The 55,470-nt window shown below is 67.2% G+C and carries 57 protein-coding genes (1 of these 57 running past the window's edge); 21 read left to right on the forward strand and 36 right to left on the reverse strand.

Annotated elements, in window-relative coordinates:
- Positions 1-459: 459 nt before the first annotated feature.
- The 5 genes from ACFVWG_RS09920 (at position 460) to ACFVWG_RS09940 (ending at position 5,184) form a co-directional block, all read left to right on the forward strand.
- Positions 460-1,095 (forward strand): nucleotidyltransferase domain-containing protein, encoded by a 636-nt coding sequence (locus tag ACFVWG_RS09920; protein ID WP_391543264.1) that lies wholly within the window; start codon positions 460-462, stop codon positions 1,093-1,095.
- A gap of 128 nt (positions 1,096-1,223) precedes the next feature.
- A complete protein-coding gene (locus tag ACFVWG_RS09925) occupies positions 1,224-2,213 on the forward strand; it encodes an ATP-binding protein (RefSeq protein ID WP_391542812.1) in 990 nt (329 codons plus the stop codon).
- Positions 2,206-3,987, forward strand: a complete 1,782-nt coding sequence (locus tag ACFVWG_RS09930; RefSeq protein WP_391542813.1) for a hypothetical protein — start codon at positions 2,206-2,208, stop codon at positions 3,985-3,987. The genes ACFVWG_RS09925 and ACFVWG_RS09930 overlap by 8 nt, the downstream gene beginning before the upstream one ends.
- A 9-nt stretch (positions 3,988-3,996) precedes the next feature.
- Complete coding sequence (locus ACFVWG_RS09935; RefSeq protein ID WP_391542814.1) at positions 3,997-4,611, forward strand: chloramphenicol phosphotransferase CPT family protein; 615 nt, start codon at positions 3,997-3,999, stop codon at positions 4,609-4,611.
- Between the two features lie 9 nt (positions 4,612-4,620).
- Entirely contained in the window at positions 4,621-5,184 is a 564-nt protein-coding gene (locus ACFVWG_RS09940; protein WP_391542815.1) for a kinase, read from the forward strand.
- Between the two features lie 350 nt (positions 5,185-5,534).
- Here the strand turns inward: ACFVWG_RS09940 and ACFVWG_RS09945 are convergent, their stop codons facing one another.
- Positions 5,535-6,818 carry an MFS transporter gene (locus ACFVWG_RS09945; RefSeq protein WP_391542816.1) on the reverse strand — a complete coding sequence of 428 codons (1,284 nt, stop codon included), beginning with the start codon at positions 6,816-6,818 and terminating at the stop codon, positions 5,535-5,537.
- Between the two features lie 64 nt (positions 6,819-6,882).
- Positions 6,883-8,106 carry an MFS transporter gene (locus ACFVWG_RS09950; protein ID WP_391542817.1) on the reverse strand — a complete coding sequence of 408 codons (1,224 nt, stop codon included), beginning with the start codon at positions 8,104-8,106 and terminating at the stop codon, positions 6,883-6,885.
- 395 nt (positions 8,107-8,501) lie between these two features.
- On the opposite strand from ACFVWG_RS09950, the gene ACFVWG_RS09955 reads away from it, so the two are divergent.
- On the forward strand, positions 8,502-10,166 hold the full coding sequence (locus ACFVWG_RS09955; protein WP_391542818.1) for an ABC transporter ATP-binding protein: 1,665 nt from the start codon (positions 8,502-8,504) through the stop codon (positions 10,164-10,166).
- Positions 10,163-12,037: an ABC transporter ATP-binding protein gene (locus tag ACFVWG_RS09960; RefSeq protein WP_391542819.1), complete on the forward strand. Its 1,875-nt coding sequence runs from the start codon at positions 10,163-10,165 to the stop codon at positions 12,035-12,037. The genes ACFVWG_RS09955 and ACFVWG_RS09960 overlap by 4 nt, the downstream gene beginning before the upstream one ends.
- A gap of 58 nt (positions 12,038-12,095) precedes the next feature.
- On the opposite strand, the gene ACFVWG_RS09965 is transcribed toward ACFVWG_RS09960, so the two are convergent.
- Both ACFVWG_RS09965 and ACFVWG_RS09970 read right to left on the reverse strand, forming a co-directional pair.
- Positions 12,096-12,917, reverse strand: a complete 822-nt coding sequence (locus ACFVWG_RS09965; protein WP_391542820.1) for an SDR family NAD(P)-dependent oxidoreductase — start codon at positions 12,915-12,917, stop codon at positions 12,096-12,098.
- Positions 12,914-13,744, reverse strand: a complete 831-nt coding sequence (locus tag ACFVWG_RS09970) for an SDR family NAD(P)-dependent oxidoreductase (protein ID WP_391542822.1) — start codon at positions 13,742-13,744, stop codon at positions 12,914-12,916. The genes ACFVWG_RS09965 and ACFVWG_RS09970 overlap by 4 nt, the downstream gene beginning before the upstream one ends.
- Positions 13,745-13,856: 112 nt before the next feature.
- On the opposite strand from ACFVWG_RS09970, the gene ACFVWG_RS09975 reads away from it, so the two are divergent.
- Positions 13,857-14,393: a PadR family transcriptional regulator gene (locus ACFVWG_RS09975; protein ID WP_391542823.1), complete on the forward strand. Its 537-nt coding sequence runs from the start codon at positions 13,857-13,859 to the stop codon at positions 14,391-14,393.
- Here the strand turns inward: ACFVWG_RS09975 and ACFVWG_RS09980 are convergent.
- The gene (locus ACFVWG_RS09980; RefSeq protein WP_391542824.1) at positions 14,390-14,755 is read right to left on the reverse strand and encodes a hypothetical protein; all 366 of its coding nucleotides are present in this window, start codon (positions 14,753-14,755) and stop codon (positions 14,390-14,392) included. The genes ACFVWG_RS09975 and ACFVWG_RS09980 overlap by 4 nt on opposite strands.
- 69 nt (positions 14,756-14,824) lie before the next feature.
- Between ACFVWG_RS09980 and ACFVWG_RS09985 the strand changes: the two genes are divergently transcribed.
- Positions 14,825-15,262: a hypothetical protein gene (locus ACFVWG_RS09985; protein ID WP_391542825.1), complete on the forward strand. Its 438-nt coding sequence runs from the start codon at positions 14,825-14,827 to the stop codon at positions 15,260-15,262.
- A gap of 77 nt (positions 15,263-15,339) precedes the next feature.
- Entirely contained in the window at positions 15,340-16,491 is a 1,152-nt protein-coding gene (locus ACFVWG_RS09990) for an AAA family ATPase (protein WP_391542826.1), read from the forward strand.
- A 16-nt stretch (positions 16,492-16,507) separates the two neighbouring features.
- Here the strand turns inward: ACFVWG_RS09990 and ACFVWG_RS09995 are convergent, their stop codons facing one another.
- The 7 genes from ACFVWG_RS09995 to ACFVWG_RS10025 all read right to left on the reverse strand — a co-directional run bounded on the left by ACFVWG_RS09995 (position 16,508) and on the right by ACFVWG_RS10025 (position 21,857).
- On the reverse strand, positions 16,508-17,080 hold the full coding sequence (locus ACFVWG_RS09995; protein ID WP_391542827.1) for a dihydrofolate reductase family protein: 573 nt from the start codon (positions 17,078-17,080) through the stop codon (positions 16,508-16,510).
- 96 nt (positions 17,081-17,176) lie between these two features.
- A complete protein-coding gene (locus tag ACFVWG_RS10000) occupies positions 17,177-18,010 on the reverse strand; it encodes a hypothetical protein (RefSeq protein WP_391542828.1) in 834 nt (277 codons plus the stop codon).
- A 1-nt stretch (position 18,011) separates the two neighbouring features.
- Complete coding sequence (locus tag ACFVWG_RS10005) at positions 18,012-18,740, reverse strand: CDP-alcohol phosphatidyltransferase family protein (protein ID WP_391542829.1); 729 nt, start codon at positions 18,738-18,740, stop codon at positions 18,012-18,014.
- A gap of 185 nt (positions 18,741-18,925) precedes the next feature.
- A complete protein-coding gene (locus tag ACFVWG_RS10010) occupies positions 18,926-19,363 on the reverse strand; it encodes a nitroreductase family deazaflavin-dependent oxidoreductase (RefSeq protein WP_391542830.1) in 438 nt (145 codons plus the stop codon).
- Between the two features lie 50 nt (positions 19,364-19,413).
- On the reverse strand, positions 19,414-19,845 hold the full coding sequence (locus ACFVWG_RS10015; RefSeq protein ID WP_391543265.1) for a hypothetical protein: 432 nt from the start codon (positions 19,843-19,845) through the stop codon (positions 19,414-19,416).
- A gap of 25 nt (positions 19,846-19,870) precedes the next feature.
- Positions 19,871-20,959 carry a PP2C family protein-serine/threonine phosphatase gene (locus ACFVWG_RS10020; RefSeq protein WP_391542831.1) on the reverse strand — a complete coding sequence of 363 codons (1,089 nt, stop codon included), beginning with the start codon at positions 20,957-20,959 and terminating at the stop codon, positions 19,871-19,873.
- A gap of 73 nt (positions 20,960-21,032) precedes the next feature.
- Positions 21,033-21,857, reverse strand: a complete 825-nt coding sequence (locus tag ACFVWG_RS10025; RefSeq protein WP_391542833.1) for an Fpg/Nei family DNA glycosylase — start codon at positions 21,855-21,857, stop codon at positions 21,033-21,035.
- Positions 21,858-21,867: 10 nt separating this feature from the next.
- Here ACFVWG_RS10025 and ACFVWG_RS10030 point away from each other — a divergent pair, with 10 nt between their 5' ends.
- Positions 21,868-22,071: a hypothetical protein gene (locus ACFVWG_RS10030; protein WP_391542835.1), complete on the forward strand. Its 204-nt coding sequence runs from the start codon at positions 21,868-21,870 to the stop codon at positions 22,069-22,071.
- On the opposite strand, the gene ACFVWG_RS10035 is transcribed toward ACFVWG_RS10030, so the two are convergent.
- From ACFVWG_RS10035 to ACFVWG_RS10045, 3 genes are all read right to left on the reverse strand, one after another.
- Positions 22,035-22,502, reverse strand: a complete 468-nt coding sequence (locus ACFVWG_RS10035) for a ribose-5-phosphate isomerase (RefSeq protein WP_391542836.1) — start codon at positions 22,500-22,502, stop codon at positions 22,035-22,037. The genes ACFVWG_RS10030 and ACFVWG_RS10035 overlap by 37 nt on opposite strands.
- A 10-nt stretch (positions 22,503-22,512) precedes the next feature.
- Positions 22,513-23,562 carry a hypothetical protein gene (locus ACFVWG_RS10040; protein ID WP_391542837.1) on the reverse strand — a complete coding sequence of 350 codons (1,050 nt, stop codon included), beginning with the start codon at positions 23,560-23,562 and terminating at the stop codon, positions 22,513-22,515.
- 101 nt (positions 23,563-23,663) lie between these two features.
- Complete coding sequence (locus ACFVWG_RS10045) at positions 23,664-24,260, reverse strand: DsbA family protein (protein ID WP_391542838.1); 597 nt, start codon at positions 24,258-24,260, stop codon at positions 23,664-23,666.
- Between the two features lie 122 nt (positions 24,261-24,382).
- Between ACFVWG_RS10045 and pepN the strand changes: the two genes are divergently transcribed.
- From pepN to ACFVWG_RS10060, 3 genes are all read left to right on the forward strand, one after another.
- A complete protein-coding gene (pepN, locus tag ACFVWG_RS10050; protein WP_391542839.1) occupies positions 24,383-26,953 on the forward strand; it encodes an aminopeptidase N in 2,571 nt (856 codons plus the stop codon).
- A gap of 37 nt (positions 26,954-26,990) precedes the next feature.
- A complete protein-coding gene (locus ACFVWG_RS10055; RefSeq protein WP_391542840.1) occupies positions 26,991-27,521 on the forward strand; it encodes a hypothetical protein in 531 nt (176 codons plus the stop codon).
- 182 nt (positions 27,522-27,703) lie between these two features.
- On the forward strand, positions 27,704-28,312 hold the full coding sequence (locus tag ACFVWG_RS10060; protein ID WP_391542841.1) for a hypothetical protein: 609 nt from the start codon (positions 27,704-27,706) through the stop codon (positions 28,310-28,312).
- Here the strand turns inward: ACFVWG_RS10060 and ACFVWG_RS10065 are convergent.
- From ACFVWG_RS10065 to ACFVWG_RS10095, 7 genes are all read right to left on the reverse strand, one after another.
- Complete coding sequence (locus ACFVWG_RS10065; RefSeq protein ID WP_391542842.1) at positions 28,294-28,869, reverse strand: GNAT family N-acetyltransferase; 576 nt, start codon at positions 28,867-28,869, stop codon at positions 28,294-28,296. The genes ACFVWG_RS10060 and ACFVWG_RS10065 overlap by 19 nt on opposite strands.
- Positions 28,866-29,264 (reverse strand): DUF5130 family protein, encoded by a 399-nt coding sequence (locus ACFVWG_RS10070; protein ID WP_391542843.1) that lies wholly within the window; start codon positions 29,262-29,264, stop codon positions 28,866-28,868. The genes ACFVWG_RS10065 and ACFVWG_RS10070 overlap by 4 nt, the downstream gene beginning before the upstream one ends.
- Positions 29,251-29,532 (reverse strand): hypothetical protein, encoded by a 282-nt coding sequence (locus ACFVWG_RS10075; protein ID WP_391542844.1) that lies wholly within the window; start codon positions 29,530-29,532, stop codon positions 29,251-29,253. Before ACFVWG_RS10075 ends, ACFVWG_RS10070 begins: the two co-directional genes overlap by 14 nt.
- Positions 29,533-29,651: 119 nt before the next feature.
- Positions 29,652-30,155, reverse strand: a complete 504-nt coding sequence (locus ACFVWG_RS10080) for a hypothetical protein (protein ID WP_391542845.1) — start codon at positions 30,153-30,155, stop codon at positions 29,652-29,654.
- Positions 30,156-30,235: 80 nt separating this feature from the next.
- Entirely contained in the window at positions 30,236-30,841 is a 606-nt protein-coding gene (locus ACFVWG_RS10085; RefSeq protein WP_391542846.1) for a lytic polysaccharide monooxygenase, read from the reverse strand.
- A 129-nt stretch (positions 30,842-30,970) separates the two neighbouring features.
- On the reverse strand, positions 30,971-33,088 hold the full coding sequence (malQ, locus tag ACFVWG_RS10090) for a 4-alpha-glucanotransferase (protein WP_391542847.1): 2,118 nt from the start codon (positions 33,086-33,088) through the stop codon (positions 30,971-30,973).
- A 50-nt stretch (positions 33,089-33,138) separates the two neighbouring features.
- Entirely contained in the window at positions 33,139-34,137 is a 999-nt protein-coding gene (locus ACFVWG_RS10095) for a hypothetical protein (protein ID WP_391542848.1), read from the reverse strand.
- A gap of 46 nt (positions 34,138-34,183) precedes the next feature.
- Between ACFVWG_RS10095 and ACFVWG_RS10100 the strand changes: the two genes are divergently transcribed.
- The 3 genes from ACFVWG_RS10100 (at position 34,184) to ACFVWG_RS10110 (ending at position 41,920) form a co-directional block, all read left to right on the forward strand.
- The gene (locus tag ACFVWG_RS10100) at positions 34,184-34,930 is read left to right on the forward strand and encodes a mechanosensitive ion channel family protein (protein ID WP_391542849.1); all 747 of its coding nucleotides are present in this window, start codon (positions 34,184-34,186) and stop codon (positions 34,928-34,930) included.
- A gap of 111 nt (positions 34,931-35,041) precedes the next feature.
- Positions 35,042-40,807 (forward strand): glycoside hydrolase family 88 protein, encoded by a 5,766-nt coding sequence (locus tag ACFVWG_RS10105; RefSeq protein ID WP_391542850.1) that lies wholly within the window; start codon positions 35,042-35,044, stop codon positions 40,805-40,807.
- A gap of 117 nt (positions 40,808-40,924) precedes the next feature.
- Positions 40,925-41,920: a chitinase gene (locus tag ACFVWG_RS10110; RefSeq protein WP_391542851.1), complete on the forward strand. Its 996-nt coding sequence runs from the start codon at positions 40,925-40,927 to the stop codon at positions 41,918-41,920.
- A gap of 48 nt (positions 41,921-41,968) precedes the next feature.
- Here ACFVWG_RS10110 and ACFVWG_RS10115 read toward each other — a convergent pair whose 3' ends face one another.
- Genes ACFVWG_RS10115 through ACFVWG_RS10130 form a run of 4 tightly spaced genes read right to left on the reverse strand, consistent with a single transcriptional unit; the run spans position 41,969 to position 43,645 of the window.
- On the reverse strand, positions 41,969-42,397 hold the full coding sequence (locus ACFVWG_RS10115; RefSeq protein WP_391542852.1) for an OsmC family protein: 429 nt from the start codon (positions 42,395-42,397) through the stop codon (positions 41,969-41,971).
- A gap of 25 nt (positions 42,398-42,422) precedes the next feature.
- A complete protein-coding gene (locus ACFVWG_RS10120) occupies positions 42,423-42,842 on the reverse strand; it encodes a globin (RefSeq protein WP_391542853.1) in 420 nt (139 codons plus the stop codon).
- Positions 42,843-42,857: 15 nt separating this feature from the next.
- Complete coding sequence (locus ACFVWG_RS10125) at positions 42,858-43,274, reverse strand: acyl-CoA thioesterase (protein WP_391542854.1); 417 nt, start codon at positions 43,272-43,274, stop codon at positions 42,858-42,860.
- Positions 43,271-43,645 (reverse strand): acyl-CoA thioesterase, encoded by a 375-nt coding sequence (locus ACFVWG_RS10130; protein ID WP_391542855.1) that lies wholly within the window; start codon positions 43,643-43,645, stop codon positions 43,271-43,273. The genes ACFVWG_RS10125 and ACFVWG_RS10130 overlap by 4 nt, the downstream gene beginning before the upstream one ends.
- Positions 43,646-43,819: 174 nt before the next feature.
- Here ACFVWG_RS10130 and ACFVWG_RS10135 point away from each other — a divergent pair, with 174 nt between their 5' ends.
- Positions 43,820-44,575: an SDR family oxidoreductase gene (locus tag ACFVWG_RS10135; protein ID WP_391542856.1), complete on the forward strand. Its 756-nt coding sequence runs from the start codon at positions 43,820-43,822 to the stop codon at positions 44,573-44,575.
- A 10-nt stretch (positions 44,576-44,585) separates the two neighbouring features.
- Positions 44,586-45,041, forward strand: a complete 456-nt coding sequence (locus ACFVWG_RS10140) for a MaoC family dehydratase (RefSeq protein ID WP_391542857.1) — start codon at positions 44,586-44,588, stop codon at positions 45,039-45,041.
- Here ACFVWG_RS10140 and ACFVWG_RS10145 read toward each other — a convergent pair.
- From ACFVWG_RS10145 to ACFVWG_RS10155, 3 genes are all read right to left on the reverse strand, one after another.
- Positions 45,038-45,922: a GNAT family N-acetyltransferase gene (locus tag ACFVWG_RS10145; protein WP_391542858.1), complete on the reverse strand. Its 885-nt coding sequence runs from the start codon at positions 45,920-45,922 to the stop codon at positions 45,038-45,040. The two genes, ACFVWG_RS10140 and ACFVWG_RS10145, sit on opposite strands and share 4 nt — an antisense overlap.
- 131 nt (positions 45,923-46,053) lie before the next feature.
- Positions 46,054-46,956, reverse strand: coding sequence for a GNAT family N-acetyltransferase (locus ACFVWG_RS10150; protein WP_391542859.1), 903 nt, complete (start codon positions 46,954-46,956; stop codon positions 46,054-46,056).
- A gap of 218 nt (positions 46,957-47,174) precedes the next feature.
- Positions 47,175-48,152 (reverse strand): helix-turn-helix transcriptional regulator, encoded by a 978-nt coding sequence (locus tag ACFVWG_RS10155; RefSeq protein ID WP_391542860.1) that lies wholly within the window; start codon positions 48,150-48,152, stop codon positions 47,175-47,177.
- A 53-nt stretch (positions 48,153-48,205) separates the two neighbouring features.
- Here ACFVWG_RS10155 and ACFVWG_RS10160 point away from each other — a divergent pair, with 53 nt between their 5' ends.
- Positions 48,206-48,772 (forward strand): TIGR03086 family metal-binding protein, encoded by a 567-nt coding sequence (locus ACFVWG_RS10160; protein ID WP_391542861.1) that lies wholly within the window; start codon positions 48,206-48,208, stop codon positions 48,770-48,772.
- On the opposite strand, the gene ACFVWG_RS10165 is transcribed toward ACFVWG_RS10160, so the two are convergent.
- The 3 genes from ACFVWG_RS10165 to ACFVWG_RS10175 are packed head-to-tail and all read right to left on the reverse strand — an operon-like array spanning position 48,769 to position 51,018.
- On the reverse strand, positions 48,769-49,392 hold the full coding sequence (locus tag ACFVWG_RS10165) for a TetR/AcrR family transcriptional regulator (RefSeq protein WP_391542862.1): 624 nt from the start codon (positions 49,390-49,392) through the stop codon (positions 48,769-48,771). The two genes, ACFVWG_RS10160 and ACFVWG_RS10165, sit on opposite strands and share 4 nt — an antisense overlap.
- 22 nt (positions 49,393-49,414) lie before the next feature.
- A complete protein-coding gene (locus ACFVWG_RS10170) occupies positions 49,415-50,326 on the reverse strand; it encodes a fumarylacetoacetate hydrolase family protein (RefSeq protein WP_391542863.1) in 912 nt (303 codons plus the stop codon).
- A gap of 32 nt (positions 50,327-50,358) precedes the next feature.
- Entirely contained in the window at positions 50,359-51,018 is a 660-nt protein-coding gene (locus ACFVWG_RS10175; RefSeq protein ID WP_391542864.1) for a VOC family protein, read from the reverse strand.
- A gap of 136 nt (positions 51,019-51,154) precedes the next feature.
- Between ACFVWG_RS10175 and ACFVWG_RS10180 the strand changes: the two genes are divergently transcribed.
- Complete coding sequence (locus ACFVWG_RS10180) at positions 51,155-51,805, forward strand: FMN-dependent NADH-azoreductase (RefSeq protein ID WP_391542865.1); 651 nt, start codon at positions 51,155-51,157, stop codon at positions 51,803-51,805.
- A 16-nt stretch (positions 51,806-51,821) separates the two neighbouring features.
- On the opposite strand, the gene ACFVWG_RS10185 is transcribed toward ACFVWG_RS10180, so the two are convergent.
- The 4 genes in view from ACFVWG_RS10185 to ACFVWG_RS10200 are tightly spaced (at most 51 nt apart) and all read right to left on the reverse strand, a layout consistent with a single transcriptional unit that may run on beyond the window.
- Positions 51,822-52,490 carry an NAD(P)H-binding protein gene (locus ACFVWG_RS10185; protein ID WP_391542866.1) on the reverse strand — a complete coding sequence of 223 codons (669 nt, stop codon included), beginning with the start codon at positions 52,488-52,490 and terminating at the stop codon, positions 51,822-51,824.
- A gap of 51 nt (positions 52,491-52,541) precedes the next feature.
- Entirely contained in the window at positions 52,542-53,396 is an 855-nt protein-coding gene (locus tag ACFVWG_RS10190) for an enoyl-CoA hydratase/isomerase family protein (protein WP_391542867.1), read from the reverse strand.
- On the reverse strand, positions 53,393-55,069 hold the full coding sequence (locus ACFVWG_RS10195) for an FAD-dependent monooxygenase (protein ID WP_391542868.1): 1,677 nt from the start codon (positions 55,067-55,069) through the stop codon (positions 53,393-53,395). The genes ACFVWG_RS10190 and ACFVWG_RS10195 overlap by 4 nt, the downstream gene beginning before the upstream one ends.
- 11 nt (positions 55,070-55,080) lie before the next feature.
- Positions 55,081-55,470, reverse strand: the 3' portion of a protein-coding gene (locus ACFVWG_RS10200) for an alpha/beta fold hydrolase (RefSeq protein WP_391542869.1). 312 nt of this gene lie beyond the right edge of the window; 390 of the gene's 702 nt are visible here — the last part of the coding sequence; its start codon lies off the right edge, out of view; its stop codon occupies positions 55,081-55,083.

Genomic DNA, 55,470 nt, shown 5'->3' on the forward strand with positions numbered 1-55,470 from the left:
TGCACAAAGTCGGGGCCCTGCACCGCTTCGCTCGGCTGCCGTGGCTGAGGTCGCGCCCGGCTGCCTGGGCTGGGGACCTTGAGCACGGCTCAACCATCCCGGCGGACCAAACGTGGTTGATGGGCGCACAAGGTCGAGGCCCTGCACCACCTTGAGCACAGCTCAACCACCCCGACCACCCAAACGCGGTTGACGGGTGCACAAAGTCGGGGCCCTGCACCGCTTCGCTCGGCTGCCGTGGCTGAGGTCGCGCCCGGCTGCCTGGGCTGGGGACCTTGAGCACGGCTCAACCACTCCGACCGACCAAACGCGGTTGACGGGTACACAAAGCCGAAGCCCTGCACCACCTTGAGCACAGCTCAACCACCCCGACCACCCAAACGCGGTTGACGGGTGCACAAAGTCGGGACGGCGTACGGGGTGGGGGTTGAGGGAGCGCGGGAGACTGTGGGGGTGGAGATGCGGCTGCAGAGTTCGGGTGAGGTGGCGGAGGCGGCTTACTGGGCTCGGTTGTACGGGCGGTGGGAGTCGATGGACCTGGCCGGGGTGGTGGGGTTCATGCGGGGGTTCGAGCGGCCTTGGTGGGTGGTCGGCGGGTGGGCGATCGACGCGTTCACCGGGCTGCGGCGCGAGCACTCCGATGTGGACGTGTCGATCTTCGCGTCCGACGTACCGGCGCTTCGGGAGCATGTGGGTGAGCGGTGGCACCTGTGGAGTCTGGCTGGAGGTGACATGCGGCCGCTGACGGACAAGCACCCGGAGGTGTTCGGTCCGGACAGTCAGGTGTGGGTGCGGGAGCACGGGGATGCGCCGTGGGTGATCGACCTGCCACTGACGCCGGACCGCGACGGGCTGTGGACCAACAAGTACTTCCCCGAGCACACCGGCCGCCTCGACGAGGTGACGTGGGTGGCCGACGACGGCGTTCGCTATCTCAACCCCGAGATCGTGCTGCTCTTCAAAGCACGCCTCCACCGCACCAAGGACCAGCACGACCTCGAGCGCACCTGGCCCCTGCTCTCAGACGCCAGCCAGGACTGGCTCCGCAAGTCAGTACGGCGCCACTACCCGGACTGCCCGTGGAAATTCGTGTGACAGGGATGGGCGTTGCGAGGACCCTGGGGAGTCGGGGGACTTGACGAGAGGGATGGATGCAGGCGGGAATTTCGGTTTCGGCGGGTGAGCTGCCGGAGGTTTTGCTGCATGTGGCTGTGGTGCGGCCGGTGTTTTTGTGGGGGGCTCCCGGGATCGGGAAGAGCAGTCTGGTCAAGGCGTTCGCGGATTCGCTGGGGCTGGAGTGCGTGACACTGCTGGGGACACAGCTCGCGCCTGAGGACCTGATCGGCGTACCGCAGATCGTGGACGGGCGGAGCCGGTTCGCGCCGCCGGTGGCGATTGCGCGGGATGAGCCGTACTGCCTGTTCCTGGACGAGCTGAACGCGTCGTCGGCCGAGGTGCAGAAGGCGTTCTACTCACTCATCCTGGATCGGCGGATCGGTGAGTACGAGCTGCCGGAGGGCTCAGTGGTGATCGGAGCCGGCAACCGGGCCACGGACAACGCTCTGGCGCGGCCGATGGCCAGTGCGCTGATCAACCGGCTGGTGCACGTCCACCTGCGCGCTTCGGCGAGCGACTGGCTGCAGTGGGCCGGTACGGCGGGGATTCACCCGCTGGTACTCGACTATCTGCGCAACCGGCCGGACCACCTCTGGACTGCACCGCCTAAGACCGAGGAGCCGTTCTCGACGCCGCGGAGCTGGCACATGCTGTCGGACGCCCTGCACTCGTACGGCGATGGTGTCACCGACGAGACGCTCCGAGTGCTTGCCTTCGGCACCTTGTCGGCCGCGCACGCGTCGGCCTTCCGCGCGTTCGTGAAGACGGTGCGGAACGCGTTCGGCCTGGAGGCGGTGCTGAAGGGCGAGACCGGCTGGCCGTCCGCTCCTGAAGACCGCGACCTGCTGTACTTCCTGGCCGAGACCTTCCGCGCCCGGCTGGTCAAGGAACTGCCGGCCGACAAGAACTCCGGCAGCCCGGCCGCGCGTCAGCTCGCGCACCGCGGCAAAGCGCTGCTGGTGGAGCTGGCCGAGATCTCCCTCGAGGTCGCCCAGCTGGTGATCGCCTCCGACGACGACGGCCAGCCGGTGCTGCCGACCTGGTTCCTGGTCGAGGTCAGCCGCGACCTGCCTCGGCTGGTCGCCGCCCGTGCCTGACCGCCGCAAGACCCGCAAAGACCCAGCCCGGGAAGCCGTCCTGGCCGGTTGGGACGTCGTACGGCGGCATCCGCTCTTCGCGCCGATGGTGGGCTACGAGCCGCCCAGCAAGGACGACACCTGCCCACGCGACGGCTGGGCCCGGATCGACTCGAACGGCAAGATCCTGGTCCACCCGAGCCGCCGAGCCACTCCGGAAGAGTGGACCTGGGTTTTCGCGCACCTGCTGATCCACCTCGGCCTGGGGCATCTGGACCGCGACCGGCCGACGCCTGACCAGGCTGCGAACGCGGCGTGCGACGCAGCCGTCAACCACTTCCTGTCCTCGCTCAAGCTGGGCCGTGCGGTGGTCGAGCTCCCGGTCGAGTATCCGAGCGCCGACGAAGACGCGCTGGCTCGGGTATGGCGGCGTACCGCCGTTCCCGACGAGTACGCCGCTCTGGGTGTCGCGGGCGGGCACTCCGACGTACTGATTGTGCGGTGGACTGGTTGGGGCAAGCCACCGAACTGGAGCGATCTGTTCGCCGCCGGACTCTCCGATGCGGCCGGGGCCGCAGTGGATGTCGCTGGTGGAGCGCGGTCGTCGCTGAGTGGTCGGGGTGCGGTCCGGAACGAGTGGGATCTCGCACTGGGCTGGTTCGTCTCGTCGTACCCGCTGCTGGGCGCCATAGCGTCCACCATGACCGTGGTGGCCGAGGCTGAACTCGCTCGCGGGTGGGACATCCAGGTGGCGGCCGTGAACGCCGCAGTGGGCGAGATCTACGTCAACCCGCTCTGCGGCCTGACGCAGAACGAGTGGCGCTTCGTCATGGCGCACGAGATGCTCCACGCCGCACTCCGGCACGGCGAGCGCGTCGGCGGTCGCGATCCGTACCTGTGGAACGTCGCAGCCGACCTGGTCATCAACGGCTGGCTCTTGGAGATGGGCGTCGGCACCATGCCCGACGGTGCCCTCCATGACCCAGTCCTGAAAGGCATGTCGGCCGAAGAGGTCTACGACCGGGTCGCGACCGACCTGCGCCGCTACCGCAAGCTCGCGACTCTGCGCGGAACCGGACTGGGCGACGTACTGGGTCATCCCCTCCCCCACGGCGGCGAGGCTGCACGCGCGGCCGGCCTGGACGACATCTACCGCCGCGCTCTGAGCACCGGCCTCGCCTACCACGACTCCTCCCGCGGACTGCTCCCAGCAGGTCTAGTCGAGGAGATCCGCGCTCTCGAGCACCCACCTCTGAGCTGGGACGCTCAACTCGCCCGCTGGTTCGAAGAGCACGTCCCCGCCGCCGAACGCACCCGCACCTACGCCCGTGCCTCCCGCCGCCAGTCCGGTACGCCGGACATCCCGCGCCCCGGCTGGATCCGTCCAGTCGAGCTGGAGCGCCTCCCGACGTACGGGGTCGTGCTGGACACCTCTGGCTCGATGGATCGCGTACTGCTCGGCAAAGCGCTCGGTGCGATCGCGTCGTACTCCCGAGCCCGCGACGTCCCCGCCGCCCGCGTCATCTACTGCGACGCCGCCCCGTACGACGCCGGCTACGTCCCCGTCGACGACATCGCCGGCCGAGTCCAGGTCCGCGGCCGCGGCGGCACCCGCCTCCAGCCCGGCGTCGACCTGCTCGAACGAGCCGACGACTTCCCCAGCACCGGCCCCATCCTCCTCATCACCGACGGCCAGTGCGACGTAGTCCGCCTCCGCCGCCCCCACGCCTACCTCCTCCCCCGAGGCGCCACCCTCCCCTTCACCCCCCGCGGCCCCGTCTTCCGCGTCGAATAGGGTCGGCGAGTGGAAGCTGGGAGCGTCGTGATCCTGAACGGTCCACCGCGTGCCGGGAAGTCGAGCATCGCGCGCGCCGTACAGGAGACGTTTGACGGCGTGTGGATGAGCCTGGGTGTCGACAGCTATCAGCAGCTGACGCCGGAGCGGTTGCGGCCGGGCATCGGGCTTCGGCCGGGTGGTGAGCGACCGGACCTCGAGCCGCTGGTCGTGACTTGGTACGCCGCCCTGTACGACGCGATCGCCGCCCACAGCCGGCTCGGGCTCAACGTGGTGGTCGACGCGGTGCACCACGACTCCTACTCGGCTCCGCTCGGGATTCTGCCCGCCTGTGCTCGCCGGCTCGCTGGGCTGCCGGTGTGGTTCGTGGGTGTGCACTGCCCGGTTGACGTCGTACTGGAGCGGCGTCGAGCGACCTGGGGCGGCGTCGGCTACAACGAGGGCGGGACTGTCGCTGATCCGGTTTCCCTGTGGCACAAGGCCGTTCACACGCCTGGTGTGTACGACGTCGAGGTGGACACGTCGGTGCTGAGCGCCGACGAGTGTGCGGGCGTCATCCGGCAGCACCTGGAGAGTGGTCCCACGCCGACGGCGTTCCTGCGGCTGGCGGGCGGACTGGCTTAGGGTCTTCGGGTGACTCGGACTGGGGATGGGACTACTCGGCTTGTCGTGGTGCGGGGCAACTCTGGGTCAGGGAAGAGCAGCACGGCGCAGGAGATACGACGGCGCCTCGGGTACGGCGTCGCCTGGGTTGAGCAGGACTATGTACGACGCACTCTGCTGCGGGAGCACGATCGCTTCGGCCAGCCGAATGTAGGGCTGATCGAGCTGCTCGTGCGGTATGCGCTCGACCATGGCTATCACGTAGTGCTGGAAGGGATTCTGTACAACCGCACGTACGGCGACATGCTCCGGCAGCTGATCGCGGACCACTCCGGCGTGACTGGCGTGTACTACTTCCAACTGCCGTTCGAAGAGACCATCCGCCGGCACTCGACCCGTGAGCTGTCGAAGGTGGTCACGGCCGAGCAGATGCGCGACTGGTACCGAGAGATCGACCTCCTCGGCGTACCCGGTGAGCAGGTGATCGGAATCGACAGCACTCTGGACCAAACCGTCGACCGCATCCTCACCGACCTCACCTGGACCACCGGCGGCGCAGTCAACGAGCCAATCGCGGACACCCGTCAGCCCTGAGGCTGCTTCCATCACCTAACGTCCGAAAACACGCCGACGACGTGCTGCGGTCGTTCGGACGTTAGGGCAGGAGCGGTCAGATGGCGGAGGGCTGTGGCGTGGGCGGTTTCGCCGACCATGGTGCAGAGGAGAACGCCCATGGTGGACTCAAGACATTCCCGCGGTCTGCCCTGATACTGACTGCTATGGCCATTGAAAGGTGGGGCCGGCGTCCTCGCGAGGACAGCGCGGAGATTGCGGTCGGGCTGGGGTTGTTCGCCGTGTTGGTCGGCGCGATGGGGCTCGGTGCGGGGCTGACCGCTGCGCTGTTCGTGCTGGCAGCGGGAGCGGCGGCGTACGCCTTGCTCGGGCTAGTGGTCTCGGCGGTACGGCGGAGTCTGCGGCGGGGGTTCTGGGACGCCGCCCGGTGGACCTTCGGCTTCGTTGGGAGCTACCTCCCACTCTGACGCTCGGCCGAGAGTGCGCAGTGGTGAGAAGGCGGCGATCAGTACGCCGATGAGCATTCCGGCGCTGGAGAGCAGCAGTGTGGGGCGGAGGCCGACGGTCGTGCCGAGTACGCCGGCCAGGGCGGCGCCTAAGGCCTGGCCGCCGATGACGACGGTGCGCCAGGTGGCAGTGGCTTGGCCTAGGTGGTGCGACGGGATGCGCGCCTGGCGGAGAGTGCGTTGCGGGATGCCGAAGAGGGCCATGCCCAGTCCGGAGACCGCTTGGCCTAGGTAGATGACCGGTGCGAGTCCGGTCGCCAATGCGGCACCAGAGACAACGCTCAGGAACTGCCCAGAGAGATACGCACGGCCAATGCCGACGCGGTTGCACCAGGCGGTCGCGACCAGCGTGCCGACCACAGCTGCGGCGCCTGATGCCGTGACCGCGATCCCGACGTACGCCGGGGACCAGTGCAGCTCACGTACCAGGTACAGCACTACCAGCGGCCCCTGCATGGACCCGAACAGCGACCCGACCGTGGCCGACAGCGTGAGCGGCCCCAGCACGCGATCGGCGAACAGCACGCGCAGACCGGTCGACAGCCGCACCGGCGTCCGCTCCGGTGCCGCAACGCGCTCCGGCTCCCGTATCAGCCACATCGTCACCGCCGACACCACGAACGACAGCGCATCAACCAAGATCGCGAACGGCGCACTCACCGCCTGCACCAGGAACCCAGCCACAGACGGCCCAGTCGTCGTCGCCACGTTGGTGGTGAGCAGCGACGCACTGTTCGCCCGCATGAGTTCCGCACGCGGCACCAGTGCAGGCAGCAACGTCAGAGCCGCGGTATCCGCGAGCAACGACAACACACCAGCCAGTACGGCGACGCCGTACAGCTGGCTCATCTGCAACACCCCCGCAGCCGCAGCAGCCGGAATTGACCCGAGCAGTACGGCGCGCCCGACGTCCGCCGACACCAAGAGCCGTCGCAGCGACACCCGGTCGACCACCAGTCCCGCAGGTAGTCCGAACACCAGATGCGGCAGGACAGTCAGCGCAGACAGCAGTCCCATCTGGAGTGGTGACGCCTGCAGTGTCAGAACCGCGACCAGCGGCAGTGCGACCGTGGTGATCGAGCTACCCGCGGTGGACACCAACTGCCCGAGCCACAGCTTCCGGACCTCACCACGCACCAGCCACGCCATGTCCGGCAACCTCTCACTCCCAGCAACGCAAGGACTACAGCTGTTCGCCCCGAGCGGAGCGTGTTCACTCCACGCGAACTGGCAACTCCCTCATCCCACGAAGCGGTTGCCGACACAGCTGGGTCAGGGACAGCGCAGCCACGGCCGAACACACCGCGAGCGCGACCACAGTCGTCGGGAACGCGTCCGCCACCACTCCGCCGACGAAGGCTCCGATTGGGATCGTGCTGAGGTTGATGGTCCGAGCAGTCGCCTGCACTCGGCCCAGATAGGCCGACGGCGTCAGGTGCTGGCGCAGGGTGATCACGGTGGCGTTCCACACCGGCAGCCAGAGCGACGAAACGAACATCAGCCCGACCACCCAGGCCACAGCGCCACCGAACAGGCTGAGCGGCACCAGCAGCCAGACCGCTCCCTCCAGTCCGGTGAGCAGCAGTGTGCGACCCACTCCGAGCCGACGGACCAACCAACCGGTCGCAGCGACGCCGGCCAGGGCTCCGACCGCGCCCACAGTGAACAGCAACCCGACAGCACCGGCAGACAGGTCGAGGCCGCGGTACAGGTAGACGATCAGCACAGTGCGGTTCGCGTTCATCCCGAGGTTCCGCAGCGCCGCCGAGACAGTCAGCGACCGAAGCACCGGATGTCTCCACACATACGCCAGCCCAGCGCCGACGTCACTCCAGAGGCCAGCACGCCGCTCCCCGACAACCGGAGCCGGCTCTGGTGTGCGAATCAGGCCGACACCCACGAGCGACGCCACAAACGAGAGGGCGTTCACACCGAACCCCACCGCGACCCCGCCGTACTGGAGAAGCAGCCCGCCGACCGAGGGACCACTGAGCCGCGCCAGCGAGTTGGAGAGCTCCAGCCGCACGTTCCCGCGCGCCAGGTCGTCGCCAGTCAGCAGTGACGGCAGGTAGGTCTGGTAGGCAAGGTCGAAGAACAGCGTCGCGATCCCGACCAGCCCGGCCAGCACGTAGAGCAGCGGCATCGACAGCCACCCCACTGCCGCGGAGAGCGTCAGTACGCCGAAGCACCCGATCCGGATCACGTTGGCGACGACGAGCACCGGGCGTCGCCGTACCCGATCCAAGACCGCTCCAGCGACCAGACCCAGCACCGGATAGGTGACACTGCCAACCGCGTTCAGCGCACCGACCTGCGTCGCCGAGGCGCCCAGTACCAGGACCGCCGCGGTCGGTAGAGCCAGTGCTGAGACCTGGTCGCCGAGCAGGCTGACCGACTCGCCGAACCACAGCGAGCGGAAGTCACGGCGGCGCTGCACCCCGCCCAGCCTGCCGCAGGAACACGCCCGGCGTCCGGCAGATTGCAGGAAGTTGCAATCCGAACCAGCGACCTATCGCAGTTCGTAATGACTGTGACGGCGGTCACCGCCTGGCTCCGTTGGTGGCCTATTGCAACCGGCTGTAATTCATCCACGGGGAATGGAATTGACAGGACAAGCGCTTACAGAGTGAGCGATACTGGAAAGTGCGCCGTCTTCCGGTCGCGAACCCACCTGCCTAGTTGATGTTGGGAAGTGCGCCCGTCCAGATGCCCTCCGAGCACACTGTCAAAGCTCCCTCGATCGCAGCCCCTTCTCCCCGAACACCCGAACGCAGCCGCAACCTCTGGCGACTCCGGCCCTATCTGCGGCCCCACCGCTGGCGGCTGATCCTGATGTTCTCGACGGCCATGCTGGGCGTCGGCGTCAGCCTCTCGATCCCCTTGGTCACCCGGTCCATCATCGACGGCCCGGTCACCCGCCACGAGCTGGACCTGCTCGTCCCCCTGGCGTTCCTGGCCCTCGGGCTGAGCCTCGCCGAAGTCATCCTGGTCTGGATCCGCCGGATGGCACAGTCCCGCACCGTCTCCGACCTGGAGGCGTCGCTCCGGCACGACCTGTACGTCCGTCTGCAGTCCCTGCCGATGGAGTTCCACACCCGCTGGCAGAGCGGTCAGCTGCTGTCCCGGGTCACCACCGACCTGTCCACCATCCGGCGGTTCATGGGCTTCGGCCTGCTGTTCCTGGTGATGAACATCCTGCAGTTGGGCGTCGTCACGATCCTGCTGCTGCGGCTCTACTGGCCGCTCGGCATCGTCGTACTGGCGGCCGCCGTACCGATCATCACGCTGTCCATGCGCTTCGAGAAGAAGTACCTGCGCATCTCCCGCAAGGTGCAGGACCAGCAGGGCGACCTGGCGACCCGGATCGAGGAGTCGGCGCTCGGCTTCCGGGTCGTGAAGGCGTTCGGCCGCCGTCAGCACGTACAGCGGCAGTTCGACGACGAGGCGATCAGCCTCTACACCACCGAGGTCGACAAGGTCCGGCTCGCATCCCGGTTCTGGAGCTTCCTCGGCGTGATCCCGAACCTGACCCTCGTGATCGTCCTGCTGCTCGGCGCGCTCGCGGTCGGCCGGGAGGCGATCACCCTCGGCACCCTGGTCGCGTTCATCACGCTGATGCTGTCGCTGGTCTGGCCGGTCACGTCGCTCGGCGGGATCCTCGCGATGGCGCAGGAGGCGATGACCGCGGCGGACCGGATCAGCGAGATCCTCGACACCCACTCGGTGATCACGTCCGGCCCGCTCGAGCTCGAGCGCTCGCGGGGTCACCTGCGGTTCGAGCACGTCGGGTTCCAGTTCTCCGACGACTCCGCGGAGATCCTGCACGACATCAACCTCGACCTCACCCCCGGTACGACGCTCGCTCTCGTCGGGGCCACCGGGTCGGGCAAGACCACGCTCACCGCGCTGGTTCCCCGCCTGTACGACGTGACCGCCGGCCGGATCACCATCGACGGGCACGACATCCGGGACCTCACCCTGAACTCGCTACGGACGGCGGTCGCCTCGGCGTTCGACGACCCGACGCTGTTCTCGATGAGTGTCCGGGAGAACCTCACCCTCGGTCGCCCGGACGCGACGGACGCCGAGCTCCAGGAGGCGCTGCAGGTCGCCCAGGCCGAGTTCGCCAACGACCTCCCGTGGGGTCTGGAGACTCGGGTCGGCGAGCAGGGCATGTCGCTGTCGGGTGGCCAACGCCAGCGGCTCGCACTGGCCCGCGCAGTGCTCGCCCGGCCGGCGATTCTGGTGCTGGACGACACCCTGTCCGCACTGGACGTCCACACCGAGGCTCTGGTCGAGGAGGCGCTCCGCAGAGTGCTGGCCGACACCACCGGCATCGTGGTGGCGCACCGCGCGTCCACAGTGATGCTGGCTGACCAGGTGGCGCTGCTGCAGGGCGGCACGATCACCCATGTCGGTACCCACCAGGAGTTGCTCGCGACAGTACCGGCGTACCGGCATCTGCTCGCGGCAGAGGAAGAGGAGGTGCACGCATGACGGCCACCGAACAGCAGACACCTCCTGCCGAAGAGCAGGACGAGCACGACAAGCCGGAGCAGTCCTGGCGCGGGGTGTACGAGGACGAGGGCAGCAAGGAGTTGTCCAAGGCAACGACCGTGCGGCTGAAGGAAGACTCCCGCAAGCTGCTCGGGGAGCTGCTCCGGCCGTACAAGAAGCTGATCTGGATCCTGGTCGCGATTGTCGTGATCGAGAACGCGGCCCGGCTCGCGGTGCCGTACCTGGTCCACCTCGGCATCGACAACGGCATCCCGCCGATCCTCGCCGGTGACGGCCCGAAGGCACTGATCACCGTGGTGATCGCCGTCCTGGTGAGCGCGTTGCTGCAGGCCTTCACCCGGCAGATCTTCCTGATGCGGTCCGGCCGGCTCGGGCAGACGATCCTGCTCGGTCTGCGCCGGCGGGTGTTCGACCACTTCCAGCGGTTGAGCCCGGCGTTCCACGACAAGTACACGTCCGGCCGGGTGATCTCCCGGCTGACCTCCGACGTCAGCGTGATCGACGAGCTGCTGGCCAACGGGTTCGACGGTCTGGTGACCGCGGTGCTGACCTTGTTCGGTACGGCGATCCTGCTGCTCGTGCTCGACCTCAAGCTCGGTCTGATCGCGCTGCTGTCCTTCCCGGCCCTGCTGTTGCTGACAGCGTGGTTCCGGCGGCGGTCGGCGGTCGTCTACCGGCGCACGCGCGAGGCCGTCGTACTGGTCATCGTGCACTTCGTCGAGTCGATGACCGGCATCCGCGCGGTCCAGGCGTTCCGCCGGGAGCCGCGCAACGAGGAGATCTTCGCCGGGGTCAACGAGCAGTACCGGGAGGCGAACTACGAGTCGTTCCGGCTGAACGCGGTCTTCATGCCGTCGATCAAGGGCGTCGGCAACGTGACCATCGTCGCGATCCTCGCGTACGGCGGTTACCAGGCGTACCACGGTCACGTCACGGTCGGCGTACTGACCGCGTTCCTGCTGTACCTGCGGCAGTTCTTCGAGCCGCTGCAGGACATCTCGCAGTTCTACAACACGTTCCTGTCCGCGAGTGCGGCGCTGGAGAAGCTGTCCGGCGTACTCAACGAGGAGCCGGACGTGCCCGAGCCCCTGCAGCCTGTGAAGCCCGGGGTGGCGCGTGGTCACCTCGAGCTGCGCGGAGTGCAGTTCCAGTACGTCGACGGCGTACCGGTGCTGCCGGGTCTCGACCTGGACGTGCCGGCGGGTCAGACCCTCGCCCTGGTCGGGACAACAGGTGCGGGCAAGACGACCATCGCCAAGCTGGTCTCACGCTTCTACGACCCGACCGGCGGCAGCGTGCTGCTCGACGGCCAGGACCTGCGTGACCTGACCGAGGACGACCTGCGCGAGCGGGTCGTGATGGTGACGCAGGAGAACTTCCTCTTCACCGGCTCGGTCGCCGACAACATCCGCTTCGGCAAGCCGGCCGCCACCATGAACGAGGTGGTCGAGGCCGCCAAGGTGATCGGTGCGCACGACTTCATCAGCGCACTGCCGAACGGCTACGAAACCCAAGTGGAGAAGCGCGGCAGCCGCCTGTCCGCCGGCCAGCGCCAGCTGGTCGCGTTCGCCCGCGCCTTCCTCGCCGACCCCGCCGTACTGATCCTGGACGAGGCCACCTCCAGCCTGGACATCCCCAGCGAACGCCTCATCCAGCGAGCCCTCCGCACCATCCTCGCGGACCGTACGGCGATCGTCATCGCCCACCGCCTCTCCACCGTCGAAACCGCCGACCGTGTCCTCGTCCTCGAACACGGCCGCATCCTCGAAGACGGCGCCCCGGAGATGCTCATTACCACCGGCGGCAACTACGCCGGCCTCCACCAAGCCTGGGAAGACTCCCTGGCCTGACGTCCCGGTCGGCGCGTGGCTCCCCCCACGCGCCGACCCTCGCCATCGGACCGATCCACTAGAGCTGCGTGCCGGTGATCCGGAGACCCGCGAGCTCCTCGGTCGCCACCCACACCCGGCGCGCGAGCTCCTCGTCGTACGAGAGCGGCGACGACCGCACCTTGCTGAACCGGTCGTAGTACCCGGTCGGCGGCTCGTCGCCGGTCGCCAGCCGGATGATCGGCTCGGCGCCCTTCCGCGCCGGCAGCGCGAGCGCAGTGATCGCGGCGACCTGCCAGCGCGGGAACTGCCGCCCGAGGTCCGTCCGGACGACGCCGGGATGGACGGCGACCACGTTCCAGTCGGGGCGCCGGCGCTGCAGCTCGTAGCTGAACAGGAGGTTGGCGAGCTTGCTCCGGCTGTAGGTGAGGAACGGATCGAACGACGCCGGCCCATCGGCCAGCCGCTCCGGATCGATCCGCACGAACCCACCACGCATCGGCGAACGATGCCCCTCCGAGTTCACGTTCACGACCCGCCCACCGGCCGGGATCAGCGGTGCCAGCAACGCCACCGTCGACCATGGCGCCAGATGGTGGACGGCGAGATTGAGCTCCACCCCGTCCGCACTCTCCTGCCGCGTCGGCGTCATCACGCCGGCGTTGTTGACCAGTACGTCGATCTGCCCGGCGTTCGCCACGTGCTCTGCAACCTGTTCGACACCGGCGGTCGTGGCGACGTCCGCCGCGATAACCGTTGCCATTGGCAACCGCTTGCGCAGCGCCCGCACCCGGTCCGGGTCCCGTCCGACCAGGAACAAGCGGTGCCCGCCCTCGGCAAGTCCCTCGGCCACCCGCCGCCCGATCCCCGAGGTGGCCCCCACCACCACAATCGTGCTCATCCGCCGATGCCGTTCAGTCCGACGGCGGTGCTGAGGATGCGCTCGCGGAGGGCGACGGGGAGTTTGGGGAGGAGACCGCCGAGGATGCGCGCCTCGGCAACGGCGTACCGGCGTCTGGGGCGGCGCGCTTCGACCGCCCGGACGATGACCTCGGCGACCTTGTCCACCGGGCCGGGCGTGAAGCGCGCCATCGCCTTCTCGTAGGCGGCCAGATGAGCCTGGTACAAGGCGATCCGCTCGCGATCGGCGTGCTGCATCGCGGCCTCCGCCGCGGCGCCGGCGCGGGCGAAGATCTGGGTCTCGGTCGTCCCGGGCTCGATCATCACCACCGGGATCTTCCACGCCGCGAGCTCCAGGCGGAGTGCGTTCGTCATCGCCTCCAGCCCGGCTTTGCTCGCCGACAACGCACCGAGCAACGGCATCGCCACCCGCCCGGTCGACGCACCCACATTCACGATCCGCCCCGATCCCGCGCGAACCAAGGGCAGGAACTCGCGGATCACCGAAGCCGGACCCAGGGTGTTGACCTCCAGTTGCCGTCGCCATTCGTCGGCCGGAATCAGTTCGAGTGGGCCCTGCACGATCACGCCGGCGTTGTTGATCACCGCCCACAGCCCGTCGACCTCGCCCGCGACCCGCTTCGCCGCCGCCGCGACGCTCCCGGGATCCGCCACGTCGAGCGGCAGCACCCGCACCTCCGGCCCGAAATCGGCCGGTCCGCGCGCACCGGCGTACACGGTGAAACCCCGTCGTCGCAGCAACCCGACCGTCGCCGTACCGATGCCGCCGGTCGACCCGGTGACAAGAACCGCCCGTACCTCCGCCATATCGACTCCCTCTGAGATGTTCTCAAGGACATGTCCCTAGGGACATATGAAAATGCTGCACCTGTCCACGGGGACATGTCAAGATGGCGTACGACGTCAGCGAGGAGGCGGAATGTCGTTGCGGCACGGGCTGCTCGGGCTGCTCGCCGAAGGCCCGGCGAGCGGGTACGACCTGGCCCGGCGGTTCACCGAGGTCCTCGGTTCGATCTGGCCTGCGCAGCACCCGAAGATCTACGCCGAGCTGAACAAGCTCGCCGCCGAGGGCCTGGTCGAGGTCGAGAGCGAGGGACCCCGGCGACGGAAGGCCTACCGCATCACCGACGCCGGCGTGGCCGAAGTGAAACGCTGGCTGACCGACGTCGACGTCGACCACACCATGCGCCTGCAACCACTGCTACGGTCCCTCTTCTTCTGGATGATGGACACCGACGAACTCCAGCGCCACCTCGAGTCGGAAGCGCGCTACTACCGCCAACTGGCCGACCAGTACCGCGACTACGCCGCCCGCAAGGACCGTGGCGAATTCGGCTACAGCGAACAAACCCAGTCCCTCCGCGTCACCGTCGAAGCCGGCATCCGCCTCTACACAGCCCTCGCCGACTGGGCCGACTGGGCCCAAACCGTCCCCCCGGCCAAACCCAAGCCCTAAGCAGTCCAGTCGAGCTGAGGCTCCGGGATCGCGAGCGAGCGGCCATGGGCCTGCGCTTCTGCTCGCGCGACCTGGTCTCCGCGGGAGTAGCGGAAGATCCGTTGCGGGAAGACGACGAAGATCTCGTGGTCGTTGTGGAAGTCGGCGTACCACCCAGGCTGATCGAGCGCTTCCTGCAGCTCCGCTGCCAGCGCCGCTGCCTGCTGGTCGTCGACCTCGAACTCCAGCAGCGACCAGACCGGCGGTTGGTCCGGGCTCGCGTTGGCGACCTCCAGGCGAGTCAGCTTCCGAACGACCAGCGGCGAGCCGCTGAGGCTGGATCCAACCTTGAGGCTCTCAAGGATGAGCGTGCCGCGATACATCACTGCTCCGTTCGTCAGGTACGTACACGCTAGCGAAAACATGTCCGAAGGCCTCGCTAGCATCCGTGCATGGCAGTGACAGCTTCTGGAGTGTTTCGGCGGACCGCGATCGAGCGGGCGGATCAACGGGTCTCGTGGGAGCGGACCGACCAGGCGTTCTTCGCGAGTGGGGCCTGCCATGTGCTGGCCTGGGTGTGCAGGGACTTCTATCCCGATCAGAAGATCGGGTTGGCGGCGATGTACATGGGCGACTTCGAGCATCCGTTGCACGTGTACGCGCGATGGGACACCTGGGCGTTCGATGCGAACGGGTGGAACCCGGAGTCCGAGCTCCTACAGGCCAACAGCGAGTTCGAGGGTCTCCCCGTCCGCGAGGTGGAGACGATCAGCACCGACCTTCGCGAGTTCTGCGAGAAGCACGTACACCGCCAACCCCACCAGTACTGGGCCGACCCGACCGAACGTGCCCGCGCCTACGTGAACCGCTACGACCCGCCCTGGCTCTAGACGCCTCTCCATAGCCTCCGGTTCGGCGTTGACCTGATGCGCCTCAGCTTGTCGGTGGGGGTCTGTACGTTGGCGGGATGTTGACGACGTTGGCGGTGGAGAACTATCGGTCGCTGCGGCGGCTGGTGATGCCGCTTCGGGGGCTGAACGTGGTGACGGGGGCCAACGGGACTGGGAAGTCGAGTTTGTATCGGGCTTTGCGGTTGCTGGCTGATGCTTCGCGCAACGGCGCGGTGGCGGCGCTGGCGAAGGAGGGTGGACTGGGGTCGACGTTGTGGGCGGGGCCGGAGTTCGTGCGGAAGGACCGGCCGGTGCAGGGGACGGTGCGGGGCGGGCCGGTGACGTTGCGGATGGGGTTCGCGTCGGAGGACTACGGCTATCTGATGGATCTCGGGCCGCCGTTGCCGTCCAGTTCGATGTTCGCGATGGATCCGGAGATCAAGCGGGAGGCGTTGTGGGCCGGGCCGTTCTTGCGACCGGCTTCGTTGCTGGTTGAGCGAGGCAACAGTCAGGTGCGGATCCGGGCCGAGAGCGGCGGGTGGGAGCGCGGCGGTCCGGAGTTGCGGACGTTCGACAGCATGTTGAGTCAGTTCGCGGATCCGCAGCGGGCGCCGGAGTTGTTGCAGGTGCGGGAGCGGATGCGGTCGTGGCGGTTCTACGACCATCTGCGGACCGATGTAGACGCGCCGGCGCGGCAGGCGCAGATCGGGACGCGGACGCCGGTGCTCGGGCCGGAAGGCGCCGACCTGGCGGCGGCGTTGCAGACGATCCTGGAGATCGGGCCGTCCGGTGCGGTCGCGGAGGCGGTGGATCAGGCGTTCCCGGGGAGCAGCGTTGAGATCCATGACAACGCGGGGCGGTTCGAGCTTGCCTTCCGGCAGTACGGGTTGCTGCGGCCACTCCAAGGGGCCGAGCTGTCCGACGGGACGCTCAGATACCTCCTGTGGGTGGCGGCCTTGCTGACTCCTCGACCGCCGGAGTTGCTGGTGCTCAACGAGCCCGAGACCAGCCTGCACCCAGATCTCTTGCCTGCCTTGGCGAATCTGGTCGTCACCGCCGCCAAGGAGACGCAGGTGATCGTGGTGACGCACTCGCGGCCGTTCGTCGCGTCGATCGAGGCGCTGGTCGACGACCTGCACACGATCGAGCTGGTCAAGGACCGCGGTGCGACGACGATCGCCGGGCAGGGTCCGCTCGACGAGCCGCCGTGGAAGTGGCCGTCACGGTGACGGCCACGTCCCCAGTTCAGCGGACGACGTCGTACACGAGCTTCTGGATGCCGTTGGAGTAGGACGCCTGGTCGACGAGCTTGAGGTTCTGCTTGTCCTTGTCGCTCTCACTGAACAGGCGCTTGCCGGCGCCGAGCAGGACCGGGAAGACCAGCAGGCTGTACTGGTCGATCAGGCCGGCGTCGGCGAGGTTGCGGTTCAGGGTCGCGCTGCCGTGGATGCTGATCGGCCCGCCCTCGGTCTCCTTCAGCGCCGCGACGTCGTCCAGCGACCGCAGGATGGTGATGTCGCCCCAGTTCGTGGCCAGGTCGTCATCCTTCAGGCTGGTCGAGACGACGTACTTCGGCATCGCGTTGTACTTCGGGAACTCGGGGATCGTCGGCCAGGCCGCGGAGAACGCCTCGTAGCTGGCCCGGCCCAGCATCATCGCGGTGGACTCGTCCTGCTCGCGCCCCTTGAGCTCGTACGCCGCCTCGTCGAACGGGACGTCCTTGAACGTCCAGCCGGAGTTCCGGTAGCCGGGCTCGCCGCCGGGCGAGTCGACGACGCCATCGAGGGATACGAACGCGGCGGTGATCAGAGTGCGCATCGGAGGTGCTCCTTCAGGTATGTGCTGCTGACATCACTGCGTCGACCAGGCCGCACCCAACACGACAGAACAAAAATGTGACCCCGGTCACACGGTCTACTTCACGGATTCGAAGCGGACCAGGACGACTGAGCCGGCGGCCGACAAGAGGAAGCCAAGCAGGGCGAGGGGCCACCAGCCGGCGCGAACGGCATCAGACAGTACGACGACGCCGACGACGGCCGGGGTGATCGTCTGCAATGCGATCATCGGCGTGGTGGCGAGAGTGACCGAGCCGCGCTGGAGAGCCAGCGAGTAGAGAATGAAGGCCAACGCGCCACTGAGAGGGAGCGTGTACGCCGTCGGGCTCCGAAGGAGTTCACCAAGAGAACCGTCCTGGAGCAGGCGAGCCGAGATCGCGACACCCGCATAGCCGAGACCCGAGAGCATGCCGAGCAGCGCGGTGGAGATGCCGTGCTTCGATCGGCTAGCGAGAGCGCCGAGCACGGCAATGCAGATCAGCCCGACGATCACGCCGATGGTCAGACCGTGGTGCTGGACGTTCGGGCCGGCGTCACCGGCGGACACCGCCAGCAGGCCGAGGCCGACGACGACGCCAAGCACCGCGGCCCATTCCACCGGACTCAAGTGGTCCGACATCAAGCGAGTGGCGAGCAAGGCGGTGACGACGAGGCTGACCGCGATCCCGGCCTGGGCCAGGTAGAGCGGCAGCAGCCGGAGCGCCACGAAGTGCAACCCGAAGCCGGCCAACTGGAGCGCCAGTGCACCGAGGAACGTGGGCTGGCGCAGGAGCGCGACGACGAAGGCACCGAAGCGCCGGGGGTCGAATTCGGACTCGGTCGGCACCTTGCGGGAACCGACGGCCTGCAGGATCGAGGCGATACCGAACAGAACGGCGGCGCCGAGCGCCGCGCCGAGGCCGAGGATCAAGTCAGCCGACCTTGCGGCGCGGCACCCAGAACGTCAGATACAGACTGAGCGTCCCGTAGTACACGAGGTAGGCCAGCGAGATCGCGACCACGATCGCGTTCGGGTTCGGCATCTGGGCCAGCAGGACGGCGTACGACGCCATCCAGATCGCGGTGGTGAGCAGGTTCAGCGAGCGGAACACCTTGGTCCGGGACGGGTAGACGTACTTGACCGGGACGAAGACCAGGATCGAGCAGATGACCAGGATCAGGCCGGTGGTGGTCGGACTGAGGCCGAGGATCACCACGTAGAAGGCGACCACGTTCCAGTAGCTGGGGAAGCCGAGGAAGAAGTGGTCGTCGGTCTTCGCGTCGGTGCGGCAGAACTGGTAGCTCGAGGCGAGCAGCGGCAACGCGGCGAGCACCGCGCCCCAGCCACCGCCGGGCAGGTAGTGCCCGGTCCAGAGCAGCACGATCGGCGCGAACGCGTAGGTCAGGTAGTCGACGATGTTGTCGAGCATCGCGCCGTCGAACCACGGGATCGTCTCCTTGACCCGCAGCCGGCGCGCGAGCATCCCGTCGGTGCCGTCGATGAAGAGTGCGGCCAGCCCCAGCCAGAGGGCCCGGACGGCGTCGCCGTCGATGGCGGCGATGACGATCAGCAGCGCGAGCACGGTTCCGCTCGCGGTATAGGCGTGCAGCGCGAATCCGGCCAGACGCAACCGCGTCGACCCGACGAACGGCTCCCGCACCGCGTCGTGTGTGGTCAGGACGACTCCCAGAACTCAGACAGCCCAGAAACAAGCGCAGCGCGCCGGACCGGGTCGACACGACCCGGCCGTCGCCAGCGTCTCACAGAGCAGGTCCTGACCTTGTCACCGGCTGTGCGCACACGCCGGATCGGTGTGCGCACCCCAGCGGCTGAACAGCGGATGAACTACTTGACCGGCTCGAGCAGGAAGAGCGGGATCTTCCGGTCGGTCTTGGTCTGGTACTCCTCGTACGGCGGGTAGGCGGCGACCGAGCGCACCCACCACTCGTCGTACTCGGCGCCCTCGATCTCGCGCGCCACGTAGTCCGCGGCGACGTCACCGTCGAGCAGGTTCACGTTCGGGTCGGCCTTGAGGTTGTAGTACCAGACCGGGTTCTTCGGGGCGCCGCCGAGCGAGGCGACCGCGGCGTAGACGCCGTCGTGCTCGACCCGCATCACCGGGGTCTTGCGGATCTTGCCGGACTTGGCGCCGGTCATCGTCAGGACGACGACCTTGAGGCCCATGACGTCGGCGACGTCGGTGGTGCCGGCCTCGAGGATCTGGTCCACGTGACCGCGCGCGAAGTCTGAGGTGCTCGGGACGTACTCGTCATTGGTGGTCATGACGGCCATCGTAATGGTGACGCATCAACATCCACAATCACAGTACGGCGTCAAGGGGCGCACGACTGTAACTGCGTGGCCGTGGCGATCGTGGCCTCGATCCAGCGGCGGCGCAGGAAGTGCGCCTTCAGCAGCCGGTGCACGCCGTCCAGCACGACCAGCCGGCCGCGGTACGCGACGAGGTTGATCGGGAAGTCCAGGTCGGCGTCCATCACCCGCTGGTAGTGCGGGCGGTAGTTCATCGGCGTCTCGGCGACCTGGTTCGGGGTGATCTTGAAGCGCTCGCCGTCGAGCTGCCACAGCGGCAGCTCAAACATCCAGACCAGGTCCGCGACCTCGACCGGCTCCACCTTGAGGTCGAGCGCCCACAGCTTCTCCAGCTGCCACCTGGTCGGCGGGAAGACCTCGCGCAGCTCGGCCGGCATCATGGCGATCAGTTCCGCGAACGAGACGTCCGGGGCACTCCGATCAGCAGCATCCATCACGACGTCGCAGGCTACGCCATCCTCACGCCAAGCGATGGATGATGACGATCGCCGAGTCGTCGCCCGGTCCGCCGGCCGCGGCGACCAGCATGGCCGCGCCACCCTGGAATCCCTGTGCCACCAGGCGTTCGGCGTGTCCGGCGAGCCGGTCGGTACCGCGGCCGATGTCGCGGCGCGGCGTCTCGACCATGCCGTCGCTGTAGAGGAACAGCGCGTCGCCCGCCTTCAGCATGCCGTGGTTCGGCGTGAACTCCGGCGCCTCCATCAGCCCGAGCAACGGCCCGTCCGCATCTCGGGTCCCCCATCGTCCCGACCACGCATCGAACTGGATCGCCGGCGGATGCCCGGCGGTCCGTACGCAGAATCCCCCGGTACTCAGGTCGACCGCGACATGGACGACGGTCGCGAAGTCGTCCTCCCAGTCCTGCCGGCGCAGATACCGGTTGGCCGCCGGCAGGAAATCCTCGACCGGTACGACGCCCAGCAGGCCACCGAATGCACCCGACAGCAACAGTGCTCGCGTGCCCGCGTCGACACCCTTGCCCGAGACATCGACCAGCGCGACCTCCAGGACGTTGTCGCGTTCGGTCGACACCACGAAGTCGCCGGAGAACTTCGACTTACCGGCCGACTGGATCGCCACCTCGGCCCGCCACCCGGCCGGCAACGGCGGCAACTCGCCTTGCGCGGTCAGAGTGTCCCGCAGCTCCATCAGCATCGACTCACCACGAGTCCCGGGCACACCGAGCTGGTTGCGCACCTTGGCGCCCGCGATGATGATCCAGCCGATCGCACCGAGCACCAGCACGAAGCCGGTCGTCGGTGCCGGTTGTGCTCGCGAGACCAGCACGAACGAGGCGATCGCCATCGTCAGCAGCGTCAGGACGAGCAGTTGCCGGAAGCCCAGAACCAGACCGGCCAACACCAACGGGATGACAAGCGCCGCGGCCGGCACGTGCTGCGGCCACTCAGCACTGGCCGCCGCGAACAGCACCGTCAGCGACAGCAAGGCGAAGAACGCCAAGGGGTGCAGCCGCCGAGCGCGTCTGACCACCGCGACGACCAAGCGGCCGACTCGTCGTACTACAGCGCGACCGCCACTTCTGATCATGGTGTGAAGAAGATAACGGCACCCCATGGTCCGCGCAGCAAAAATCTTGATAACTGTTCAGATTTACTTGCGTTTACTTGCGGGTGAGGCCGGTGCGCTGGCACTTGGGGCACCAGAAGAGGTTGCGTCCGGCCAGGATCTCGGTCCGGACGACCGACTGGCAGACGAAGCAACGCTGCCCTTGCCGGCGGTAGACGTAGACCTCACCGCCGTGGTCGTCCTTGCGCGGATCGCGGCCCATCGCCTCGGGTGTGTGGTCATCGGCAACAGTGTCGATCCGGCCGGTCTCGACGCCGTACTTCATCAGCTCGAGCAGGTCGTCCCACATGCCTTGCCACTCACGCTTCTTGACCAGGTGGCCCTGCGTCATCGGGTGCAACTTGGCGCGGAAGAGCACCTCGGCCCGATAGACGTTACCGACTCCACTCAGCACGTCCTGCTCCATCAGCAGTCGCCCGATCGGCAGCTTGCTGCGGTGGATCCGCTTCCACGCGAGCTCCGGGTCGGCGTCGTCGCGCAGTGGGTCTGGACCGAGCCGTCCGATCAGCACCTCGCGCTCGCCGTCGGTCAGCACCTCACACACGGTCGCACCGCGCAGATCGGCGTACGACGTCGCGTTCTGAAGCCGCAGGCGGACCTGGCCGACCGGCTGCGGTACCGGCGCCGTACCGAAGCCGACCTTGCCGATCAGACCGAGGTGGATGTGCAGCCAGCCCGCTCCCTCGAAGTCGGCCAGGAAGTGTTTGCCATGGGCCTCTGTCTGCCGCAGCACGTGCCCGTCGAGCAGCGCGGCACCGTCGGCGAACCGGCCCTGCGGACTGGTCGCCCGGACCGGCCGGCCGCCGAACGCGTCCCAGACGTCGTTCGCCAGCCGGTGCAGAGTGTGGCCTTCAGGCATGATTCCTCTTATGGGGATTGCAGGTGGTACGCCGAAGGGCCGGTCCGGACCGGCCACACCGGCCGTGGTGGGCACCGGCCGGTCGATGCGGGCCCGCGACGTCTCCCGGCCCCGGGAGCCGTTCAAACGTCGCGGGGTGCTGCCGCCGGAGGACGCAGTCGATCAGGCGGTAGTGGATCAGGAGACCGGCGGGAGCTCGCCGGTCGACTCGTAGGCGGTCACCATGTCGATCCGGCGGGTGTGCCGCTCCTCGCCGGAGTAGTCGGTGGCCAGGAACGTCTCCACGAACCCGGTCGCCTCATCGGTCGAGTGCATCCGCGCCCCGACGCTGATCACGTTGGCGTTGTTGTGCTCGCGGCCGAGCTTGGCGGTGTCGGTGCTCCAGGCCAGCACGGCCCGGACACCCTTCACCTTGTTCGCCGCGATCTGCTCCCCGTTGCCGGAGCCCCCGATCACGACGCCCAGGCTGCCCGGGTCCGCCACCACTCCGGCACCGGTCGCCAGACAGTACGGCGGGTAGTCGTCCACCGCGTCGTACACGGCGGGACCGTGGTCGACGACGTCATGGCCTGCGGCCGTGAGGTGCTGGACGAGGTGGTTCTTGAGCTCGAAGCCGGCGTGGTCTGAGCCGATGTGCACTCGCATGGTCTGCAATCTACTGATACACCGGAACGCCTGGGAGCTTGGGTGCACCGGACCCGACGTACACGGTGGTCACGTAGCCGCCGTACTTGGGCAGATAGGCCCACCAGTCGCTGGACCGCGGCGGGATCTCGATGAGCTCGCCCTGCTTCTGTCCGCTGACCAGAACCTCCACTCCGGCCGGCAGCATGCCCAGGATCCCGCAGGACGTGTTCGGCGCGGTCCGGACCCGCACACCCTCCCCAGTGGTGGCCAGCCAGCTCCCACTGGTCCGCACCCCACCCGGGACGATCAGTGCCCGGGTCAGCCGGGTCACGTCGGTGTATGCCTTCCCGTACTGCGTCCCACGCGGATGCAGCGTGTAGACGGAGACGATGCACCGGTCGTCCTTCCCGACGGTCCCAGTGGTGTGCAGTGCGTCGCTGACCAGATCGAGGGTGTCCACGGGCTTGGAACGGTCGCTTCCGTAGCCGCTCGAGCCGAAGAATCCGGACCAGCCCTGCTTGATGCTGAAATCAGGATCGAATACCGAAGCGATGCCGAAGTACTGGTCGAAGCCGTCGGTGCCGTACCGCGTCGGCTCGTGCAACAGGTCCATCACCGTGCGCCGGATCGGCAACGGTGCGTGGTCGAGGATGTATCGATAGATCCGGACCGTGTCCGCGGCGGTGATCGCGACGTAGCCCCAGAACCCCGGATGGGTGGCCGGCGGGCCGTCGGTATGCGTCAGGCCGAGCCGGCGCACCATCCGCTCGACGATGGCCGCGCCACCCATGTGGTCCCAGTAGTAACTCGCCGCGTCGTCGTCGCTACTGCGCAGCATCACTTCGAGCCTGGCGCGGTCCGCGGGCTCGACGCTGTACGCCGGTCCGCGGTCCCAGAGCAGGTCGAGAACGATCAGCAGCTTCACCACCGAGGCGGAGCGAAACCGATGATCGGCGTTGGCCTGTTGCACGAACTGCCCGGTCTGGCGGTCGAAGACGGCGATGCCGGCGGTCACACCGGCGGGGACGACCTCGAGCTGTGAGCGCTCGTCGCGTAACGTCATGTGATACCTACTCACCACTTGGAGAATTCCCGTTGGTGAGCAACCTTCACCGGCACGGGGTGCTCAGTTCAAGCCCTGAACCACAGACCGAATCTTTCTGAGGGTGGATTAGACCGTCACTCGAAGATCGGTTCGCGGTCGCGGCTGCGCTTGATTTCGAAGAAGCCGTCGGTCCCGGCGACCAGCCGGACGCCGTCCCACAGCTTGCCGGCCGCCTCACCCTTCGGCGCCGGTGTGACCACCGGTCCGAAGAAGGCAGTGCCCTCGACCGAGATGACCGGCGTACCGACCTCCATACCGACCAGGTCCATGCCGGCGTGGTGCGATTTGCGCAGCGCTTCGTCGTACCGGGCGTCGCCGGCGGCCTCGATCAGCGAGGCCGGCAGACCGACCTCGGCCAGCGCCTCGGGCAGCACCGTGTCGTCGTTGCCGCCGCGGCCCTCGTTGTGGATCCGGCGGCCGAGCGCGGTGTAGAGCGGCAGCAGCACCTCGTTGCCGTGCGCCTGCTCGGCGGCGATCAGCACCCGGACCCGGCCGAGTTTGCGGAGCCAGTTCTCGTCGTGTTCGTCACGTTCTTCGTTCAGGACGGCCAGGCTCATCACGTGCCAGGTCGTCGTCACATCCCGGACCTGCTCGACCTCGAGCATCCAGCGAGACGTCATCCAGGCCCAGGGGCAGGCCGGGTCGAACCAGAAATCGGCGGAGGCAGTCATGTTCTCGATCATACAAAGTTGAAAGAAACGCCGGCGGCAGCAGATACCGGCTTGGTATCCATCGATGGATGTCGCGGGGAAACCCGCATCCAAGCCGCTGGTCAGGTGCATAGGATGCCGATATGCCTGGAACCAACCTGACGCGCGATGAGGCGCGGACCCGTGCGGGTGTGGTCAGCGATGTCAGCTACGCCATCGAGCTCGACCTGACCACCGCCCCGAGTGGCGCACCGACGTTCCCGTCCGTGACCACGATCACCTTCACCGCAACGGACGGCGCGAGCACGTTCGCCGATCTGATCGCGGACAAGGTCCGTGAGATCACCCTGAACGGCGCTGCTCTCGATCCCGACACGGTGTACGACGGTGCCCGCATCCAGCTGGACGGGCTGGCCGCCAGCAACGTTCTGCGCGTGGTCGCGGACTGTCTGTACTCGCGGACCGGTGAAGGGCTGCACCGCTCGGTCGACCCGGCCGACAAGGAGACCTACCTCTACACGCAGTTCGAGGTGCCGGACGCCCGCCGCGTTTTCACCACCTTCGAACAGCCGAACCTCAAGGCCCCTTTCACCTTCACCGTCTCCGCCCCGGCCCGCTGGGTCGTCATCTCGAACTCCCCCACCCCTGAGCCGACCACGTATGCAGGTCCGAGCGGTGAGGAGCTGGCTCGCTGGGAGTTCCCGCCGACCGAGCGGATGTCGACGTACATCACCGCTGTGGTCGCCGGTCCGTACCACGTGGTGACGGACTCCTACGAGGGACCGAACGGGACCTACCCGCTCTCGCTGCTCTGCCGTCCGTCGCTCAAGGACGCACTGGACGCCGACGACCTGTTCGAGGTGACCAAGCAGGGCTTCGAGCTGTTCGAGAAGGCCTTCGGCGTTCCGTACCCGTTCCACAAGTACGACCAGGCCTTCGTGCCGGAGTACAACATGGGCGCGATGGAGAACGCCGGCTGTGTGACGATCCGGGACGAGTACATCTACCGCAGCCGCACCACGCACGCCGAGCTCGAGAGCCGCGCGAACACCGTGCTGCACGAGCTGGCGCACATGTGGTTCGGCGACCTGGTCACGATGACGTGGTGGGACGACCTGTGGCTGAACGAGTCGTTCGCCGAGTGGGCTTCGCACTGGGCGCAGGCGACCGCCACGACCAAGTACGCCGGTGCCTGGACGACATTCTGCAACGCCCGCAAGAACTGGGCGTACCGCCAGGACCAGCTGCCCTCGACGCACCCGATCGCGGCCGACATGGTCGACTTCCACGCGGTCGAGGTGAACTTCGACGGCATCACCTACGCCAAGGGCGCGTCGACCCTGCGGCAGCTGGTGGCGTTCGTCGGTGAGGACACCTTCATCACCGCGCTGAAGGAGTACTTCGCCGATCACGCGTTCGGCAACACCGAGCTGACCGACCTGCTCAAGCCGCTCGAGAAGGCCTCCGGCCGCGACCTCGACGACTGGACCGAGCGCTGGCTGCGCACCGCCGGTGTGAACACGCTGCGGGCCGACTTCGCCGTTGATGCCGATGGGAAGTTCACCTCGTTCGCGATCGACCAGACCGCGATCGAAGCCTTCCCAGTACTGCGTCCGCACCGGCTGGCCGTCGGTCTGTACCGCCGGACCGATGAGGGCCTGGTCCGCACCGAGCGGTTCGAGGTGGACATCGACGGTCCGCGCACCGAGCTGTCCGAGCTCGTCGGCGCCACGCAGCCGGATCTCGTGCTGCTGAACGACGACGACCTCACCTACGCCAAGATCCGGCTGGACGAGCGTTCCCGAGCCACTCTGGTCGAGTCGATCGACCAGCTGTCCGAGTCGCTGCCGCGGGCACTGGCCTGGGGTGCGGCCTGGGACATGACCCGCGACGCCGAGATGCCGGCCAGCCAGTACGTCGGCATCGTGCTGCGCGGGATCCGGGCCGAGAGCGATCTGACCGGTGTGCGCTCGCTCCTCTCGCAGGTCACGAGCGCCATCAACCTGTACGCCGCTCCGGAGAACCGGGACGCACTGCGGGCCCAGTACGAGGAGACCCTCGCCGAGCTCGTCGACGGCGCTGAGGCCGGTAGCGACCACCAGCTCGCGTTCGTCCGGGCCTACACCAGCGCGGTCTTCTCCGCGGCCGGTGCGGACCGGCTGGCCGCTTGGCTGGACGGTCGCGAGCTGCCCGCCGGTCTGGTCGTCGACACCGACCTGCGCTGGACGCTGATCGTCGCACTGTCCCGGCTGGGCCGGATCGGTGCAGACGAGATCGATGACGAGCTCACCCGCGACACCACCATCACCGGCGGCGAGCGGGCCGCCCAGGCCCGTGCTGCGCGGCCGACGGCGGAGGCCAAGGAAGAGGCGTGGCGGATCGCGGTCGAGTCCGGGGACACCCCGAACGAGACGCAGTTCCGGACCATCATCGGCTTCCAGCAGCCCGGCCAGGAGGAGCTGCTACGTCCGTACGTCGGCAAGTACCTGACCGCGGCCAAGGACGTCTACACCCGGCTCGGCTCGTCGATGGGCGAGAACGTGCTCGTCTACCTGTCGCCGCGCAACCTGGCCGAGCAGCCGACGCTGGACGCTCTGAGCGACTGGCTGGCCGCGGAGTCCGCCACGGTCGACGCACCGACCAAGCGGTATGTCTCCGAAGCTCAGGCCGACCTGACGCGCGCCATGGCCGCACAGGTACGCGACGCGAGCTAAATGACAGCCTGCACCCGGCCGGGGTAGAACAGAGCAGATGCCTGCTTCTGACCCCGCCCTGGCCGGTGCAGCCGCTGTAGCGCTGACTGGACTTGCTGAGGCGTACCGCCCACGCCCTGTCACTCCCCTCCTCCCCTGGCGCGATGCGCACCGGCTGGTGAAGCCGTACATCGTGACCGCACGCGGTCGCCAATGGGACGACCAGATGGTCGAGCTGGCGCGTGATGCGGCGAGCAAGCAGCTCGACTTCGACGATGCGATGGGCTCCGTGGGCCTGGCCGTCGTCGTACTGCACCTGGGTGACGACGGTGCCCACCTGATCGTCCAGAGCTGGACGAAGGACTTCCAGTCCCGGCTGAGCATGTTCAGCGGTCTGGACGTGGACGACCTGCGCCCGATGCCGACCGGCGTCGCACCGTGCGTGTGGGAGCTCGAGGTGCTCAGCCACGAGCGGACGGCATACGTCACGCACATCCTGAGTGGCGGCGTGGACGTGGATGCCTGGCTGGAAGACGCCCTCGACACTCGCCCGCAGCCGAACCCCAAGGGAATTCCCAGCGGCACCTGAAGTCGCGAGCCGAACGCAGCCTGTAGCCATCAAACGATTGCTCGTCGACACCCGGTGAACACTCGGGCACAGACCGCGAATCCCTTGCCCAGAAGGAGATTCTCCCCACCTGAAGAACGCTCACTTCCGCCCCGGATCGGTTTAAGCTCACGCGGAGAGACCTGGGGAGGGGTCCACTACCCGTGACATCACATCGCCGTAAGAAGCGACAGCCGCAACGTTCGCGCGCCGCGGTCGGGGCCGCGATCGTAGCCACGGCTGCGATCGCTACTGTCTCCGCTGTCATCCTGACCCGGGGCGGGTCCGAGCAGCCGACCGACAACACCATCCGGGCAGCCGCCGTACCGGACAGTGCCGCCTCCACGCCCACGCCGAGCGCACATCCGTCGGTCGCTTCGAAGGCCGACCGGAAGCCGCCGGCCAGCCGTTCTGCTGCCAAGGCGACCACGACTGCACCGGCCGACACGGGCCCGACCTCGCCGCGCTTCAAGAGCGGGCAGTGGATCGCGGTACTCGACAAGTACACGTCCGACTCCGGGCTGGACGCCGCTGACCTCGCGAAGGAGACCGCGGCCAAGATCATCGCGGCCGGCGTCCCTGCCAAGGCCATGCTGGTCGACGGCCAGTACCCGGGCTTCGCCAACAGCACAGGCGTGCCAGTGCTCGGCACCTGGGTCGTTTACCTCGGGCCCGGTACGTCGTCCGCTCAGATGCTCAATCTGTGCGCGGCACCGAAGACGCAGCGCGCATACAGCAGCCCCGCCTGTCCCACCTACGAGCCGGCTGGCTGATCGGTCGCGAGGCGCGCATGCAGGTGCGAGTCGTGCCGCTCGCCACTCATCTCGACGTAGTAGTCCCGCATGACGCCTTCCAGCTGAAAGCCAGCCCGTACGGCGACTCGGCAGGAACCCTCGTTGACCAGCGCATGGTCGAGTGAGATCCGGTGGAGCCCCAGACCGGTCGGAGCGAAGGCCCAGCCGGCCGCCGCGTCCAGAGCGCGGGCTCCGAGCGCTCGGCCGCGGGCTGCCGGGCTGATCCAGTAGGCAGCGACTGCCTGGTCCGGGACCCGGTGAACATCCCGCAGGGCGACACTGCCGAGCACTCGGTCGGTGGTGCGGTCAGCTACGGCGAACACGGCGTTGCCGAGCGACCAGGCGTCCAGACGCGGCTGCAGCCAGCGCGAAGCTCGCTGCGCCGCAGGGGTGCGGATCACCGCAGTCCCCGCGGTCCAGCGCAGTACTTCAGGATCCCGCAGCGCTTCGGCCACCGCCTCCTCGTCGGAGGGTACGAACGGACGCAGTACGACGTCGTCCAGCTCGATGCGGTGCGGCTGCAAGGCTGGGGTCACTGCTTGTGCGGTTCGTTGGCGTGCAGCAGGGGCGCCTGGTGCGCGTTGGTACCCAACTGCTGCACTCCGGTCACCAGACCGCCAGTGAGGTCACCAGTGGCGAACGACGTCTGCATCGTCAGCGCAGCCAGACCGGCGGCGGTGTCCGACAGCTGCCGCTTCGCCTCGGCGCCGGTGACGATCTCCAGGCGACGGCCGGCCGGGTCGACGTACACCAGGACCGTGTGGTCCGGGTCGTCGAGCTCGTTCAGCAGCTCCTGGGCGAACGGACGGGTCTCCGAGTCCGCGCCACCGACGTACACGGAGAAGTGCAGGCCGGACGCCTCCTCGGCGTGCCGGACCGCGCGCTCGATGTCGTAGAGCTGGTCGGGCGTGAATGCGTCACCAACTGGCACTTGCGCCTCCGGTCGAACGGGCGACGCCGGCACCGGCGGTCGCGAGGGTTCCCGGCGCGGCAGGCAGCTCGGGCAGGCTGGCAGGGTCGGGCTTCGTCGCGGTCGGCCCGTTGATCCAGACCGGCGGCGCCCACCAGGACAACCCCGGCCGGTACCGCGGCCCGCTCGCGATCGAGGACGCGAACACCAGCAGCGCCAGCACCGCGACCACCAGGGCAGGTATGCCGACGAACACCAGCAAGGTGTGGCCGGACAGCTCAGCAATCACACCCTCACCCTAATACCCCCCGCCCCGCCCCATTTGCCTGGCTAGCCACCGAGCTCGGGGGTTCGGCACTCTCATGAGGGTGCCGAACCCCCAACGGGACTGCTCAGCCAGCCAAATTGTCAGCAGCCGCCGCAGTTGTAGTAGGTGATGTCCCAGTGATTGCCCTCGTTGGCGTAGATGTTGCCGGCGCCCGAGCGCCACTGCTGGGCGCCGTCACTGCGGTCCGCGATCCGGGTGAAGGTGTTGCGGATGTAGTTGCTGACACAGGTGTAGATCGAGATGTCGACCTTGTAGCCGTTGCGGTGGCTGTAGGTGCCGCTCGCGTGACCGACCTCGGTACCGCCGGTGATGTTCACGGCACACCCACTGGACTGCTTCAGCGTGCGGACGCCGTACACGGTGGTGTCGTTGATGTTGGTGAACGACGTGCAGGTCGAGTTGTTCCAGTCCGAGCAGTTTCCGCTGGACGACCAGGTGATGCCGGCCGCGGTGAAGATCGCGGCTGCCTGCGCGTGCGTCATCTTGGTGACCGCGGACGCCTGCTCGACCACCACTACGGCGGGTAGCAATCCGGCCAGTACGGCGACCACAGGAACGAGCACGCGACGAAGCAAGCGTTTCATGGGGACACTCCTTGAAATAGGGGCGGTTATTTCAAGGAGTGCAATGCCCAGGAAAGTTATTTACCAAACCTCGATGTGAATTAGAAACGAACATCCGAGCACTGGTAGAAGGCGTTCGCCGTGTCCGCGATGGTCCAGACCGCCAGGATCATGTGCGGTCCGGAGCGGCTCGGCAGGCGGCCCGAGTGCGAGAGCGAGCTGGGCGGGCGCTGGTTGTTGTAGGGGACCGTCAGGAACGGCGTCAGGTCCAGGTCGGCCCGCGTGAGCGCGTGACTCCCGTTCCAGCCCGCCTTGGTCATGTAGTACTTGAAGTCGGTGGTCGCGTGCGACGCCGTGAAGGTCCAGCTGAAGGTGTAGTTGGCACCCATCGTCAGCTGGGTCGACGGCCAGGCCTGACCGTTCGGCTGCTTGGTCGCGTTCAGTTGGTCGAACTGCTGCAGGCCTGCCGAGCAGAGCTTCCCGTCCGCCGGGCCGGCGTTCGGGAACCCCTTCGGGCCTTCGACGCTCTGCGGCTCCCACTGGATCTGGCCACAGTTCTGCACGACGCCGCTCTGGCAGTTCTTCGCGCGACTGATCGGGGACGTCGTGTAGCCGTGACCGTAGGCCACGGGAACCATCGTGGTGCAGGTAAGGGCCAGGGCGCCGACGGCGATCCCGGCCATGCTGACTTTGCGTGATCGGAGCATGAAAAACTCCTTCAACTGTGGGGGCGGTGACAGTGAAGGAAGGCGCCTTCGTCGGTGACCAATAGAAAACAAGTTTTCAAATCTATTGTCAACAACTCGTGAGCGGATAGCTACGGAAAGAAAGAAATTTCAGATGGTCAGAGCGCCGATCAAACGCCTGAGTCGGAGATTGTTGGGCAGATCCTCGACGAGAACCGGTTCGCCCTGCGGCCCACCGAGCGGGATGCGCCAGTTCGGATACTCGTCCGTCGTGCCCGGCTGGTTCTGGGTACGGCGTTCGCCCACGGCGTCCGTGAGTGCAACGCCGACCAGCTTCGACGGGGTGTGCGCGACGTACTGGTGCAGTGCTTCGACAATGCGCTCGACGTCACCGTCGGTGTAGCGGAGCAGGTGCCGCTCACGCAGTGCGTCCAGCCACGCATCGCGATCCGCCTCGTCCAGGGCCAGCTCTTCGGCCACCGGGCGGGTCAGTAGACCGAGCCGGTTGCGCAGCTCGACATGGTCGCCGGCCAGGTAGCCCGCAGTCGGCGGCAGGTCGTGGGTGGTGACCGTGGCGAGGCACAGTTCGCGCCAACGCTCTGGGGCGAGCGGCTTGCCGTCCGCATCCCGCTCGAACCACAGCACCGACGTACCGAGGACACCACGCTCAGTCAGGTAGTCACGGACCCATGGCTCGACTGTGCCGAGGTCCTCCCCCACCACCGTGACTCCAGCCCGGGTGGCCTCCAGCACGAGGATGCCGATCAGCGCTTCGTGGTCGTAGCGCACGTAGGTGCCCTCGGTCGGCCGCTCCGGCGACGTGACCCACCACAATCGGAACATGCCGAGGATGTGGTCGATTCGGAGTCCACCGCCGTGGCGCATAACCGCGCGGACCAGGTCGCGCCAAGCGGCGTACCCGGTCTCGGCGAGTGCATCCGGCCGCCAAGGCGGCTGCGACCAGTCCTGTCCCTGCTGATTGAACGCGTCCGGCGGCGCTCCAACGTGGATACCCTGCGCCAGCACGTGCTGCAGCGCCCAGGCGTCCGCACCGTCCGGGTGCACACCGACTGCCAAGTCATGGACGACGCCGAGCGACATCCCGGCCGTCTTGGCCCTGGCCTGTGTCCGAGCGAGCTGGTCGTCCATCTGCCACTGCAGCCAGCAGTGGAACTCGACAGCGTCCGGGTTCTCGTTGCGGAACGCCACGACGGCCGGACTGGTCGGGCTCTGCAGTTCCTCGGGCCACTTGCTCCACTCCGGCCCGTGCACGTCGGAGATCGCCGCCCAGGTCGCGAAGTCGACCAGCCCCTGGTTCTCACGGTCGCAGTACGCGCCGTACTCCGCGATACGCCCTATCGATGGCCTGACACCGAACAGCAACTGCAGCGCCTCGCGCTTGGCCGCCCAGACCGTGTCGCGGTCCAGTGCGTCCGCGTCCTCACTCAGAGCCCGCGCTTGCAGACTGAGCGTCCGGACGCGATCACGCTCGGCAGGCGCCAGGTCGCCGTACTCGTCGATGTCTTCGATGCGCAGGTAGATCGGGTTGCCGAACCGACGCGAAGCCGGCAGGTACGGCGAGGGCTCCATCCGCCCGGCCAGTTCCGCGGCGTGCAGCGGGTTGATCAGCACGAACCCGGCGCCCAGGTCGTTGGCAGACCAGGCAGCCAGGTCGGCGAGGTCGTGCAGGTCACCGATCCCCCACGAGCGTCGCGAGCGGACGGAGTACAGCTGCAGCACCCAACCCCAGGTGCGGTTCAGCTTCTCCGGCTCGAGCTTGCTGGGCGTGACGATCAGTGTGCCGACTGAGATCTCCGGACTGCCACCGATCCGCGCGCACAACCGGTGGTACCCGAGCGGCAGGTCACTCGGCAGCTGGTACGTCGCCTCACCGACCTGCACGCCGTCGACCCACACCGGCTCAACCCAGTGCTCCTGCTGCGAGATGTCCCGTCGCTGACCGCCGTCCTCCAGATCCACCCACACCTCGGCAGTGGACCCATGCGGCAGGTGTACGGCGAACCAGGGCGTCCAGCCCGCGCGCATCACCACAGTGGCCGGCAACGTACGGCGCCAGCGCGCCTGCTGATGGTCGTCCAGGGCCTCAGCAGCCTTCTCCGGGGTAGAGGCATCCACCCCCAGTGCCGCGAGCACAGTGGAGACAACCTCGCTGGAGACGATCACATGCTCGCCTTGCCAGTTCCAGTACTCCGTCGCCACACCATGGGCAACCGCTAGCTCGACAAGGGCCGGGGTGGGAGCAGTCACCCCAGCGAGTCTGCCGCATCAAGCCGGTCAGTGCGTAACGCAGCGCCGTGTCAGTCCGCTGCCCGCCGGCGGCTCAGGAGCAAGACAGCGAACAGCAGGGTCACGCTGGCCACGACCAGTCCGATTGCTACGCCGGCAATGTTGTCGGTCAGCTGGTAGAGCGCAGTCGGCCAGATGACCAGCAGGATCGAGCATCCGACCACCGCGTACGCCGATGCGCGCTGCCGCCCGTAGGCGACCAGCAGTGCGGCCGGTCCGGCGGTTCCGACCGCCAGCGCCATGATCTCGCCACGGTCCTGGATCAGCCAGCAGATGGACGAGCTGAACATGGCCGCCCCGGCCAGCGACCAGGCAGTCGGCTGGTCGCGGACCAGTCCAAGCATCCCCAGCACGAACGCGACCAGAATGAATCCCGTCCCGGCGATCCCCGCGGAGTTCGACGCCGATCCGTCACTCGGGGTCAGTACGTCGGCGGTGATCACCAGCACCCCGACCGCCAGGATGCCGAACGTTGCCACCAGCAACGACGATCCGGCCAGCCACCACAGCCCGAGGCAGGCCAGCGTGAGCGCGACGGCCACACCGGCGACCCGACCCACCTCGCCCTCGATAGCGACGTACGTGGCGAAACCGGCCACACAACAGCCGAGCGAGGCCAGTGCCGAGGCGAGCTGGTCCCGACGCCGGAAGAGCTTCAGCAGCACCGCAGAGCCGAGCAGAACGACCGCTGCGACGCTCCCGGTGCTGATCCGGGCCGCCCGGCCCATCTCGCCCCAGTTGGCCAGCGTGAGCAACGCCACGGCGCCGAGCAGAAGCGCACCACCGACGTACCCGAGAACTTCGACCAGGGCGTTCGAGTGCGGTGCGACCGGAGGCGTCCGGGGCTTCGGCGGCTGGGGCGCGGCAGGCTCGGGCCGGTTCCGCGCGGCGGCGGCCACCGCTGCGTCCACCTCGGCATCTGCCGCGTCCCGCAGCGACTCGGCCTGGTACTGGCGCAGCACGCCCGCGCTCACGAGCCGGAGCAGCTCGTCGTCCAAGCGGCTGGGCATGCGATCGTCTCTCCCTTGTGAGGGTCACTATGATCGGGCGGCGATGATGCCTATTCTGACCAGCTACCTTGTGTCCGCGTTCAGTCACCCCCTGTTTGCCCGTGCTTTGGAGCTCCCAACCTTCTTCCGGTGGGGCAACGACGGCAAGCTCGAGGTGACCGACGAGATCATCATGGTCCCCGCCCGGATCCTCGCCCTGGTCGTCGGTTTCCTCGTGCTGCGCTGGGTGCTGCACAAGGTGATCCGGCGGTTCGCGCGGCGGACCGGCAACGGCGCCGTGGCCGGTGTCCTGTCGAAGTCGAAACTCGGCCAGGACTTCGTCGAGAACAACCTGGCCACCGAACGCCGGTCCCAGCGCGCCGAAACGATCGCTTCACTGCTGTGCAGCGTGGTGACGATCGTGCTCACCGCCGTTCTGGTGGTGATGGTGCTGGCCGAGCTCGGCTTCGACATCCTGCCGGTGATCACGGCGACGAGCATCATCGGCGTCGCACTCGGCTTCGGCGCCCAGACGCTGGTCAAGGACTTCCTGGCCGGCATCTTCATGATCTTCGAGGACCAGTACGGCGTCGGCGACCTGATCGACATGGAGAAGGCGACCGGCACCGTGATCGGGGTCGGCCTGCGGATCACCACGCTCCGCGGTGAGGACGGCACCACCTGGTACGTCCGCAACGGCGAGGTCGTCCGGATCGGCAACCTGGCCACCCGCGACCCGCAGTCGGCAGCGCCGTCCGGCGTCGGCAGCGCCACCGAGAAGGCCGAAGGCGACACTCACCTTCCGACGGAATAGAACAAAATTCGCCATCACGCATCTTGACCGCGCCAGCACCGAGGGTCATCATCGCTAGTGATTAGGAACCCTTCCTAACCAAATCCGACGCCCCCGGTTTTGGAGCTAGCGATGCGCGTACCCGCCCTCCGCCGCGCCCTGGCGGCACTTCTCTCCATCCCCCTCCTCATCATCTCCCTGGTCAGTCTCCCGACGACCGCGCACGCCGAGGTGCAGCATCCCCGGCAGCAGTTCCTCCGCGACTCGGTCGGCGGACTGTTCCTGCATTGGGGAATGCGGACCTCCCCCGGTTACACCAGCTGCAGTGCCTGGGAGAGCGCCGTGAAATCCGGCGGCTGGGACCCGGCGTACTGGGTCCGCGAGGCCCAGAAGCTGCACACGCAGTACCTGGTCCTGGCCACCTTCCACAGCCGGCTCGGCTACGCACGGCCGTGGCCGAGCGCGATCCCGGGCAGCTGCCACACCGGCCGCGACCTCGTCCAGGAGACCATCGACGCCGCGTCCGCGAAGGGCCTGAAGGTCATCCTGTACATGACCGACGACCCGCAGTGGCACGCCGAAGGCCTGCCGGCAGGCAAGGACTGGCTCGATTCCGCGGCCTACTCGAAGTACAAGGGCCACTCGGTCGACCTCACCACGCGGGACGGGTTCGGCGAGTTCAGCTACGACAACTTCGTCGAGGTGATGCAGCGCTACCCGAACCTCGGCGGCTTCTGGATCGACAACGACAACGCCTACTGGGAACGCAACGGCCTGTACGAGCGGATCCGGCGCGAGCGCCCGTCGTACACGCTGAGCAACAACAACGAGGACACGCCGATCATGGACATGATCAGCAACGAGCAGAAGACCGGCATGTCCCCCGACTACGACTATCCACAGGCCGTCTACACCGCGGCGCCGCGGCTGATCGAGGCCGACTTCAAGCTCCCGTCGACCGGCGCCTGGTGGTACGGCGGCTCCGACCCGGCCGTGGACCCCAAGCTCACGATCGGCCGGCTCGTCACCAACGCGGGCTCGTCGATCAAGGCGCTGATGGCCGAGACCGCGATGGTCAACGGCCGCTTCCCATCCCAGCAGGAGAGTTTCAACAACCTTCTTGACAAATATCTGCAGCCCATCTGGCCGTCGATCAACGGCACCGAGGGCGGCGGCTACCTGTACGGCGGCCTGCAACCGGGGTTCTGGAACGACGGAGCCCACGGGGTCACCACGGTCAGTCGCACCAGCCCCGATGAGCACTACATCCACGTCCTGACGCGGCCGTCCACGAACACCCTGCGGATCCGCGACAACGGCTACCGGGTCGCCCGGGTCACCGACCTGCGCACCGGCAAGGTGATCCCGCACTCCCAGGCGAACGGCGTACTCACTCTGACCGGCATCAGCACCTGGGACGCGTACGACACCGTCTTCAAGGTCGAGACCGCCGGGCGCGAGGGGATCCTGCACGCGACGACGAGCGCACCCGCCGCCGCAGACGGCAGCTATCTGACCTTCTGGGACACCAACAAGACCACTCCGGCCTCGCTGCGCTACGACCTCGGCTCAGCCAAGCCAGTCCGGTACCTCGGGATCAACCAGCGCGAGGACTCCGTCGCCTACGCGCGGTCGGCCACCGAACAGTCCGCACGCATCAAGGACTACCGCGTCTACGCCAGTGCCGACGGAACGACCTGGGGCTCACCCATCAAGACCGGTACCCTCCCCACCCGCCGCGGTGTCGCCTTTATAGACCTCCCAGCGACAACCACCCGCTACCTCCGGCTGGAGGTAGTGAGCACCCACGCGGCCTCCAGCGACACCACCCGCTACAAACGCCTGCGCATCGACGAGACCTGGGTCGGTACGGCGTACGCCCGGTCCGCCGGCGTCAGCACTAGCGCGGTGGCCGCCGAGTACAGCGTGAAGAGCTACGGCGCCAAGGGCGACGGCAAGGCGAACGACACTGCAGCGATCAACAAGGCGATCACTGCGGCAGCCAACGCCGGTGGCGGCACGGTCCGGTTCCCGTCCGGCACCTACAAGAGCGCCAACTCGATCCATCTGAAGAGCAAGATCACCTACCAGCTCGACTCCGGCGCAACCATTGTCGGCGCCGGCGACGACAAGTACGACGCGGCCGAGCCGAATCCCAACGACAAGTATCAGGACTACGGGCACAGCCACTTCCACAACGCGATGCTGTGGGGTGACCAGCTCACCGACATCGCGTTCACCGGAACCGGCACGATCGACGGTGGCGACCACCTGATCACCGGCAACCCGAAGGCCGGCCAGGCCGACAAGATCATCTCGCTGACCCGCTGCAGCGGGCTCCGGGTGGACGGGATCCGGCTGCGCCGCGGCGGCCACTTCGCGATGCTTCTCAACGGTTGCGACAACATCAGCTCGGACAACCTGCGGATCGAGACCGCCGACGACCGCGACGGCTGGAACGTGATCAACGCGAAGAACGTGACGATCACGCACGCGAAGATCGCCGGGAACGACGACGCGCTCGTCTTCAAGAGCGACTGGGCACTGGGCCGCACCATCGACAACGGCCACGTCCGGGTCTCCGACTCCGAACTGTCGGCCGGCTGCTGCAATGCACTGATGTTCGGCTCGGAGACGTGCGGCGACTTCACTGACTACGCCTTCGAGCGGATCAAGATCACCGGTGCGAGCAAGTCCGGCCTCGGACTGGTCTCCATGGACGGCAGCAACATCTCCGACGTGCACTACCGCGACATCACCATGTCCGGCACGCGCGGGCACATCATGCAGAAGATCGGCACCCGCAAACGCTGTGGGGACAACCCCGGCGTCGGATCGATCAGCAACATCACCTACCAGAACGTCACCGGCACGTACGACGGCTCCCGGGGTACGGCGTACAGCCCGACGCTGTGGGGTGAGTCTGGCCACCGGATCCACGACATCAGCTTCGACAACGTCCACCTGACCGTTCCGGGCGGCAACGGGACGATGAGCACCGGCGTACCCAGTAACGACCCCACCAACTACAACCCGAACAGCATCGGGACCAGGCCGTCGTACGGGTGGTACGCACGGCAGGTGGAGGGCGTTCACTTCACCAACAGCTCACTGCACTTCAGCAAGAACGACGGCAGGCCCGCAGTGATCGCCAACAACTCAGCTGATGTCGGACTGACCGACTTCGTCGCACAACGCGGTACGGCGAGTCCGCACGACCTCGGCTTCCAGACTGTCGCCGGGTACTGCGCAACCGGGCACAACACGACCGGCGGCGACCTGCGGATCAATGCGACCGGTTCGTCGGGCAACTGCCCCAAGAACCTGCTGCTGGACAACGGTCTCGCCAGGACTCCGCCGATGGGCTTCAACAACTGGAACTCGACCAAGTGCTCCAGCACCTTCAACGAGGCGATGATCAAGAGCATCGCAGACCTGTTCGTCAACCGCGGCCTCAAGGACGCCGGGTACCAGTACGTCAACATCGACGACTGCTGGGCGCTCCCGCAGCGCAACGCCCAGGGTAACCTGGTTCCGGACCCGGCGCGCTTCCCCAACGGCATCAAGAGCCTCGCGGACTACGTGCACGGCAAGGGGCTCAAGTTCGGCATCTACACCAGTGCCGGTACCAAGACCTGCAACACCGCAGGCTTTCCCGGCGGCCTCGGTCATGAGCAGCAGGACGCCAACCTGTTCGCCTCCTGGGGTGTCGACTACCTCAAGTACGACAACTGCAACAACCAGGGCGTGGACGCCCAGCAGCGCTACAAGGCCATGCGGGACGCACTGCTCAACACTGGTCGTCCCATCACCTACTCGATCTGTGAGTGGGGGCGCACCGGGCCGCCGCCGGTGTGGCAGTGGGGCAAGGACGTCGGCAACCTGTGGCGGACCACGGGCGACATCAGCGACAACTGGGGCAGCATGATCGGCAAGGCCCAGGCCAACCGAGTCCTCGCCCAGTACGCCGGTCCGGGCCACTGGAATGACCCGGACATGCTCGAGGTCGGCAACGGCGGAATGACCGCGACCGAGTACCGCACGCACCTGAGCCTGTGGGCGATGATGTCCGCTCCCCTGTTGATCGGCACCGACCTGCGCAAGGCGTCCGCCGAGACCTTCGACATCCTCACCAACCACGACGTGATCGCGATCGATCAGGACAAGCTCGGCCGCCAGGGCACAGTGGTCAGCTCGTCGGGCGGACTGGTTGTCTACGGCAAGACTCTGGCCAACGGTGATCGCGCAGTGGCCCTCTCCAACGAGACCACCACCGCTGCCACCATCTCCACGACGGCAACCGCGCTCGGGCTCGGCGGAGCATCGTCGTACACGCTGAAAGACCTGTGGAGTAAGGCGAGCCGGACCACGACTGGTGCGATCAGTGCATCGGTCCCAGCCCACGGCACCGTCCTGTACCGCGTCTCTCGAGCCGGTACGACGACCCGCCTCGAAGCGGAGTCGGCAACCAGCTCCAGCGGCAGCACGGTCGACACTGACCACTCCGGCTTCTCGGGCACCGGCTTCGTCAACACGCCTAATGCGGTCGGCGGCTACGTGCAGTGGACCGCCAACAGCGCGCAGGCGGGCCCGGCCACTCTCACCTTCGACCACGCCAACGGCACTACGGCCAACCGGGCGGTGGATGTCGCGGTCAACGGCACGGTGGTCGCCAAGAACGTCGCCGTACCATCCACTGGCGCCTGGACGCTGTGGCGCACGCTGGTGACCACTGCGAACCTCAAGGCGGGTCCGAACACCATCCGGGTGACAGCAACGACTGCGGACGGCGCACCGAACCTGGACTACCTCGACGTCACAACCTCAACCACACAAGCGATAGCAGCACCGGACTGGTCAGTGGCGATGGTCGACTCGACTATGGCGCGCTACAAGCCGACCACAATCGGCGGCTGGTCCTATCCGGTCGGTCTGTACCTCTACGGGCAGTACCTGGTCTACGAACGGACACATGACCCCAAGTACCTGAGCTACATCAAGGCGTGGGTGGACAGGTTCGTGGACTCGTCCGGAAACCTCAACAACAGCTTCAACAACCTCGACAGCATGCTCTCCGGCCGGCTACTCGTCCTGCTGCACCATGAGACCGGCGACAACCGCTACAAGATCGCTGCGACCAAGATCCGCACCAGACTCGACACCTACCCGCGGACTGCCGACGGCGGCTTCTGGCACGCCACCAGCCGACAGCACCAGCTCTGGGGTGACGGGGTCTTCATGGTCGACCCGTTCCTCGCGGAGTACGGTCGCGAGTTCGGCGACTCGACGTACACGAGCAAGGAGACCGTCAACCAGCTACTCACGTACGCGAGCCACCTGCAGCAGCCCAACGGACTGCTACGGCACGCGTACGACGAGGCTCGCGCGCAGACCTGGGCGGATCCGAAGACCGGGCAGTCGCCGGAGGTCTGGTGCCGGGCCGAGGGCTGGTACGGGATGGCGGTCATCGACGTCCTCGAAGCGGTTCCGACGGACCAACCCCGGCGGGCCGAACTGATCGACGTACTGCGGAAGCTCGTGGCTGGGTATGCGCACTACCAGGACCCGAAGACCGGGCGGTGGTTCCAGGTCGTCGACAAGGGCAGCCGGAGCGACAACTGGACCGAGACGTCCTGCTCGTCGATGTACACCTTCGTCATCTCCCGGGCGGTGCAGCGCGGGTACGTCGCCTCGTCGTACAAAGCAGTCGCTGATCACGGATACCAAGGAGTGCTGGCGAAAGTCTCGCTCGGCAGCGACGGGCGGACCAACCTGAAGGACATCAGCATCGGGACCAACGTCGGCGACTACGCGTACTACGCCGGCCGGGAGCGGGCGACCAACGACTTCCACGGGCTCGGGGCGTTCCTGATCATGAACGAGCAGCTAAAAACATAGGTCACGGATATTGACCGCGGGCAGACAGCGAGTCATGATCATCCGGGAAATGAATAGGAAACTTTCCTAACTTAGTGTGAGACCCAAGTCCTTTCGCCCCCAGGATTGAGGTTCGCGATGCGCTTACGCACGCTCAGAATGGCCGCCGCCGCTCTTGCGGCAGGCTCCCTGGCCCTCGGTGCGGCAGCCGCCGCCCAGGCCGCACCCAGCGCAGTACAGGCCGACCCCGCCAGCATCGGCGCGGCGCCGTACCTGTACCTCGGCTGGGGTAGTCCGCAGAAGGCGACCGACATCATGAAGGCCGCCGGCAACCAGTGGTTCACGATGGCCTTCGTGCTGGCCGACGGCAGCTGCAACCCGAAGTGGGACGGCAACCGCAGTCTCACCGGCGGCAACGACCAGTCGGTCATCAACAGCATCCGCGGTGCCGGCGGGGACATCATCCCGTCGTTCGGCGGCTGGGACGGCGACAAGCTCGGCATCCGGTGTACGTCGGCCTCCGCCCTGGCCGGCGCGTACCAGAAGGTGATCAACGCCTTCGGCCTGAAGGCGATCGACATCGACATCGAGAACACCGAATTCCAGAACAACACCGTCCAGCAGCGCGTCGTGGACGCACTGAAGACCGTCCGGGCCAACAACTCCGGGCTGAAGATCTACATCACCATGGGTACCGAGAAGACCGGCCCGGACAGCTGGGGCAGCGGCCTGATCACCAAGGCCAAGAACTCCGGCTTCACCCCGGACGGCTGGGTGCTGATGCCGTTCGACTTCGGTGGTGGGTCGGCCAACATGGCGACGCTGACCCAGCAGGCCGAGGAAGGCCTGAAGGGCAAGCTCAAGACCGCCTACGGCTGGAGCGACGACACGGCGTACCGGCACATGGGCATCTCGTCGATGAACGGCAAGACCGACGACGGCGAGACAGTGACGGTCGCGAACTACCAGGCGATGCTCAGCTACGCGCAGCAGCACCACCTGGCGCGCTTCACCTACTGGGCCATCAACCGGGACCGGCAGTGTGCCAGCGGCGGTGACGCAGGCTCCGACTGCAGTGGGATCTCGCAGAGCGCCTACGCCTTCACGAAGATCGCCGCTCAGTTCCACGGCTGACAACGCGAGAGCGCCCCGGTCCACATGGACCGGGGCGCTCTCCAATGCTCAGGCGGTGAAGGTGACGTCCAGCGTGATCTTCGTAGCAGCCAGCGCCTTGGAGACCGGGCAGTTCTCCTTCGCGCTCTGCGCGAACTCCGCGAACTCGTCGGCGGTCAGGCCCGGCACCTTGCCGTTGACCGACAGCACGATCCCGGTGATGCCCTCACCCGGCTGGAAGGTGACATCGGCCTTGGTGTCCAGCGCCTCCGGCGCGTTGCCGCCCTCGGCCAGCGCGTGCGACAGCGCCATCGAGAAGCACGCCGAGTGCGCGGCCGCGATCAGCTCTTCCGGGCTGGTCTTGCCGTTGGCGTCGTTGGCGCGCGACGCCCACGAGACGTCGAAGGTGCCGACGCCGGAGGACTCCAGGGCGACCTGCCCGGCGCCCTCGATCAGCGAGCCTTCCCAGTGCGTCTTGGCCGTACGAGTGGTTGCCATGCTCGTCTGTTCTCCTTGCGAAGCTTTAGTTGCCGGACACGTCGATCGCGCCGGGGTAGTTCGGTTCGTCGGTGTTCACCATGCTCTGCGCGGCCATCACCATGTACCGCCAGATCTCCTCGTCCCGCTCCGGGCTGAGGGCGATCTCGTCCAGCGCGGCCCGCATATGACGGAGCCAGTTGTCCCGCTGGCGCGGAGTGACCGCGAACGGCATGTGCCGCATCCGCAGCCGCGGATGCCCGCGCTCCTCGGAGTAGGTCCGCGGCCCGCCCCAGTACTGCTCCAGGAACATCCGGAACCGCACCTCGGCCGGGCCGAGGTCCTGCTCCGGGTAGATCGGCCGTAGCTCGGGGTCGGTGGCGACACCGCGGTAGAACGCCGCCACCAGCCGGTGGAAGGTGTCCGCCCCACCGACGGCGTCGTAGAAGCTCTCTGCGTCACTCATGTCGAGACCAGTGTCTCAAGCCGTCCTAAGCTGCCGTTCGAGGGCTGCCCGTTCAGGGGCGAACAGCTCGCGTTTGGCGTGCGTCACGCCGTCCACGGCCACCAGCACCGACACGGCCTTCGCGTAGATGTCCTCGGTCTCCCCGCTGCGGTCCACGATCCGTGAGCCCATCGTGTACGACGTCGTACCGACTGACTCGATCCACACGTCGACGTCGTACGGCGGGTGCCGGAGCAGGATCGGCCGCAGGTAGTCGACCGTCTGGCTGACCAGGACCACCGGGTACTCGGCGAAGTAGTCCCGCGAGTCCACCAGGTGGCTCAGGAAGGCGATGCGCGCTTCCTGCAAGTAGTCGAAGTACCGGACGTTGTTGACGTGGTCGTACGAGTCGATGTCCGACCACCGCACCAGGACCGGGTGACTAAAGGTCATGAGCCCACCAGCCTCTCCAGTACGACGCGCTCCTCCGGAGCGATCCGGCGCAGGCGGTTGGCCTTGAAGTCGAAGGGGACGAGCTTGGTCCGGGCCTCGACGTACGTCTTCCTGGTCGGCTCCAGATCGAGAATCTCGTAGTCGACGGTGAACTGGGCCCCCCTGATCTCACTGATCCACAGCTCGATCCGGACCGGCTCGGCGCGGTGGTGCAGCGGCGCGCGGTACTGGACCTCGTGCCGGGCCACCAGCAGACCGGTGTCCAGCGTGTCCGCACCCAGCTCAGCCGCGGTCCGGAAGAGGAAGTCGACGCGGGCGTCCTGCAGGTAGTCGACATACTTGCCGTTGTTCACATGACCCAGCGCATCCATGTCCCCCCACCGCAGTGGGCAGTAATAGACGTGTCTGTTCTTCATACTTTCCCCGCCCCACCGCCCCGAGCTGTGATGATCCACACGGCGATCATCGCATCCTGGGTGGTCCGGGTGTGACAGTGCGTGGGTAATGTCATCCTTGGCAGTAATACCTATCGGTAGGGAGCGGCGATGACGCAGCAGCGAGTGGCGATTGTGACCGGGGCAGCCCGGGGAATCGGCGCGGCCGTCGCGCTGCGACTCGCCAAGGACGGGAACGCGGTCGCGGTCCTCGACCTGGACGAGGGCGCCTGTGAGGGCACCGTCAAGACGATCACCGACGCCGGCGGCAAGGCCGTCGCGATCGGCGCCGACGTGAGCAAGGCCGACCAGGTCGCCGCCGCGGTCGAGCGGGTCGTCGCCGAGCTGGGCGCCCCGACGATCCTGGTGAACAACGCGGGCGTGCTGCGCGACAACCTGCTCTTCAAGATGTCCGAGGACGACTGGGACACGGTCATGTCCGTGCACCTCAAGGGCAGCTTCCTGATGTCGAAGGCCGTCCAGGCGCACATGGTCGAGGCGGGCTACGGCCGGATGGTGTTCCTGTCCTCCACCTCGGCGCTGGGCAACCGCGGCCAGGCGAACTACGCCTCCGCGAAGGCCGGTCTCCAGGGCCTCGCCAAGACCCTGGCCTTCGAGCTGGGCAAGTTCGGCGTCACCGCGAACGCGATCGCCCCCGGGTTCATCGAGACCGACATGACCGCGGCCACCGCGGCCCGGGTCGGCGTGGACTTCGAGGAGTTCAAGAAGGCGACCGCGGCCTCGATCCCGGTGCAGCGCACCGGCAAGCCCGAGGACATCGCCGCCGCCGCCTCGTTCTTCTGCAGCGAGGAGTCCGGCTTCGTCTCCGGCCAGGTCCTGTACGTCGCCGGCGGACCCCGAAACTAAGGAGCTGACGATGGTCACGTCCTTCACCGGTGTCGACGAGGTCGTCAAGGCGGTCGGCACCTCGCTCGGCGAATCCGAGTGGCTCGAGATCACCCAGGAGCAGGTGAACCAGTTCGCCGAGGCGACCGGTGACCACCAGTGGATCCACGTCGACGTCGAGCGCGCCACCAAGGGCCCGTACGGCGGCACGATCGCGCACGGCTATCTGACCCTGAGCCTGATCGCGCGCTTCGGTGACGAGCTGTTCTCCGTCTCCGGGGTGACCGCCAAGCTCAACTACGGCGTGAACAAGGTCCGCTTCCCCACGCCGGTCCCGGTCGGCTCCCGGGTCCGGGCCGGTGCCTCGATCGCCAACACCGCCGAGACCCCGGCCGGCATCCAGGTGTCGCTGAACTGGGTGATCGAGCTGGAAGGCTCCGCGAAGCCGGCCTGCGTCGCGGAAACCGTCGTCCTGCTCGTTCCTTAAAGGGGGCAGACCAGCACTGAGTGAGTGGCGACGCGGTAGTAGCCGAGCCACTCGTTCACCGCGAGCATCGGAGCGTTGCCGTCGTAGTTGGCGGTGTAGCAGTTCTGCACCCCGGCTGCGGCGGCGCGATGCAAGGCGGCAGCCTTGACCAGTTTCGCCAGCCCACGCCCGCGGTACTCCGGCATCGTCGAGGTCATCTTCGACCAGATCCTGGTTCGGTCGCCGATGCCGTACGTGAAACCGATGATCTCGTCGTCGAGCATCGCGACCACACTCAGGTCCAGCACCGACGCCGGTGACGCCCAGACCTCCTGCACCCACTCGTCGTACGGCTGCGAGACGATCTTGGCGTCGCCCGGTTTGGTGCGCTGGGCAACCTCGTTGGCAGCGTGCAGCTTGCGCGGGTCTGCCTGGTTCATCGCGACCAGTTCGATGCCGGTCGGCAGTCCGAGAAGGTCAGGCGCCTTGCGCGGATCGATGCCCGCATAGTGCACCTGCCGGGTCTGCGCGTAGCCCCAGCGCGCTGCCCAGTCGGCGGACGACGGCTCGGCGAACACCCGCACACTGGTCGCACCGGCCTTGCGCAGCTCCGCGTGCGCGGCGTCGAGCAGCTCCGTACCCAGCCCCCGCCCGCGGACATCGGGCCGCACCAGGATCCGCACCTCACCAGCCAGCGGATCGGAACCGGACGTCAGTGCAGTGCTCCCCCAGCCCACCACTTCAGCACCGTCCACCGCCGCGAACGTGGCGTGCCCCGGGCTCGGCGGTGCCGTCAGCCGTCCGTTCAGATTGGTCCGGGTGATCACGAGGTACGGCGCGATCGCGTCGTGGAAAGCGAGGGCGCTGTCGACATCCCTCACTTCAGCAGCCCTGATCTCCATGAGAACTCCTTCACCGAAGTTCTCCGGAAGATAACCGCCACCCCGCCCGGTGCGTAGGAATTGTCACGTTACAGGTCGGTATCACCACTCCAGGTAACCGACGTCCCGCTCGCCGCGGGACTCGGGATCGCTCAGAGCGTACGCATCAGGCCCAGCTCGGTCTGGACCCGCTGGTAGCCGAGCCAGTTGTTGATGGCAAGCATCGGGCCGTTCTCGTCGTCGTTCGACGTGTAGGCGGAAGTGATTCCGGCAAGGGCACAACGACGCAGCGCCACCGACTTCACCAGCTTGGCCAGACCACGTCCCCGGTACGCCGGGATCGTGCCGGTCGAGCCTGACCAGGCCCGATCGCCGTCGACCTCGACCGCGGTGTAGGAGACCACCTCGTCGCCGACCATCGCCGCGACACTGAGCGACTTGTCGAGACCGGGAGCAGTCCAGATCTCGTCGAGCCATTCGTCGTAGTCGGCCGCGTTCATCGGGACGTCACTGGGCTCGTCGAGTGAAGCAGCCGAGTCGGCGAGGAACACCTGGCGCGGATCGAGCTGATCCATGGTCACCAAGGTGATGTCCTCCGGAGTCGGCGGCTGCGGCGGCAGGTTGGCCGTCTCGACACCGGAGTAGTGCATCTGCCGGGTGCCGTCGTAGCCACGGTTGCGAGCGAACTCCAGACCGTCGGGCTGCGCGAACGTGCGCACCGCGGTCGCACCGACCTCAGTCAGGTGCTGGTGCAGCCGGTCGGCCAGCATGCTGCCGATGCCCTGCTTGCGGAAGTCCGGATGCACGTAGACCGAGATGTCGCTCTGACCCGCTTCAGCGGTCCAGGTGTTCAGTCCTGCCGAACCCCACCCGACCAGCTGACCGTCCACCTCGGCGACCAATGCGAGGAACCGCTCAGCCGGCGAGAAGACCGTGATCATGTGATGAGCCGCCGCCGGCGACAAGATCTTGTACCCGTAGACAGCCCGGCGCAGCGCCGCCACCGCCGTGGCATCGTCGCCGGTCACCGGCCGGATCCGCACCTGTGTCGTCATGCCCGGACCATAGCCAGCCGCACTCGCGCCACGCCACGGAATTACCTTCCGAACCGAACAGCAACGTGATCGCAACCAGTGCGTGCCGACTGTGATTCGGTCGTGCGGCCCCGAAGGATTAGAGTTAGCCGGTGCTGTTGGACTGAACGCCCCGACCGCCGGAAGCGCCATCGTGCTGGGACACGACGTGGTCACCGGCGGCGGGGAGTCCACAGCGACTAGCTGTAGAGCGCGACGGCTCCCCTCGCCAGCTCCAGCATCTGCTCTCGTAGATCGCTTGGCTCGAGCACTTCCAGCTGAGGTCCGAGGCCGAGCAGCATCCCGCACGCAGCCTCCCGGACCCGGAAGTCCAGCAACAGATGCGGCCATGGATCATCACTGGGCAGCTCTTGCGGGATTGCGCCTTTGGCCAGGAACGGTGAGACCACGCGGCGCACCATGTCGACCCGATCGGGATGCACCCGCACCTCAGCCTGGACACCGATCGGTCCGCCACCCGGCCGCTCCAAATTGGATCGCAGCCGCTCCCACTCGGCCCGCAGGTCCAGTCCGGCCGGTCTGTCCGCCGCCTCTTCCAGTACGTCGACCTGCTCGATCCGCGAGACCCGATACATCCGCGGTGCACCCCGGTGCGCTGCCACGAGGTACCAGCGACCGGCCTGCTCCACCAAGCCCCAAGGATCGACGGTACGGCGTTGCAACCCGCTGCTCGCGGACGCGTAGCGCAGTCGGACACGTCGCTCGGCGACCACGGCCTGACGTAGTACTGGCAAGGCACCGTGGTCCTCTGCCTCGGCGAACCAGCGCCGACGATCCACCACGATCGCACCGGACAACGCTGTGGCGTCACTCTGCAGTTCGGCGGGCAGGGTCGCCGACAGCTTGCCCATGGCCGACTTGAGACTCCCCCGGAGCCCCAGCTCATCAGACAGCTCGGACCGGCCCGACCACGCGAACAGCGCCTGTGCCTCGCGTGGCGTCAGCGCACTGACATCGGCGCGATAACCCGGCAGCAACACACAACCGCCGTTGCGCCCGCGTTCGGCGTACACAGGGACGCCTGCTGCCGACAGGGCCTCCATGTCCCGCATCACCGTGCGCTTCGACACCTCGAGCCGCTCAGCGAGCTCCCGCGTGCTCAACCGCGCATGCTGCTGCAGCAACAGGATGATCTGCAATAACCGGTCGGCTCGCATCTCCTCAGAATAGGCGACAAGAGATGTCACCTATAGAGCGCGAAGGTGGAGTCATGACTAACACAGACCCGCGCCCGCTCTTCGTCCGCGCACTCGACCAGACGCAGCACCTGATCAACAACACCGGCGCCGAGGACCTCACGAAGCCGACACCCTGCCCGGAGTACGACGTCCGCACGCTGCAGGCACATTTGTTGTCGGTCATCGCCCGCATCAACCTCGCGCTGATCGGAGGCGATCCGTTGAGCCTCCCGAAGGTGACCGACAGCGAGGACGCCGCCAGCACCTGGAAAGAGCACCGTACGGCGCTCGACGCGACGCTGGCCGACGACTCCATCCTGGGCCGGATGTGCAAGCTACCGTTCGGCACTCTGCCGGGCGCAGCAGCCATCGGCGCCTACACCGGTGAACTCACCACGCACTCATGGGATCTCGCGAAGGCGACCGGCCGCGTCGACCAGCTCGACGACGAGCTGGCGAACAGCGTGCTGCCGATGGTGCGTCAGTTCCTGCCGGCCGAACCGCGCGGTGGCGAGATTCCGTTCGGCCCGGTCGTAGCGGTCGCCGACGACGCATCGCCGTACGACCGCTTGGCGGGCTGGCAGGGCCGCCGGCCCTAGTGTTCTGAGACGACGAGCGGCAAGAGCACTTGGTCGACCATCTCAGTGATGTCATCAGTGCTCAGGTCGCGCGTTTCCAGGATCAGACGCTTGACGATCAGCGCGTGCAGCACCTCGAGGACCACTGGCGTCAACCGCTTCGACGACACCTCGCCACGCTGCGCGGCGTCGCGGAGCAGCTCGGTCAGTGAGTCGAACAGTGGGGCCAGGATCTGAGCCTTGAACCGTTCGAGCAGCTCAGGATCGCGCTGGGCTTCTCCCAGCAGTGAACGGAATGCCGCACCTTTGACACCCTGATGCGTGTTGGTCATGTAGCGGGTGAAGCCGATCAGATCGGCCCGCAGGACACCTGTTCGCACATAGCCGGCCGGGTCCATGCCCAGCTTCTCCAACGTGTCGATCACCAGTGCCGTCGTATCCGACCAGCGCCGGTACAGCGGGCTTTTGCCGGTACCGGCACGCTCGGCGACGCTGTCGAAGGTCAGTCGCCCGAACCCGACCTCGGCCAGTTCGACGACGACCGCATCAGAAATCGCCTGCTCCACCTCGGCAGCGCCCCGCCGGGTACGGACCGGCCGCGCGGAGGCCCGGAGACCGGCGCTGCTGCTGCGGTTCGGCATCGCGTCAGCATACGTCAGGCGCTCAGACGGCCTGCTCGTCGAGAACGGGCGTGTTCATGGACCCGAGCCCGGTCATTTCGATCCGTACGGCGTCGCCGGCGGTGAGCCATCTCGGGGACGCCATGCCCACCGCGGCACCCGCCGGCGTACCGGTCGTGATGATGTCGCCGGGCCGCAGAGTGGTGGTGGCACTCAGCCACTCGACGAGCTGAAAGGGGTCGGTCGCCATCTCTTTCGCGTAGGTGTCCTGCCGCGGCTCGTCATTGACCCAGGTCTGGATCCGGATGTCCTCGTAGCTACCCGCTTCGTCGGCGGTGAGCAGCCAGGGCCCGGTCGGGAGGAACGTGTCCCAGCCCTTCATCCGCATCACCTGGAACAGCGGCGCCATCCCCAGCTTCTTGCTCTCGCCCTCACCGAGATCGCGGGCGCTGACATCATTCGCGATCATGTAGCCGGCGATGTGTTCCCCGGCGCGGTCCGCGGCGATGCGCCGGCCGCCCTTGCCGATGACGATCGCCAGCTCGGCCTCGTAGTCGAACTGCTCGCATTCGATCGGCCGCACGATCGGATCGGTGGGGCCGGACAGTGCCGAGGAGGGCTTGACGAAGATGACCGGCAGGGTGGGCATCTTCGCCGGGTCGACACCGTGCTCCACCAGGTGCGCGAAGTAGTTCGCGCCGACGGAGAACAGGTTCGGCGGATCGACGACCGGCGGGCCGAGACGCGTCCCGGCGACCGGGATCAGTTCGTCACCCCGCTGCAGCGCCGCGTCGATCCCCGCACCGAGAAGGTCGAGGAACGGCAGCACCCGGCGCAGGGAGTCTGTCCGCTCGAATCCGATGTCGGCCAGGACGCGGCCCAGCGGCAGTACGGAGTCCTGCACCAGCGCGCCGGGAAGTTCGCTACCGGCAGGGCCAAAACTGACGAGGCGCATGGGCGTCTGTCCTTTCAGGTGGGAGGGGCCGGTCAGTCGCTGGGCGGCGACCAGGCGATCAGTTCGGCGACGGATTTCCCGTTGCGCAGGTCTTTCAGGAGTTCGGCCGGCTCGAAGGGTGTCGGGCTGGTGACATAGCGATCCCCGCCGGCATAGAACGCGACCATTTCTTCCTCGGTGTAACCGCTGTCGAAATACAATTCGACCGTGTTCTTGTCCGGGTCCTCGTAATACATCGACATCGTCGGCCCATGATTCAGGCAAATCGTCGGGTTCGCCGCTGATCCGGCCAGCCGGACCTGCGTCTCGAGCAACTCCGCCAAGGTCGGGTATTCGAAGGCGAAATGGTTCAGCCTGGCCACGGAGCCAGTATCCGAACCAGGCATCGCCAGGGAAGGGGATTCATCGGTCTTCGCGACGTTGAACATGCCGAAACGATGGTGGCTCTCGTCGATCCGGAGGAAGCACGCACTGTGATCCGAGGTCTCGACGCCGATCGTCGCCTCCAGAACATCGATGTACCACTGCTTCATCACTTCGTAATTACTGGTGTTCACGACCAGGTGGGAAAGTGCCGGTGACGCCATTTCTTCCTCTTCTCCGAGAAGGTCTGCCGACGCGGCATCACAGGCTCTGACGAACCGGGCGGCCTCGTTACTTCCGAAGCTATCCACAACACCGGAAATAGTCAAGGACGGATCCGTCCTTGACTATGGAATAGTTCCTGCCTAGGCTCGGTCGCAGCAGCGCCGAATGATCTTTCCGGGCGCACCACGCCGCTGGGCGGAATATGCCGGCCGGCCCCTTCGCAGCGACCAGGAGATTGTCATGTCCCTCTTCCGTCTCGACGCCAGCATTCGGGTCGAGGGCTCCCACAGCCGCGCGATCGCGGACATCGTCGAGCAGGAGTGGCGTACCGTCCACCCGGAGTCCGCGGTAGTCACGCGGCAGATCGGCATCGACCCGGTCCCGGCGACCGCCTGGGCGACCGCCGTCAAGGCAACCTCCGTGCCGCCCGCCGACCGCTCCCCCGCACAGATCCGGTCCTTGGAGCTCGCCGAAGCGGAGGCCGAACAACTGATCGGCGCCGACGCCTTGCTGTTCGCGGTACCGCTGTACAACTTCGGCGTCTCCCAGCACTTCAAGACTTGGGTGGACCTGGTGATCTGCGATCCGAGGATGCGGTCGGGAGTCGAGCCGGCAACGGCGGGCAAGCGAGCCGTCCTGGTGACCGTGCGCGGCGGCAGTTACGCGGCGGGCACGCCGCGCGAAGGGTGGGATCACGCGACCGCCTGGATGCGCCGCATCCTCGCCGACGTGTGGAAGCTGGATCTGAAGGTCGTCGAATCGGAGTTCACCCTGGCCGGCGTGAACCCGGCCTTCGAGCGGTTCAAGGACCTGGCCCGGCAGATCCGCGCCGCCGCCGAGGAGACCGCCCGCGACCACGGCCGCAACCTGGCCGGCGAACTCAGGGTCTGACGCGCGGCGGCCCCACCTATCCGACAGTTGCCGCGAGCGCTGTGATGTCTTCGTAGGTGTTGATGTGGGTGCCTGGCCTGCTCTGGTGCAGGGCGGCGATCATGGCCGTTGCGAGGACCTCCGCCCGGACCGGACGGAACCGCCGCAGCGGGCCGAGCATCGCGTGCGCGACCACGGGGAGAACCGCGTTCGCGGTCCCCTGCCCCGCCTTGGCCCTGGCCCGGTCGCCGAGCAGGGTCGCGGGCTGGAAGATCTCCACACACTCGTAGCCCAGGGCAACGATATCCCGCTCGGTCTCACCCTTGACGCGCACCATCGAGAGCCTCGACCCGGGGTTGGCACCGACCGCTGAGACGATGGCGAGTCGTTGCGCGCCGGCCTTGCGGGCCAGCCTCGCCACCTCCACCGGATAGTCGTGATCGACGCGCCGGAAGGTCTCCGCGGACGCCTTCCCCGAAGTACCCAGGCAGCAGTAGACATCGCTGGCGGTGAAGTCCCACTGCTCGGCGAGCCGCTCGAAATCTATCACCTGGACATCCAACCGCTCCTGGGAGTCGTCGACCCGCGAGAGCGGCCCGCGGGTCAACGCGGTGACCCGGCTGTACCTGCTGTCGGCGACAAGCTGATCCAGACAATGGCCGCCGACAAGTCCGGTGGCGCCGATCAGCAACGCAGTACGAGACATCGTCAAACTCCCAGGAAAGATTCGGTCGGCATGATGTGGGTCAAGATCGGATCAATCGACGTCGCAGAGCTTTGGCAGGTCGAGTTCCACCTCGTGACTGAAGGGGACTCCCCCTGCCTTGGCCGTCAGACGGCCGACGACCGCCTGCCCTGCGTCTGTTGCCAGCAGGCGCCCCGCGGCAGCAGACGTTTCGGCCAGGTCCGCCGGAAGCGGGACGGGCTGACGCTTCGTAAGATAGCCCTTCGCCATCGCCACCCCGGCCGGGTTGAAGCTCGCGACGCGCCGAGCGAGTCTGTCCACGAAGGCATCGAGTTCGGCGTCGGGGACCGACCGATTCACCAAGCCGTACAGCTCGAGAGTGCCGGCCTCGAGATCATCGGAGGTCAGCACGAACTCCAGGGCGCGAGCGCGGCCTGCCAGGAGCTGGCTCCATTCGAGCCCGCCACCACCCGGCAGCGCGCCGAAACCGACCTCGAGCAGGCACAGGCGGGTGTTCTCCTGACTGGCGAACCGCATGTCGGCGCTCAAGGCGAACTCGCAGCCGAATCCCCGCGCCCGGCCGCGCAGCGCCACGATGGTCACCACAGGACTCGAGCTGAGCCAGTGGCTGAAGGCCGGCCAGCCCTGCAGGATCTCCAGAGGCTCGGACACCTCGCCGCCCGGTCCGGAGAACTCGAGACCTATGTGGTTGAGGAAGAACTCCGGATTCGCACTCGTGAAGACGAGGACCCGTACGTCGTTCGCCGGATCCTCGGCGTACGACTTCACCGACTGCAGGCCGGCGAACACCTGCGAATCAACCAGGTTGTACGGCGGGTTGTCGATCACGACCGTGAAGCAGCCCGGGGCTGTTTCACGCAGCCGCACGACCTTGTTGTCGAGCAACGATTCTTCGGCTGTATTCATGACACGTCCAGGATCTGACGCAGTGCGCCGCTCAGGGCCTTCTGCTCGTCGCCGGTCCGGCTGATCGAGCGGAAGCCGACGAATCCGTCCGGCCGGACGAGGATCGCGCCGGACGGCTCCAGTCCGTAGCGCTGCAAGAGATCGTCGACGCGTTCATCGACCGGGGTGAGATCACTCCCCAGGCCGAACACCGTCACGGGAACGGCCAGTTCGGCCCGAACCTCGTCGGCTGCCGTCAGCCAGGCCGCGTTGTCCGGACCGGTCAGCAAGAGGAACCCACCGTCGTAGACATCGACAGTCGAGATCCGATCTCCCCGAAGGCCGACCCAGGAATGTGGCGCCCGCGCACCCGGCCGTGCCGACGGCCGATACTCGGCAACACCTGAGACGACCAGTTCACTGTCGTCGGGCACCACCGCGGTGCTGGCGTACTGGTACCCGAATTGCTGGCCGTGTGAGGCCAGCTGATCTCGTTGCGCGGGAATGCCTTCGGCGATCGCGCGACGTAACTGCTCGCCGGCTTCGGTCTCGATCACCGACAGAAGACTCTTGTCCTGCAGCAGGAAGCCGGTCTTCTCCATCTGCCGCGTGTTCTCCATCATCTTCTCGGCATTGAACTCCGCCACCGGGAGGCGCTCGACCTCGTAGGTCTCGAGCAGGCCGTCGCCGGCTCCCCATCGCAACCTGGCGATCAGCTTCCAGACGAGGTTGTGCACATCCTGGATTCCGCTGTTCAGCCCGAAGCCACCGTGCGGCGGGAAATGATGGGCGGCGTCGCCGGCCAGGAAGGCCCGTCCCACGCGCCACCTGTCCGCAACCGCCTGATCGTGTCCCCAGGACCAGATGTGATGAATCTCGACGGGCACGTCCGCACCGATCGCGTCGGCCACTTCCCGCTCGCAACGCTCCCTGGTCACCGAGCCGGGATCGGCGCCGGGCGGGATCTCGAAGTTGTACCGCCAGCGGGTAGGGCTGTCCCGGATGAACGCTCCCTGGGTGTCTCCGTTGATGATCCAGATAATAGGAGCCGGGCGGCCGGCAAGGAGCGGGTCCAGGTCCGCGTCGAACTGAACGTTGATCGCCGTTCCCAGCGATGCCTCGCCGTGCTCGCCGACACCAAGCGTCCGGCGGGCAGCGCTCCGCAGGCCGTCCGCGCCGATCATGTACTGCGCGACGACGGTCTGCCGCGCTCCGGTCCGGTCGGTGTAGATCGCGGTGACCGAGTCATCGCCGGGCGCGATTTCGACGACCTCGCAGCCGAGTTCGATCGTCACGCTGTCCAGGGCACCGGCGACCTCGGCGAGTATCGGTTCGAACATGTGCTGTCCGGCGGTCGACATGCGTTCCGGCGATTGCTCGTCGAACAGCCGGGACAGTTCCGCGGTCTCGCCGAGGACGAGTTGCCCGATCTCGATACCGCTCAGGCGGGTCATCCAGGCGATCGTGATCTCGTCGGGCATTCCGGCGGTCAGCGCCCTCACCAGGTGCGCGACCCCCCATTCCCGGAAGATCTCCATCGTCCGCGAATGCACTCCGTTGGCCTTGGGATATCTCGAGAACTCGGTACGGCGTTCCAGCACCAGGCAGCTGATGCCGGCCCGGCCGAGGGCCAGCGCAGCGCTCAGCCCGACCGGCCCCCCGCCGATGATCAGCACTTCGGGGTTGCCGCTCATCTCAACAGCTTCTAACCGGCGCTGTTGATGAACGAAACAGTGACGTCCAGGCACTTCGTGGTGCCGGGGATCTCGAAGTGATCCGCGCCGTCGAGGGTGACGTGTTCCGCGTTCGGAATCGTCTTCGCCACCAGCTCCGACTGCCCGGCGCCGTCCGCGCTCCCGTCGATCACCAGCGCGTCCGCCGTGATCCGGCCCAGACCTTCGAGGGTGACAAACCGCTTGCTGGAGGCAAGATAACCCGCAACCGCTGCCGGGTCGTTGCCGGCATCAGCGATGATTCCACGCAGCAGGGAGACCATGGGATTGTCCGTCGGCTCCGGCGAACGCAGCGCGTCGACGAGCGGCTGATTCATGGCCGCACTGTGCAGGCCCCCGGTCAGTACGGCGTCGGCAGCCGC

This window comes from Kribbella sp. NPDC058245, from assembly GCF_042882005.1.
Taxonomy (GTDB): Bacteria; Actinomycetota; Actinomycetes; order Propionibacteriales; family Kribbellaceae; genus Kribbella.

Excerpts from the sequence above, each read along its gene's own strand:
- ACFVWG_RS10155 (WP_391542860.1), bottom strand. The coding sequence starts at position 48,152 with ATGCGAGCCGACCGGTTATTGCAGATCATCCTGTTGCTGCAGCAGCAT.
- ACFVWG_RS10180 (WP_391542865.1), top strand. The coding sequence starts at position 51,155 with ATGTCCCTCTTCCGTCTCGACGCCAGCATTCGGGTCGAGGGCTCCCAC.
- ACFVWG_RS09965 (WP_391542820.1), bottom strand. The coding sequence starts at position 12,917 with ATGAGCACGATTGTGGTGGTGGGGGCCACCTCGGGGATCGGGCGGCGG.
- ACFVWG_RS10120 (WP_391542853.1), bottom strand. The coding sequence starts at position 42,842 with ATGAGTGACGCAGAGAGCTTCTACGACGCCGTCGGTGGGGCGGACACC.
- ACFVWG_RS09970 (WP_391542822.1), bottom strand. The coding sequence starts at position 13,744 with ATGGCGGAGGTACGGGCGGTTCTTGTCACCGGGTCGACCGGCGGCATC.
- ACFVWG_RS10025 (WP_391542833.1), bottom strand. The coding sequence starts at position 21,857 with ATGCCTGAAGGCCACACTCTGCACCGGCTGGCGAACGACGTCTGGGAC.
- ACFVWG_RS09995 (WP_391542827.1), bottom strand. The coding sequence starts at position 17,080 with ATGCGCACTCTGATCACCGCCGCGTTCGTATCCCTCGATGGCGTCGTC.
- ACFVWG_RS09920 (WP_391543264.1), top strand. The coding sequence starts at position 460 with ATGCGGCTGCAGAGTTCGGGTGAGGTGGCGGAGGCGGCTTACTGGGCT.
- ACFVWG_RS10190 (WP_391542867.1), bottom strand. The coding sequence starts at position 53,396 with ATGAATACAGCCGAAGAATCGTTGCTCGACAACAAGGTCGTGCGGCTG.
- ACFVWG_RS09985 (WP_391542825.1), top strand. The coding sequence starts at position 14,825 with ATGGCAGTGACAGCTTCTGGAGTGTTTCGGCGGACCGCGATCGAGCGG.
- ACFVWG_RS09975 (WP_391542823.1), top strand. The coding sequence starts at position 13,857 with ATGTCGTTGCGGCACGGGCTGCTCGGGCTGCTCGCCGAAGGCCCGGCG.
- ACFVWG_RS10080 (WP_391542845.1), bottom strand. The coding sequence starts at position 30,155 with ATGAAACGCTTGCTTCGTCGCGTGCTCGTTCCTGTGGTCGCCGTACTG.
- ACFVWG_RS10030 (WP_391542835.1), top strand. The coding sequence starts at position 21,868 with ATGGGGATTGCAGGTGGTACGCCGAAGGGCCGGTCCGGACCGGCCACA.
- ACFVWG_RS10185 (WP_391542866.1), bottom strand. The coding sequence starts at position 52,490 with ATGTCTCGTACTGCGTTGCTGATCGGCGCCACCGGACTTGTCGGCGGC.
- ACFVWG_RS10035 (WP_391542836.1), bottom strand. The coding sequence starts at position 22,502 with ATGCGAGTGCACATCGGCTCAGACCACGCCGGCTTCGAGCTCAAGAAC.
- ACFVWG_RS10125 (WP_391542854.1), bottom strand. The coding sequence starts at position 43,274 with ATGACCTTTAGTCACCCGGTCCTGGTGCGGTGGTCGGACATCGACTCG.
- ACFVWG_RS10165 (WP_391542862.1), bottom strand. The coding sequence starts at position 49,392 with ATGCCGAACCGCAGCAGCAGCGCCGGTCTCCGGGCCTCCGCGCGGCCG.
- ACFVWG_RS10095 (WP_391542848.1), bottom strand. The coding sequence starts at position 34,137 with ATGCCCAGCCGCTTGGACGACGAGCTGCTCCGGCTCGTGAGCGCGGGC.
- ACFVWG_RS10100 (WP_391542849.1), top strand. The coding sequence starts at position 34,184 with ATGCCTATTCTGACCAGCTACCTTGTGTCCGCGTTCAGTCACCCCCTG.
- ACFVWG_RS10010 (WP_391542830.1), bottom strand. The coding sequence starts at position 19,363 with ATGACCACCAATGACGAGTACGTCCCGAGCACCTCAGACTTCGCGCGC.
- ACFVWG_RS09955 (WP_391542818.1), top strand. The coding sequence starts at position 8,502 with ATGTTCTCGACGGCCATGCTGGGCGTCGGCGTCAGCCTCTCGATCCCC.
- ACFVWG_RS09990 (WP_391542826.1), top strand. The coding sequence starts at position 15,340 with ATGTTGACGACGTTGGCGGTGGAGAACTATCGGTCGCTGCGGCGGCTG.
- ACFVWG_RS10145 (WP_391542858.1), bottom strand. The coding sequence starts at position 45,922 with ATGGAGATCAGGGCTGCTGAAGTGAGGGATGTCGACAGCGCCCTCGCT.
- ACFVWG_RS10135 (WP_391542856.1), top strand. The coding sequence starts at position 43,820 with ATGACGCAGCAGCGAGTGGCGATTGTGACCGGGGCAGCCCGGGGAATC.
- ACFVWG_RS10115 (WP_391542852.1), bottom strand. The coding sequence starts at position 42,397 with ATGGCAACCACTCGTACGGCCAAGACGCACTGGGAAGGCTCGCTGATC.
- ACFVWG_RS10055 (WP_391542840.1), top strand. The coding sequence starts at position 26,991 with ATGCCTGCTTCTGACCCCGCCCTGGCCGGTGCAGCCGCTGTAGCGCTG.
- ACFVWG_RS10170 (WP_391542863.1), bottom strand. The coding sequence starts at position 50,326 with ATGCGCCTCGTCAGTTTTGGCCCTGCCGGTAGCGAACTTCCCGGCGCG.
- ACFVWG_RS09945 (WP_391542816.1), bottom strand. The coding sequence starts at position 6,818 with ATGGCGTGGCTGGTGCGTGGTGAGGTCCGGAAGCTGTGGCTCGGGCAG.
- ACFVWG_RS10130 (WP_391542855.1), bottom strand. The coding sequence starts at position 43,645 with ATGGATGCGCTGGGTCATGTGAACAACGGCAAGTATGTCGACTACCTG.
- ACFVWG_RS10045 (WP_391542838.1), bottom strand. The coding sequence starts at position 24,260 with ATGACTGCCTCCGCCGATTTCTGGTTCGACCCGGCCTGCCCCTGGGCC.
- pepN (WP_391542839.1), top strand. The coding sequence starts at position 24,383 with ATGCCTGGAACCAACCTGACGCGCGATGAGGCGCGGACCCGTGCGGGT.
- ACFVWG_RS10015 (WP_391543265.1), bottom strand. The coding sequence starts at position 19,845 with ATGGATGCTGCTGATCGGAGTGCCCCGGACGTCTCGTTCGCGGAACTG.
- ACFVWG_RS10105 (WP_391542850.1), top strand. The coding sequence starts at position 35,042 with ATGCGCGTACCCGCCCTCCGCCGCGCCCTGGCGGCACTTCTCTCCATC.
- ACFVWG_RS10110 (WP_391542851.1), top strand. The coding sequence starts at position 40,925 with ATGCGCTTACGCACGCTCAGAATGGCCGCCGCCGCTCTTGCGGCAGGC.
- ACFVWG_RS10020 (WP_391542831.1), bottom strand. The coding sequence starts at position 20,959 with ATGATCAGAAGTGGCGGTCGCGCTGTAGTACGACGAGTCGGCCGCTTG.
- ACFVWG_RS10195 (WP_391542868.1), bottom strand. The coding sequence starts at position 55,069 with ATGAGCGGCAACCCCGAAGTGCTGATCATCGGCGGGGGGCCGGTCGGG.
- ACFVWG_RS10085 (WP_391542846.1), bottom strand. The coding sequence starts at position 30,841 with ATGCTCCGATCACGCAAAGTCAGCATGGCCGGGATCGCCGTCGGCGCC.
- ACFVWG_RS10150 (WP_391542859.1), bottom strand. The coding sequence starts at position 46,956 with ATGACGACACAGGTGCGGATCCGGCCGGTGACCGGCGACGATGCCACG.
- ACFVWG_RS10160 (WP_391542861.1), top strand. The coding sequence starts at position 48,206 with ATGACTAACACAGACCCGCGCCCGCTCTTCGTCCGCGCACTCGACCAG.
- ACFVWG_RS09980 (WP_391542824.1), bottom strand. The coding sequence starts at position 14,755 with ATGTATCGCGGCACGCTCATCCTTGAGAGCCTCAAGGTTGGATCCAGC.
- ACFVWG_RS10140 (WP_391542857.1), top strand. The coding sequence starts at position 44,586 with ATGGTCACGTCCTTCACCGGTGTCGACGAGGTCGTCAAGGCGGTCGGC.
- ACFVWG_RS09960 (WP_391542819.1), top strand. The coding sequence starts at position 10,163 with ATGACGGCCACCGAACAGCAGACACCTCCTGCCGAAGAGCAGGACGAG.